54 protein-coding genes (2 of these 54 cut by a window edge) are annotated in these 57,671 nt (G+C 50.0%); 28 read left to right on the top strand and 26 right to left on the bottom strand.

All coding sequences use genetic code 11. The features are described from left to right. Positions 1-694, bottom strand: the 5' portion of a protein-coding gene (locus MN202_RS08400) for a helix-turn-helix transcriptional regulator (RefSeq protein WP_335735653.1). 116 nt of this gene lie to the left of the window's left edge; only the first 694 of its 810 coding nucleotides appear in the window; its start codon is at positions 692-694; its stop codon lies beyond the left edge, outside the window. Between the two features lie 153 nt (positions 695-847). On the opposite strand from MN202_RS08400, the gene MN202_RS08395 reads away from it, so the two are divergent. Both MN202_RS08395 and MN202_RS08390 read left to right on the top strand, forming a co-directional pair. Next, complete coding sequence (locus MN202_RS08395; protein ID WP_335735652.1) at positions 848-2,086, top strand: hypothetical protein; 1,239 nt, start codon at positions 848-850, stop codon at positions 2,084-2,086. 455 nt (positions 2,087-2,541) lie between these two features. Beyond that, positions 2,542-3,048 carry a cytochrome b/b6 domain-containing protein gene (locus tag MN202_RS08390; RefSeq protein ID WP_335735651.1) on the top strand — a complete coding sequence of 169 codons (507 nt, stop codon included), beginning with the start codon at positions 2,542-2,544 and terminating at the stop codon, positions 3,046-3,048. 214 nt (positions 3,049-3,262) lie between these two features. Here MN202_RS08390 and MN202_RS08385 read toward each other — a convergent pair whose 3' ends face one another. Next, the gene (locus MN202_RS08385) at positions 3,263-3,871 is read right to left on the bottom strand and encodes a M23 family metallopeptidase (protein ID WP_335735650.1); all 609 of its coding nucleotides are present in this window, start codon (positions 3,869-3,871) and stop codon (positions 3,263-3,265) included. A 168-nt stretch (positions 3,872-4,039) separates the two neighbouring features. Beyond that, on the bottom strand, positions 4,040-5,548 hold the full coding sequence (locus MN202_RS08380; protein ID WP_335735649.1) for a serine hydrolase domain-containing protein: 1,509 nt from the start codon (positions 5,546-5,548) through the stop codon (positions 4,040-4,042). Positions 5,549-5,705: 157 nt separating this feature from the next. Between MN202_RS08380 and MN202_RS08375 the strand changes: the two genes are divergently transcribed. Next, entirely contained in the window at positions 5,706-7,766 is a 2,061-nt protein-coding gene (locus MN202_RS08375) for a winged helix-turn-helix domain-containing protein (protein WP_335735648.1), read from the top strand. A gap of 35 nt (positions 7,767-7,801) precedes the next feature. Here MN202_RS08375 and MN202_RS08370 read toward each other — a convergent pair whose 3' ends face one another. The 8 genes from MN202_RS08370 to MN202_RS08335 form a co-directional block, all read right to left on the bottom strand. Beyond that, complete coding sequence (locus MN202_RS08370; protein WP_335735647.1) at positions 7,802-8,536, bottom strand: CPBP family intramembrane glutamic endopeptidase; 735 nt, start codon at positions 8,534-8,536, stop codon at positions 7,802-7,804. Between the two features lie 253 nt (positions 8,537-8,789). Next, positions 8,790-10,016: a sensor histidine kinase gene (locus MN202_RS08365; protein ID WP_335735646.1), complete on the bottom strand. Its 1,227-nt coding sequence runs from the start codon at positions 10,014-10,016 to the stop codon at positions 8,790-8,792. Between the two features lie 3 nt (positions 10,017-10,019). Then, positions 10,020-10,724 (bottom strand): response regulator transcription factor, encoded by a 705-nt coding sequence (locus tag MN202_RS08360; RefSeq protein WP_335735645.1) that lies wholly within the window; start codon positions 10,722-10,724, stop codon positions 10,020-10,022. A 44-nt stretch (positions 10,725-10,768) separates the two neighbouring features. After that, positions 10,769-13,153, bottom strand: coding sequence for a TonB-dependent receptor (locus tag MN202_RS08355; RefSeq protein ID WP_335735644.1), 2,385 nt, complete (start codon positions 13,151-13,153; stop codon positions 10,769-10,771). Positions 13,154-13,355: 202 nt separating this feature from the next. Continuing rightward, complete coding sequence (locus MN202_RS08350) at positions 13,356-15,383, bottom strand: tetratricopeptide repeat-containing sensor histidine kinase (RefSeq protein ID WP_335735643.1); 2,028 nt, start codon at positions 15,381-15,383, stop codon at positions 13,356-13,358. Between the two features lie 63 nt (positions 15,384-15,446). Next, a complete protein-coding gene (locus tag MN202_RS08345) occupies positions 15,447-16,154 on the bottom strand; it encodes an SDR family NAD(P)-dependent oxidoreductase (RefSeq protein ID WP_335735642.1) in 708 nt (235 codons plus the stop codon). A 65-nt stretch (positions 16,155-16,219) separates the two neighbouring features. After that, entirely contained in the window at positions 16,220-16,693 is a 474-nt protein-coding gene (locus tag MN202_RS08340) for a hypothetical protein (RefSeq protein WP_335735641.1), read from the bottom strand. Beyond that, the gene (locus tag MN202_RS08335) at positions 16,677-17,828 is read right to left on the bottom strand and encodes a PepSY-associated TM helix domain-containing protein (RefSeq protein ID WP_335735640.1); all 1,152 of its coding nucleotides are present in this window, start codon (positions 17,826-17,828) and stop codon (positions 16,677-16,679) included. The genes MN202_RS08340 and MN202_RS08335 overlap by 17 nt, the downstream gene beginning before the upstream one ends. A 335-nt stretch (positions 17,829-18,163) precedes the next feature. On the opposite strand from MN202_RS08335, the gene MN202_RS08330 reads away from it, so the two are divergent. The 3 genes from MN202_RS08330 (at position 18,164) to MN202_RS08320 (ending at position 20,205) form a co-directional block, all read left to right on the top strand. Further along, positions 18,164-19,168, top strand: a complete 1,005-nt coding sequence (locus tag MN202_RS08330) for a DNA/RNA non-specific endonuclease (RefSeq protein WP_335735639.1) — start codon at positions 18,164-18,166, stop codon at positions 19,166-19,168. Between the two features lie 2 nt (positions 19,169-19,170). Then, complete coding sequence (locus tag MN202_RS08325; protein WP_335735638.1) at positions 19,171-19,569, top strand: hypothetical protein; 399 nt, start codon at positions 19,171-19,173, stop codon at positions 19,567-19,569. 441 nt (positions 19,570-20,010) lie between these two features. Next, positions 20,011-20,205: a hypothetical protein gene (locus MN202_RS08320; protein ID WP_335735637.1), complete on the top strand. Its 195-nt coding sequence runs from the start codon at positions 20,011-20,013 to the stop codon at positions 20,203-20,205. Positions 20,206-20,262: 57 nt separating this feature from the next. Here the strand turns inward: MN202_RS08320 and MN202_RS08315 are convergent, their stop codons facing one another. Then, positions 20,263-22,383 (bottom strand): TonB-dependent siderophore receptor, encoded by a 2,121-nt coding sequence (locus MN202_RS08315; protein WP_335735636.1) that lies wholly within the window; start codon positions 22,381-22,383, stop codon positions 20,263-20,265. Positions 22,384-22,725: 342 nt separating this feature from the next. On the opposite strand from MN202_RS08315, the gene MN202_RS08310 reads away from it, so the two are divergent. After that, a complete protein-coding gene (locus tag MN202_RS08310; protein ID WP_335735635.1) occupies positions 22,726-24,057 on the top strand; it encodes a CsgG/HfaB family protein in 1,332 nt (443 codons plus the stop codon). Between the two features lie 165 nt (positions 24,058-24,222). Continuing rightward, positions 24,223-26,238 carry a tetratricopeptide repeat protein gene (locus MN202_RS08305; RefSeq protein WP_335735634.1) on the top strand — a complete coding sequence of 672 codons (2,016 nt, stop codon included), beginning with the start codon at positions 24,223-24,225 and terminating at the stop codon, positions 26,236-26,238. 8 nt (positions 26,239-26,246) lie between these two features. On the opposite strand, the gene MN202_RS08300 is transcribed toward MN202_RS08305, so the two are convergent. Continuing rightward, positions 26,247-27,554 carry a short-chain fatty acid transporter gene (locus MN202_RS08300; protein WP_335735633.1) on the bottom strand — a complete coding sequence of 436 codons (1,308 nt, stop codon included), beginning with the start codon at positions 27,552-27,554 and terminating at the stop codon, positions 26,247-26,249. A 39-nt stretch (positions 27,555-27,593) separates the two neighbouring features. On the opposite strand from MN202_RS08300, the gene MN202_RS08295 reads away from it, so the two are divergent. The 3 genes from MN202_RS08295 (at position 27,594) to MN202_RS08285 (ending at position 30,628) form a co-directional block, all read left to right on the top strand. Continuing rightward, positions 27,594-28,397 carry a kinase gene (locus MN202_RS08295; protein WP_335735632.1) on the top strand — a complete coding sequence of 268 codons (804 nt, stop codon included), beginning with the start codon at positions 27,594-27,596 and terminating at the stop codon, positions 28,395-28,397. Between the two features lie 96 nt (positions 28,398-28,493). Then, complete coding sequence (locus MN202_RS08290; RefSeq protein ID WP_335735631.1) at positions 28,494-29,456, top strand: glycoside hydrolase family 16 protein; 963 nt, start codon at positions 28,494-28,496, stop codon at positions 29,454-29,456. 68 nt (positions 29,457-29,524) lie between these two features. Beyond that, the gene (locus MN202_RS08285) at positions 29,525-30,628 is read left to right on the top strand and encodes an SLC13 family permease (RefSeq protein ID WP_335735630.1); all 1,104 of its coding nucleotides are present in this window, start codon (positions 29,525-29,527) and stop codon (positions 30,626-30,628) included. Here MN202_RS08285 and MN202_RS08280 read toward each other — a convergent pair. Genes MN202_RS08280 through MN202_RS08265 form a run of 4 tightly spaced genes read right to left on the bottom strand, consistent with a single transcriptional unit; the run spans position 30,623 to position 36,139 of the window. Continuing rightward, a complete protein-coding gene (locus tag MN202_RS08280) occupies positions 30,623-31,720 on the bottom strand; it encodes an MBL fold metallo-hydrolase (protein WP_335735629.1) in 1,098 nt (365 codons plus the stop codon). The genes MN202_RS08285 and MN202_RS08280 overlap by 6 nt on opposite strands. Before the next feature lie 31 nt (positions 31,721-31,751). After that, the gene (locus MN202_RS08275; protein ID WP_335735628.1) at positions 31,752-34,184 is read right to left on the bottom strand and encodes an ABC transporter permease; all 2,433 of its coding nucleotides are present in this window, start codon (positions 34,182-34,184) and stop codon (positions 31,752-31,754) included. Then, entirely contained in the window at positions 34,177-34,878 is a 702-nt protein-coding gene (locus MN202_RS08270; protein WP_335735627.1) for an ABC transporter ATP-binding protein, read from the bottom strand. Before MN202_RS08270 ends, MN202_RS08275 begins: the two co-directional genes overlap by 8 nt. 10 nt (positions 34,879-34,888) lie before the next feature. Then, positions 34,889-36,139, bottom strand: a complete 1,251-nt coding sequence (locus MN202_RS08265; protein ID WP_335735626.1) for an efflux RND transporter periplasmic adaptor subunit — start codon at positions 36,137-36,139, stop codon at positions 34,889-34,891. 242 nt (positions 36,140-36,381) lie between these two features. Between MN202_RS08265 and MN202_RS08260 the strand changes: the two genes are divergently transcribed. Beyond that, positions 36,382-37,740, top strand: coding sequence for a sigma-54-dependent transcriptional regulator (locus MN202_RS08260; protein WP_335735625.1), 1,359 nt, complete (start codon positions 36,382-36,384; stop codon positions 37,738-37,740). Then, positions 37,730-39,049: a sensor histidine kinase gene (locus MN202_RS08255; protein ID WP_335735624.1), complete on the top strand. Its 1,320-nt coding sequence runs from the start codon at positions 37,730-37,732 to the stop codon at positions 39,047-39,049. Before MN202_RS08260 ends, MN202_RS08255 begins: the two co-directional genes overlap by 11 nt. Before the next feature lie 10 nt (positions 39,050-39,059). Here the strand turns inward: MN202_RS08255 and MN202_RS08250 are convergent, their stop codons facing one another. Continuing rightward, positions 39,060-40,925 (bottom strand): coiled-coil domain-containing protein, encoded by a 1,866-nt coding sequence (locus MN202_RS08250; RefSeq protein WP_335735623.1) that lies wholly within the window; start codon positions 40,923-40,925, stop codon positions 39,060-39,062. Positions 40,926-41,199: 274 nt separating this feature from the next. On the opposite strand from MN202_RS08250, the gene MN202_RS08245 reads away from it, so the two are divergent. From MN202_RS08245 to MN202_RS08235, 3 genes are all read left to right on the top strand, one after another. After that, positions 41,200-41,958 (top strand): peptidylprolyl isomerase, encoded by a 759-nt coding sequence (locus MN202_RS08245; protein ID WP_335735622.1) that lies wholly within the window; start codon positions 41,200-41,202, stop codon positions 41,956-41,958. A gap of 171 nt (positions 41,959-42,129) precedes the next feature. Further along, a complete protein-coding gene (locus tag MN202_RS08240) occupies positions 42,130-42,828 on the top strand; it encodes a nucleotide-binding protein (RefSeq protein WP_335735621.1) in 699 nt (232 codons plus the stop codon). Further along, positions 42,785-43,123, top strand: a complete 339-nt coding sequence (locus tag MN202_RS08235) for a replication protein RepA (protein WP_335735620.1) — start codon at positions 42,785-42,787, stop codon at positions 43,121-43,123. The genes MN202_RS08240 and MN202_RS08235 overlap by 44 nt, the downstream gene beginning before the upstream one ends. Positions 43,124-43,129: 6 nt before the next feature. Here MN202_RS08235 and MN202_RS08230 read toward each other — a convergent pair whose 3' ends face one another. Together MN202_RS08230 and MN202_RS08225 are read right to left on the bottom strand one after the other, a co-directional pair. After that, the gene (locus tag MN202_RS08230; protein WP_335735619.1) at positions 43,130-43,552 is read right to left on the bottom strand and encodes a DUF3010 family protein; all 423 of its coding nucleotides are present in this window, start codon (positions 43,550-43,552) and stop codon (positions 43,130-43,132) included. A 14-nt stretch (positions 43,553-43,566) separates the two neighbouring features. Continuing rightward, entirely contained in the window at positions 43,567-43,929 is a 363-nt protein-coding gene (locus MN202_RS08225; protein ID WP_335735618.1) for a hypothetical protein, read from the bottom strand. Positions 43,930-44,190: 261 nt separating this feature from the next. On the opposite strand from MN202_RS08225, the gene ccoG reads away from it, so the two are divergent. Genes ccoG through MN202_RS08210 form a run of 3 tightly spaced genes read left to right on the top strand, consistent with a single transcriptional unit; the run spans position 44,191 to position 47,306 of the window. Beyond that, entirely contained in the window at positions 44,191-45,618 is a 1,428-nt protein-coding gene (gene ccoG, locus MN202_RS08220) for a cytochrome c oxidase accessory protein CcoG (protein WP_335735617.1), read from the top strand. Positions 45,619-45,620: 2 nt separating this feature from the next. Further along, a complete protein-coding gene (locus MN202_RS08215) occupies positions 45,621-46,616 on the top strand; it encodes a serine/threonine protein kinase (RefSeq protein ID WP_335735616.1) in 996 nt (331 codons plus the stop codon). Between the two features lie 48 nt (positions 46,617-46,664). After that, complete coding sequence (locus MN202_RS08210; RefSeq protein WP_335735615.1) at positions 46,665-47,306, top strand: thiol:disulfide interchange protein DsbA/DsbL; 642 nt, start codon at positions 46,665-46,667, stop codon at positions 47,304-47,306. A gap of 46 nt (positions 47,307-47,352) precedes the next feature. Here the strand turns inward: MN202_RS08210 and MN202_RS08205 are convergent, their stop codons facing one another. Next, entirely contained in the window at positions 47,353-48,216 is an 864-nt protein-coding gene (locus MN202_RS08205; protein WP_335735614.1) for a DUF817 domain-containing protein, read from the bottom strand. Positions 48,217-48,330: 114 nt separating this feature from the next. On the opposite strand from MN202_RS08205, the gene MN202_RS08200 reads away from it, so the two are divergent. Beyond that, positions 48,331-48,870, top strand: a complete 540-nt coding sequence (locus MN202_RS08200) for a DUF6942 family protein (protein ID WP_335735613.1) — start codon at positions 48,331-48,333, stop codon at positions 48,868-48,870. Beyond that, on the top strand, positions 48,863-49,333 hold the full coding sequence (locus MN202_RS08195; RefSeq protein WP_335735612.1) for a hypothetical protein: 471 nt from the start codon (positions 48,863-48,865) through the stop codon (positions 49,331-49,333). The genes MN202_RS08200 and MN202_RS08195 overlap by 8 nt, the downstream gene beginning before the upstream one ends. Here the strand turns inward: MN202_RS08195 and MN202_RS08190 are convergent. Further along, on the bottom strand, positions 49,330-49,713 hold the full coding sequence (locus tag MN202_RS08190) for a DUF4920 domain-containing protein (protein ID WP_335735611.1): 384 nt from the start codon (positions 49,711-49,713) through the stop codon (positions 49,330-49,332). The two genes, MN202_RS08195 and MN202_RS08190, sit on opposite strands and share 4 nt — an antisense overlap. 260 nt (positions 49,714-49,973) lie before the next feature. Between MN202_RS08190 and MN202_RS08185 the strand changes: the two genes are divergently transcribed. The 3 genes from MN202_RS08185 (at position 49,974) to MN202_RS08175 (ending at position 52,046) form a co-directional block, all read left to right on the top strand. Further along, a complete protein-coding gene (locus MN202_RS08185; protein ID WP_335735610.1) occupies positions 49,974-50,801 on the top strand; it encodes a putative porin in 828 nt (275 codons plus the stop codon). Between the two features lie 130 nt (positions 50,802-50,931). After that, the gene (locus tag MN202_RS08180; RefSeq protein WP_335735609.1) at positions 50,932-51,303 is read left to right on the top strand and encodes an MbcA/ParS/Xre antitoxin family protein; all 372 of its coding nucleotides are present in this window, start codon (positions 50,932-50,934) and stop codon (positions 51,301-51,303) included. Further along, positions 51,300-52,046 (top strand): RES family NAD+ phosphorylase, encoded by a 747-nt coding sequence (locus MN202_RS08175; protein ID WP_335735608.1) that lies wholly within the window; start codon positions 51,300-51,302, stop codon positions 52,044-52,046. Before MN202_RS08180 ends, MN202_RS08175 begins: the two co-directional genes overlap by 4 nt. Positions 52,047-52,059: 13 nt before the next feature. Here MN202_RS08175 and MN202_RS08170 read toward each other — a convergent pair whose 3' ends face one another. Further along, positions 52,060-52,338, bottom strand: a complete 279-nt coding sequence (locus tag MN202_RS08170; protein ID WP_335735607.1) for a hypothetical protein — start codon at positions 52,336-52,338, stop codon at positions 52,060-52,062. Between the two features lie 15 nt (positions 52,339-52,353). Here MN202_RS08170 and MN202_RS08165 point away from each other — a divergent pair, with 15 nt between their 5' ends. From MN202_RS08165 to MN202_RS08150, 4 genes are all read left to right on the top strand, one after another. Further along, positions 52,354-52,581: a helix-turn-helix domain-containing protein gene (locus tag MN202_RS08165; protein WP_335735606.1), complete on the top strand. Its 228-nt coding sequence runs from the start codon at positions 52,354-52,356 to the stop codon at positions 52,579-52,581. After that, positions 52,578-54,548: a DUF2075 domain-containing protein gene (locus MN202_RS08160; protein ID WP_335735605.1), complete on the top strand. Its 1,971-nt coding sequence runs from the start codon at positions 52,578-52,580 to the stop codon at positions 54,546-54,548. Before MN202_RS08165 ends, MN202_RS08160 begins: the two co-directional genes overlap by 4 nt. A gap of 227 nt (positions 54,549-54,775) precedes the next feature. Next, on the top strand, positions 54,776-56,104 hold the full coding sequence (locus MN202_RS08155; RefSeq protein WP_335735604.1) for an ATP-binding protein: 1,329 nt from the start codon (positions 54,776-54,778) through the stop codon (positions 56,102-56,104). Between the two features lie 14 nt (positions 56,105-56,118). Continuing rightward, a complete protein-coding gene (locus tag MN202_RS08150; RefSeq protein ID WP_335735603.1) occupies positions 56,119-56,580 on the top strand; it encodes a methyltransferase family protein in 462 nt (153 codons plus the stop codon). Here the strand turns inward: MN202_RS08150 and MN202_RS08145 are convergent. From MN202_RS08145 to uvrA, 3 genes are all read right to left on the bottom strand, one after another. Beyond that, positions 56,577-56,948: a helix-turn-helix domain-containing protein gene (locus MN202_RS08145; protein ID WP_335735662.1), complete on the bottom strand. Its 372-nt coding sequence runs from the start codon at positions 56,946-56,948 to the stop codon at positions 56,577-56,579. The genes MN202_RS08150 and MN202_RS08145 overlap by 4 nt on opposite strands. 17 nt (positions 56,949-56,965) lie before the next feature. Further along, a complete protein-coding gene (locus tag MN202_RS08140) occupies positions 56,966-57,268 on the bottom strand; it encodes a type II toxin-antitoxin system HigB family toxin (protein ID WP_335735602.1) in 303 nt (100 codons plus the stop codon). Between the two features lie 68 nt (positions 57,269-57,336). After that, positions 57,337-57,671, bottom strand: partial view of an excinuclease ABC subunit UvrA gene (uvrA, locus tag MN202_RS08135; RefSeq protein WP_335735601.1) — the final stretch only. 2,488 nt of this gene lie beyond the right edge of the window; 335 of the gene's 2,823 nt are visible here — the last part of the coding sequence; its start codon lies beyond the right edge, outside the window; the stop codon is at positions 57,337-57,339.

The raw sequence follows: 57,671 nt of genomic DNA, 5'->3' as shown, positions 1-57,671 counted from the left end.
AGCCACGCTCAATTAAAACTTTCGCTTTTTGTAGTCGCTTTAGTGTGACGTATCGGTAAGGAGTTGTGCCATAAAGGGATCTGAAATCTCGAGTTACTTGCCACTTACTGTATTCTGAGATAGTGGCTAGTTGATCCAAAGTGATATCGATTGGCATACTGGAACCGATAGCTATAACATCGTCAATGTATTCGCGCACTCTTTTTAATGCATGATAGTTTGCTGAAGTATGCGTAATACATTTTGACGTAGCCTGTTGTAAACAGATGGCAAAAGCAAAAGTAAGGTCCTGCTGCTCCAGTATTTCCAGCGGATGATCGAATTCAGATAACAGTCTTTTGGCTATTTGGATAAACTCGGGTTGCCTAGTTACGCCACCTTCCAAAAACGGGAGGCTGGCACCTTGCAATACATTTTGAACATCAACAGGGTTGATGGTTATTGCCCTATAAGCAAAGGGAGCATCAGTTCCGGCCTGGCCATCGTGGGTTTCATCAGGATGTAATATTACGACCTCACCAGGAAGGGAGTGGCGTAACTCACCAAGATAATTAAAGCTTTGCACGCCATGTGTTGTAATTGCTAATGTGTAATTGTCATGACTATGTGGCGCATAAGCAAACCCGCTAAAACAAGCTTCAATTCGTTCCGTCTCGCCCGCAGCTCTTTTTATCCAACTTTGGCTTTTACCCATTCTAGCGGTACTCCTGAATAGAACTATTACGTGCCATGACAAAGCTTGTTGGGACTTTCATGTCACTTTCTGCATTTAATCGCAATATCGTTCAATAACCTGAAAGCGGTGCGCGTTACTATAGCCCATAACATTTACTAGGGGCTAAATATCTTGACTACACATTTCATAGGTTTTGCTAAATTAATCGCAATAGTCACTGTTACAGGGTTATTAGCAAGTTGCATGGGTAAAGGAATAATAAACTTGCAAAGTGGCAACGCGGACGCAACTCAAACATGGCTGAACGGTGAAGACAGTTTTGCGGTGCCTTTTGTTTGGCATGACGGACACATCATTATCGAAGTAGCTGTTAACGATGCTAGTTCATTACGATTTGCTTTTGATTCCGCAGCAGCTGCAACCGTACTTTTTGACACCTCCCGAACCAAAGCTGTGGCGTTAGATGTGGAGAGGCCGCTTAATCTTCAGGGGCGGCAGGTAAACGTGGTAAACAATGGCGTTATCCGGGTAGGTGACTTAGAACTATCAAAATTAACTTTTATTCATGTTCCTATCGACCAAAACCCCTTGTTTAGTGACTATGACACAGCGTATTTTGATGGTGCGATTGGTTACGACTTACTTAATCACTTTAACATCACAATACTTTTTGCCGAGCGGTCAGTGATATTCTCAAAAAAGGGCAAGGAAGATAAGTTTAGCAATGATAAATGGGTTAAGTTGCCACTGAGTATAAGTGGTCGAATACCCTATGTTGATGCCACAATAAAAAATATAGATGGGGTTGAAACAAAGTATGCCTTCGTAGTTGACACAGGTGCACCTGACTTTGTTTATCTAAATGAACAACTCGCTACAGACTTTACATTTCCAGCTGAAAGTTTTGAAACACAAACCCAAAACTTTGACGGCAAGCATATATATAAAACCAGTCGTATTAACTTTTTTGGCCTTGCTAATGAGAAGTTTCAAGCTGTGGCGGCGCATGATTTACCACATTTTAAAGATGCGGTTGGGGTTGGCTTGATAGGTAGTGGATTACTTCGCAAATTTGACGTGCATTTCAATTACCAGGAAAGCTATATAGGATTTGCAAAAAATAAGCTTTATAGCAATAACACTGATATTGACCGCAGCGGCCTAGTTTTAGAGCCGCATAGGTTGGGGGGGATAGTTGAGCAGGTTGCGGAAAATTCTTATGCCGTAGAGTTGGGGATAACCGCAACAACGATAGTGAAAAAAATTAACGGTGTAGAACTTACCGAAGGTAACTTTGATGAATTGCGCGGGTTACTGAGTAGTGAAGCACCATATGTAAACGTTTGCTGGCAAGCGAGCGGCACAACAAAATGTGCAGATTTTAAGCTGAAAGACCGCATATCTTTTTGAGAGGCTTCAGTTTGTATTTTACTGAAGGAATTGCTTAACCCTAGTTATTCGCTCAAACCCGCTGTTCAGCAACAACGTACAGCGTGGTCTCCACGGTACTGCCTAAGCTGCGCTGCGGCAGCCCGTTAGTAATGCGTTCTGCTAATGCCTAAAAGCGGACTTTAATATCAGCACAGTGATATGTCCGCTTTTGGCACTGAGCAGTCATAACCCATGTCAGGCAGCAAAGAGCGAATAGTGAATAGCGAAACGTCGCAATATGCGGTCAGTACCTATTATTGACCGACTACCCTATCCGGCATCACGTTGTCGACGTCCGACATTTTCGTTATAAGAACTTATTCACTTTACAATGTGTTTACTTGCTAACTAAACGCATTTAGCATGCCAGTGTTAAAACGGAGTTTCCACGACACTTATCGTAAAGTTAACATTCGTACTCAGTTGGAATAATAATGAAATCTAAGTCGTATATTGTGGATAGAGCGCTTCATTGGATATCAGCTTTATTGTTGCTTTTTATGCTGCTGAATTTATCGTCGCAGCTCCATAATGTGGACTGGGATATCAAAGGGCAGCTTGAACACAGGCAGGACGCTGTTGAACTTCATGCTGTTTTAGGCATTATTCTGCTGATTTTCACGATTGCGCGTCTCATTTTCCCCTACCTTACCAAAACCAAGATTGAGCGCGTCAATCCTACATCCAAAAAACACTCCATTTTTATCAAAGTGACTCACGTTAGCCTTTATGCATGCATTTTTCTTTTGGCCGCGACGGGATTAATCCTAATTAATAATTATCAAATACCCCTTACCGTTTTAGGGATTGAGCTACCACCAGACAAAGACGCTTTTTATCAAGTTTTTCCGAAAATTCATGACATCCACATGTTTCTCAAACAGTTAATTTGGTGGCTGATAGCTATTCATTTCTTTGGCATTATGTATGCCAAAAGATGAAACTATCATTCCCACTTCGTGTTAAATCACGCTAGTTTAGATTAGCTCCGGTCAATGCGTGTTTTTGGCACTGATCAGTCATAAACGATATCTTGCGGCAAAGAGCAAACTAATAAATGAGGCAGACAAAAATCAAAACTCTGAAAAACTTGAGGTTTAATTATGAACTGCCCCATAACCCGGAATATGGCCATTTATATCTGGATACAACAATCTACAGCGCTTTGTATGTAACACCTGCCTTTAAACCACAGCTGTGGCTGGCGGTATTTTTAAAACTAACAGGTAAAGTTTGTCCGCAGGGCTGCTTATTGTAGTGTGGTGGCAGGTTTGGGCCACAGCTTTGCACATCAAAATGTAAATGATGGCTAAGCGTTTGCCCGGTATCGCCACTAATAGCGATGATGTCACCGGCTTGTACCTTGTCGCCTTCGCTGACCAATACGCCATTGTGGGTCAGGTGAAAGTACCTAGCTACAGTGCCGTCACTATGGCGGATAAATACATAGTTTTCCTGCAGATCCTGGCCATTGCCATCGTGAAATTCTTCCCGTACGGCGACCACTTCACCCGCTCTTGCCGCCACTATTTTTGTGCCTATAGGCATATCAAAGTCAACGGCATAAAGACCAACGCCGTTATTCGAAGCGCGATAATGCCCGGTAGACACGACAACGTTAAACGCCTGGCCCACTTCATAAGGTAATAGGTAGGGCGAACTTTGCTGATCCGGGTAAACACTGCAATCTACCTCAGGTTGGGCATAAATGATGGCTGAAATCAGCAATAGCGCTGTAGTTATTATTGCGGCAACGAGTTTCATGACACTTCTCCATAGTAAAAAACGGATTAGTCGTCAGACAACGCCTAAAGGTTTGAACCCGAACATAAATAAACGCCTGAAGCGGCAAATTGTTATCGCGGTTTTAAGTTCTGCCTGACATTAAAGGCATGCAATCGGCAGTGGACTTACACTGCCGATAAACTCAGCTTAGTGTTTTTTGCTTGCCGTTTGCTGGTACAAATTAATACTTGGCTGGCCTGCCGCTAAGCTAAAGTGCACTTCAACACCGGTATCTTCATGCACATAGCTGTGCTGATTTAATTCGCTATTGTCGCCCTGCACGGCGGTTAACGGATAAAGATCGCCATTGGGGAATGCCACCGCGATACCGTCGGCTTCAGCCACTGCAATAATCTCTGCCTGCCAACCGGCGGCAAACGGGTATTCGCCCAACAACAGCGCTTGTTCTTGCAGATTAACCTTACGCTTAGTAAAAGATTTGCCCTTAAAATCAGGCCAGTTATACACAAAAGACGCGGCCCTTAGCATTTCAAACCCGACACTGTAGCCGGCATCGGAGTTGGTCATAAACACGGCGCCATCTCCGGTTTCCGGGTACATCAGCATAAAGCAGCGGTAGCCCAGGGTGCCGCCACCGTGCTTAAACAGCCATTGCTTACCCTCACCGGCCACGATAAAGGTCATGGCCGGTTGGCCACCAAACTCGTCTGACAGATCTTGCTCCGGCATAACTGGCGTCAGCATTTCCCGCGCCGCGGCTTGTGATAACAGCGTGCTATTGCCCTGATAGGCGTTAGTGGTTTCGATGGCAAACCTGGCTAAATCTGTAGCGGTAGACCACAAGCCCGCTGCTGCTTGCTCAGAATGCAGCCGCCATCCGCCATTAATCACCTTGCCCGAAGCTTCGTGGCCTAACGCGACCTGCACCCCTTGCTGTTGCGGGTAATCCAGTGCAAAGCTGCTATTTTTCATACCCAGTGGTGATAACAGCCAGCTGGCCATCAGCTGTTCAAATGGCTGCTTAAAAGTGTCCGTTAAGGCTATTTCAGCCAGGGTATAGCCTGCACCGGAATAGTTAACCTGACTGCCGGGCGTAGTTTCCACACTGGCGGCTTTATTGTTAGCAGGCGCCAAGCCGTTAAACGATTGCAGATCTGAGGGTATGGCGGCGCCCTTTTCATAGCCCATATAACCACCGCCTGTTAAACCTGAGCTGTGATCGAGCAGATTTTTAAAGCTCACCACGGCTTCCGGTGTTTGTTTGCCTTTGGCAAGGGTGAGCGAGGTTAAATAACTGGCAATACTGGCATTGATATCCAGCCGGCCCTGCTGTTGCATTCTCATCACCGCAAAGGCCGTAACCGGTTTGGCAATAGAGGCTGCCTGAAATACCGTATTAACCGTTACAGCCTGGTCTGACGCGGCGGCGACAGTGCCGTACCCCTGTGCCCAGGACAAAGCGCCGTTGTGAATAAGCGCAAAACTGATGCCCGGCACTTTATGGTAAGCAAGCCGCTCATTTACGCCAAAGGTATTAACCGGCTGGGCACCAAATTGCACCGGGCCACGTAAGTTTTGTTCCACTGCCGCTTGCAGTGCCGCCACGTTGTTTTGCTGTGTTGCCGCTGTCGCATTACCGGAGTGGGCATAAAAGTTGGCACCAAGCGCCCACATAACTAACAGATATTGCTGCATATTTCCCTCTATGGTGGTGTGTAGTTTTAACCACAGCAATAATGGCGATTGGCCCGAAAGCAGGCATGATTTCGCGATGACTTTTTATGACCTTTAATGACCTGACGCGGTGAGTATGCTAATTTCCGCCCTTCAGCGGCCCAATAAAGGATAAACAATGCGTTGGCAGATCGAAGGCTTTGTATTTTGTGATCAGCAGCAGTCGTTAACGCATCAGGGTAAGACGCAGCAACTGGAACCGATCCTGGTGGCGTTACTGGCTTACTTTTGTCAGCAGCCGGATAAGATTATCAGCCGGGACGAACTGATAACGGCCGTTTGGCTTGGCCGCACCGTTACCGATAGCGCGGTAAACAGAGCCATTACCAAATTGCGCCGCTGCTTTGCAGATGACGCCAAAACGCCCCGGTTTATCGCTACCTTTCCAAAAAAAGGCTACAAGTTTATTGCGCAGGCCCAGCCGCTAACGCCGCCAGCAGAGGCTTTGCCAGCGGGCAGTAGCGTTCAGTCAGCCTTTAACACCCGACGCCAGATCAGCACAGCCCGGTTTCTTTATATCGCTGCTGCTGTCATCGCTGTGGCTATTGGCTTGCTGTGGCAACAGGGCCGCGACACTACCGCTTCAGTGTTTACTGCGGCAAAACCCCTTACCCGCTCTGCCGGGCAAGAATGGCAACCCCAGCTGTCACCCGATCAGCAATACCTGATGTATACCGCAGTTAGTGCCAATAATATGCAGCTGTTTATCAAACAGTTATCTGATGGCCATGCCATAGAAGTGATGCCACAAGCAGAGGCCGCGGCCTGGGTTGGCCCCGCCAGCTGGAGCCCGGCCGGCGACAAAATTGTCTATCTGCAGGCGACAAAAGATTACTGCCGCTATTACCTGCAAGCTTTTGACGCTATGACGCTGGGCGAGCCGCAGCTAATTCACAATTGCCCGGCCGGTAGTTTCGGCAAAATCGCCTTCACCCATAGCGATAATCTATTGGTTTATAGCGAACGCGCTGCTGCCAATGCGCCTTACGAGCTATTTGAATTTGAGCTGGCAAGCGGCAAAAAACGTAAACTTAACCAACCACCGTTGGTCCTGGCAGGTAATGTGTCGTTTGATCTACATCCAAGGCAAAATAAACTGCTGGTGTCCTCGGTAGACGAGCAAATGTGGGAGCGTTTTTATAGCCTCGATCTGGCGACAGACGCCTTAGCGCTGCTGTTTAAATTGGATAGTTATATTTGCTGTGGCATTTGGGACCATAGCGGAACACGCGTAGTACTGATGGGCGAACACCCGGCAGTACAACTTATTAGTTACGACCTGCAAGGCAAAGACCGCCAGGTTATTTATGCCGGCTCACAACAATTGCATGAACCGGAACGGCACCCGAATGGCCGCGATTATATCTTTGCAGCCGGTAGCAGTAATCTTGATGTGCATTTTTACCGTTTTAACTCACAGAATAAGCAGCCTATTGTTAATACGTCAGTTGATGACCGGCTGGCAGTTGTCAGCCCGGGGCAGGATAAAGTGGCCTACATCGGGCTGGCAACAGGTACGGAAGAAATCTGGCTGGCAGATAGCGATGGTAAAAATCAGCGCCGGTTGAGCCAGTTTAGTGATCAGCGGCATTTTCTTGATTTAACCTGGTCGCCGGATGGCAAACTGCTGGCCGCGCTGACGCTAAATGAAATTCACTTGTTTGATATCAGCACTAACGTCAACCGTGTGCTGCGCCTACCGCAAACCGAGATCCGCGCCATTTCTTTTCAGGATCGGCAAACGCTGTTTTACAGCGTAAAACAAGACGGCAACTGGCGGGTTAAACAGTACAATCTTGCAACCGACGAAGTCTCTGCTACAAACAGTAAATGGCAGTTTGTCCGCTTCGCGGCCGACGATAGCAATACCTTATGGCTAGACCAGCAAAACAACCTCTACAGCGGGGCAGCCGCCAAGCCGGCAGAACTGGCTTTGCCCGACAACCATAGTGTCATGGCAGGCCGCCAGTTTAATTTACGCAAATTTGGCGCCAGCTGGTACTGGCAACACTGGGACAACGACCAGTATCAGCTGTATCGCATCACGGCCGAACAGCGCCAGCCAGAGAGGCTGCTAGGCTCCGACAGCCCGCATTTTGCGCTGTCGGCAAACGGGATTTATTACCATGTCGCCGAGCGGCGCAATACCGATATCTGGCAAACGCTGGCGCCGGAATAATTGCACTTTTTCCTGCTTTAACAAAGCTCGTTTCACTAAGGCACAAACACCAAACTGGCATTTATCAAAAAATGTATGAGAATTAAAATTTCCAGCCGTTTGAATCGAAGCAGAATAAAGCAGGCGCCAAAAACCAGACTAAAAATCAGATAGTTAAGAGTCAGACCGATAGAGCGGAGTCCGCCGTGAATAAATACAAACGAAACGGCTATGACTGGCAATATAAACCAGGGATTGCGTATACACCGCTGCAATCTTGTTAATGCAAAGCCTCTGAATATTACTTCTTCGGTAACAGCCGCCGTGAAGGCAAGGACAATAATAGCTGCTAAGCGCTCTAAAGTACTGATTGGGCCAACGAATCCCGCCTGAGATCGGCTGGGAAGCTCACCCTGATAATATATATGAGGGACGATGAATGCAGACAACACTAGTATCACAATCAGCGTGATGAAAAATAATTTATATCTGGCAAACCAGGACCAATCAACACCTACTGAGTGCCAGCTTTCATGGTTTTTTACTAACGCATACCAAACAAACAAAAATGGCATCCAATGGTAAAAAAGGTTAGAGGCAATAAAATACCACCAGCCAACTCTCTCGTCCCGACTATATAATGATGACGTCCATTCGCTGGGCAGCATTGGCAAAAACAATGAACTAAAAAAATCGTTACTATACAAAACAGGATAGGCTACCAAACCTATTAGTAACGCAATAATCGTATACTTATCCAGGCTAACTTTGGCTTGCTGTTCCAAAATCATTCAATACATCCTTCATCTATCAGTAAAACATATTAAAAAAATTATGGAACAATGAGACGCTAACCCGTTCGCTCCATGCTTTGACAGCAGTTATCTTACCCATCACCTCAATTAGCTATAGTGCCAGAAGTCACTTTCTTCGCAGGAAAAAGGGCGCAAACAAATAAAGCTAAGCAGGGTTAAGCCAACATATTGCAAATGGTTTGCAGAGGCGTGACGGTTATTAGCTTTGCCGCTTATTTGGTTGCCTGCCTCACCACGACAGGCGGGCGATGACGTGTTGTTGATCGGCTTGCAAGGCAAAGGCCCAGCCGTTGCGCTCACACAGGCGTTGCACTATGCCAAGCCCTAAACCATAGCCATGGGCTGCGCCGTCGCTGGCCGGCTGCGGCGCAGCGGGCGCTGGGCTTAGCTGATTGCTGACTAGCAGTTCGCGCTCGGCAATGCGGATGGTGATGGGCCCCTGACCGGTGAGGGTATGCTCGAAGGCATTGCGTACCAGATTATTTACCGCTATGGCAAAGGCCTGCGGATGGCCGCTGACAGCGGGGTTGGCATGCTGGTCGATGTCGACGGTAACCGACTTGCGGCTTAGCAGGTGGCGCTGCAGTTCTATGGCGTTTGTCACCAGCGGCATGACGTAAAACTGCTCGTTATACAAGCCGTCGTCGGTTTCGCGGGCCAGACATAAGAACATTTCGATGGTGGTCTTCATCTCCAGCGTGGCGCGGCGTGCCCGATCCAGCGCCTTAGCATCACTGGCAGACAGCTGGCTTTGCTCCAGCAGTTCCAGCGCGCCGGTAATCACGGTGATGGGTGTGCGCAGCTCATGGCTGGCAGAACTGGTAAAATCGCGCTCTCTGGCGACAAAGGCGCTGATGCGCTGCAGCGTCTTTTCAATGGTGCCGGCCAGTACCCCAACCTCGTCATCACCAAAGCGGTTTGAGCCGATGCGTTTATAGTCATCAATAGACAGCTGCTCTACATCGATGTCGGCCACGGCGTTGGCCAGCTGCACTACAGGGGCGACGGCCCGGCGCATCACCAGCACGCCAAGACCAAAACCCAGTACACCCAGGGTGCCGACCACGGCGCTGATCACCAGCAGCAACCACCAGTCTTCCGACGAGGCGGCCTCTATACCGGATACGTCAAACACCACAAAGGCCGGTTGTTGGGTGTCTGTTTTGATTACCGCCACATGCAGCTCTTGCGCTTCAAACTCGTAAATGCCCACAGCGGGGTTGGTCTGTGCCCAGGCCTGCAGCGCTGCCGGCAGGCTGGCAGCAGTATCGTAACCGCGCAGGTTCGCCGGCATCACAGGATAGCTTTGCGCAGCAACTTGCAACTGTTGTATCAGCACCCGATCTTCACTTAGCCGCACCGCAGCCAAAAAGGCGAAGCCCCAGACAATGCTAAGCAGTGCCACGCAGATGGCAAAGGCAATGGCAACACGGGTACGTAAACTATGGCGGTACATGTTTTACTCTGCATCCTCTGCAAGGCGATAACCAATGCGATGCACGGTATGAATAAGCGGGCAGGCAAAGGGCCGGTCGATGGCCTGGCGCAGCTTATACATATGCGAGCGCAGTGCGTCACCGTCGGGGCGCTCGTCTGCCCATAATAAGGTTTCCAGCTCATCGCGCATCACCACAGCTGGCGCCTGTTCCATCAGGCGCTGCAGCAGTTTCAGGCTGGCCGGATTAACCTCAAGCCGTTGGCCACCGCGGTGTACCTGCAGCGTCGACTTGTTCAGCGTCAAATCGGCCACCGTGAGCAGGTTGTCGGTTTTACCGTGGCTACGCTTGTACAGCGCCTGCAGCCGCGCATGCAGTTCCTGCAGCGCGAATGGCTTAACCAGATAGTCATCAGCGCCGGCAGCAAAGCCTTTTAGTTTATCGTCCAGCGTATCGCGCGCCGTCAGCATCAGCACCGGGGTTTCCAGTTTGGCCTCGGTGCGCAGCTTGTGGCAGAAACTCAGGCCGTCCATACCCGGTAACATCAGGTCCAGCATTATTACGTCGAACGGCTGCGTTAACGCCAGGTACATAGCGCTGATACCGTCATAGGCGAAATCCATCACATAGCTATGTTTTTCCAGATAGCCGGCAATGTTATCGCAGATGTCGCGGTTGTCTTCGACAACCAGCAACCTGACCGGCACGACCTCAAGCGCCTGTACCATAGTGACTCCTCTTAGCGGGCTTTTCAGGCCACTTACTGCGTGCCTTACCAGGCATAATCAAAGCGCAGACCAATTAACGGCTCGGCTTCGCTGCTATCCTGCACCTGCACACCGCGGCGGTAATCAAACTCGGTTTCGTCACTGGCCGATGCTGCCGTAACATTGATCACATCCAAAAAGGCAGTGACATCAATAGGGCCAAAGGCGCGGCGGTAGTCAACCCGCATGTTTAACAAACCCGAACCATCTTTGCGGCCAACATTACGCTCAGTAATTTCTTTTGAGTAGCGTAGCATTTGCCCCGGCCCCAGCACGTCGGTATGAATAACAAAGTTATCATCAGGCGCTCCGGAAAGGTATTTATACCGGGCGGCAACTTTCCAGCGATCGTTGATTTCCCAGGTCAGGCCCAGGGTGGCGACATGTTTGCGGTTAAATTCCGCGGCGACATCGCCACGGCCGTCCTGGCGGTCAATAACGGCATCGTTGTAAGAATAGGTCGCGCTGGCGTACAGGCCCTGAAAAATCGTACCGTTGATAACGATATCGACACCATAAGAGCGGCCATCACCGATATTAGCAAAGGTGCCGCTGGCGCGGTCAAGGTCGACCACCAGATCGTCCAGCCGTTGATAATAGGCCTCGGTTAACAGCGACCAGTTGCTGCTGGGGAAATATTTAAAGCCGATACTGCTATGGGTGGTTTTTTCCATCTTAAGCCTGTTCGAGGCATTGGCGGCAAGCTCTAAATAGCGTGGCGACTGATGATACAGGCCGGCGCTGGCAAAATAGCGGATTTTACCCCCAGGCTGCCAGTTCACACTAAAGCGCGGCGCAATAACGCCTTCAACGGCAAAGCCATCACGTTCAAAGCGTAAGCCGGTGCCAAAATCCCAGTCCCCCTGCTGAAACACCTGCTCCACGTAACCGGCATAACTGGTTTCTTTTTGCTTTAACGCCGAGTTGATGCTGTCGGGCGTAAGCACAATATAACGCTGCTGTGGATCGGGCCTGAAATCATCGCTGTCGTACACAAAACGGAACCAGTCACCGTCTAACACCGTGCTGTAGTCCAGCTCTATTTGCGTTAGCCGCACACCGGCACTAAACAGGCCCCACTGATTCACTGTCTCATAATCGCTGCGCCAGCCCAGCTCGGTTTCTGCTTCCGCTATGGTGATAATGTTTTCCCGCACCGGGAAATCAGACGCTGGCGAGCCTTCAGGTACCTGATCAGGAAAGGCTTCGCCTTCTGAGCTTATTTTGTCGCTTTTGCGGTAGTACAGCTTATTGGTCAGCACCGCTGTATCACCGATTAACGAGCGTAACGTCATACCGTACAGATCACTGTCCTGCTCAAAGTCCAGCAGTGCCGCATCTTCAAAGTTGGGCGAGGCAAACACATGGGTAACGTCGCGGATATAATCCTCATGCGTATCGACCAGCAGAATTTCCACACTGTGCTGCTGGTTTAGCGGGATCACCGATTTTACAATGACATCCCTCAACACCGGGTCGCCAATGTCCAGCTCTTCAATGGTTTCAAACAGGGCGCCAAAGTCCAGCCGGCGGGCTGATACCAGCATAGTGGCGTCATCCGTAATACCGGCCGGGCCATCGTAACCCACTTCATAACCGGCCAGATCCAGCCGCAAACTGGCCGACGGGCTGGGGTTGCCATCGGCAACGTCTAATTTGAGCAGCGATGCCGCCCGGCCGCCATAGGCCGCGCCCCAGCCACCGGGCGAAAATTCTGCAGCGCTTATCACATTCGGCGCAAAAATCGAGAAGCGGCCACCGCCGCCGACGTCTTCTTCTTCGCCCAGGCTGGCATCAAAGTGCACTGCTTTATCAAACGGCAAGCCATCGACAAATATCAGGTTATCTCGTGGGCCACGGCCGCGCACACTAAAGCTGGCAAATTCACTGGCCGAGGCCAGGCCGGGCAAGCCGTCCAGTGACAGCAGCGGATCGGCGCCACCGCCGACGGCACTGCGCAGCGCTTCGCGGTCCAGATAAGTGCTGGAACCCGCGGCAAAGGTGGCCGCTTGCTGCGCCCGGACTTCTACCACCTCTATCGCCTGCGGTTTTAGCTCGAATGCCAGCCTGATGTTTTTGCGCGTGACCACCCGTACGCTTGGCTCAAATACTGACGTAAAGCCGCTTTTGTTAAGGCTTACCGAGTACAGCCCGGGGTCAAGCTGCTCTGCTACTATACGGCCCTGAGCGTCGCTGCTGAAGCTTTGCGTGGCTGAGGTTTCGCGCTCAGTCAGCGTGATTTGTACCTCTGACAGTGGCCGGTCTGTGTTTTGATCTTTCACAATAATGGTCAGCGCACCGGGTGCTTCGGCTGCCTGACTGAGCGCTGGCCAGCCACATAGCAACGCCGACAGCGCCAGCCACGCCAGTTGTGTTAAATAGCGGCTCATAGTGCTTTTCCTCCAACACTTAACCACGGTACCTGTCTTAATAGCCTGTTCATCTGCATTCCTCCAACCATCCGCTGTATTTTTTGATAAAACAGCCCAAGGTTAGCAAAGCTATTGTGACTAAAATGTCGCCAGGAAGTGGACGTGGCGTCAGCGGATAAATGTAGCCACTGTTGTTACACGATGAGGGATAAATTTACCGTTAATTGATACTGCCACTGTCAGCCTGGCGAATATGCTGCGGCAGGAATAACACAAAAGTGCAGCCTGCCGCGTCTTGCGGCTGCCACTGCACAGAGCCGTGCAACTTTTGCATGATATTAAACACCATATTTAGCCCCAGACCTAAATGGCCCTGGCCGAGCCGGGTGCTGAACATTGGGTCAAAGATACGTTTGGCGACATCCTCGCTGATTCCTTTACCATTGTCGCTGAATAACAGCCTTACTCCTGTCGTTTGCGCTACGATATGGACACTGACCCGCGCCGAGCCGGCAGGCATATCGCCATGCAGCAAAGCATTTTCTAACAGCGCCGACAGTACCTGATTGATTAAAGACGGATAACTTAGCAACGCGTAATGGTCGCCGGAAATCTCCAGCTGTACCGGATTATCCGGTTGCAGCCCCAGCAACAACACTGGCAACTGTTGTTGTAGCAGAGTTTTAATATCAAACTGTTGCGGCTGGCTCTCCTGTGTCTGAGCAACAATTTGCTTGTAACGATCCACCAGTGATGCAGCTTTATTGATATTATTTTGTGCCAGCTGCAATAACTGCTGATCCTGCTGTAAACCGGCGCTAAGCTCTTTGGCAGACAGGCTTTTGTTGTCCAGTTTTGCCTGCAAATTACCCTGCAGCTCTAAGCTGGACGATATCGCTGTAAGACAATTACCCAGCGGAGTATTTAACTGGTGCGCCATACCCACCACCAAACTGCTGAGTGAGGCCTGTTTTTCTGCCTCTACCAACTGAGTTTGCGTTTGTTTTAACGTAGCTAAATTGGCCGCTAACAAGTGGTTTTTTCGCCTTAGTATCCAGCTAAACCACAATATCAGCAGAATAATAATCAGCGCTGCCGCACTGCCTCCCCACAGTTGCTGCTGCAAAGATTTATTTTTAACTTGTTGAATAATATGCTGTTGCTGCAAAGCCGAGATTTCTTTATTGCGTAACAACAAGCCCAGTTCAGTGCTGTTTTGTGCCACGGTTATGGCAAAGCGTTGCTCGGTCAGTTGCGCATAGGCCGCCAGACTGCTGCGCCAGGCCTCAGATACTTTGCTGTATTGGCCGGTGTTCTCAAACAGATTAGCCTGCAATTGCCAGCTTTGCTGCAAAGCATCAAACTGACGTAACTCATCTGCCAACGGTATCAGCTTATCCAGTTGCACTTGTGCATCCGACCACTGCTGCAATGCGAGTTGCGCTTCAACTAACAATAAGCCGGGTTCGAGTAAATCCAGCCGGTTACGGTCCTGGCGCAGTAATAAACTCTGGCGGGCATAATCGGCACACTGTAGCCAATTGGCGGTGGCTCTGGCGACTTTGGCCAAACCGAGAAAAGAGAACGACAGCTCATGCGTTAAATTGTGCTGCTGTCTTAGCGCAAGTGCGCGCTGATGTAACTCGTTTGCCAAACTGATATTGCCTTGTTTTAACGTTAACTCCGCCTGATTATTCAGCGCTACCGCCTGCACTGAGACATTATCGGTTTCGACACCAAACTGATAAAAGCGCTCTAAATAATGCCGGGCTTCATCGTACTGGCTTAGTTCTGTCAGGATTAAAGCAATATTGTTTTCTGTCTGGCGGGCATACAACGGGTTGCTAAGAAAGCTGGCTTTCTCTACTGCCTGGGCATAATGTTGCAGCGCCTGCTCGTAGAGGCCAAAGTCAGCAAAAATTCCGGCCAGAATATTGTGATAACTGTACAAAATGGACTGATCAGCCGACTCTTCGCTAAGTAATTTGCATTGTTGCAGCGTAACTAGAGCTGCCTGGGTTTGATTAGTACGATGCTGATAGATAGCTTTGCTGTACAGCAAGCGGATTTGTTGCTCTAACGTCAGCTGATAACGATGTTGCTGCAACACCGCATCTATTTTTTCGATGCCGGCAATATAGCTTTGATTGCTGACTGAGAAAATATCATTTCTTAGCCGGCCAAACTCATCTTCCGGCATAGCCGAAACACTTGCGCTGAAAAATAGCAGCAACAACAGAAGCACCATGGCTCTATGCCCGGGGAATAACACTAATAAGTTGAAGTATAGTGCTTGCTCAGTTGTTAACAACTACCAAGGCAATACATTGCCATCCCAGTTAAGTAAGTTGCCACTTTGCGCCGCTGTTAGCCTATCAGCCACGCTGGCTAAGCGTTTGGCGGTAGCGTCGGGGCTTTGTAGTTGCCCCACCGGCAGGTTCTGCTGGAAGGGGGCTGATAACTCCGTATCCGTCGTGCCGGGGTGAATGCTGACAATAGCCGCTGTTTTATTTAGCCGGCCCACTTCAATGCTAAGGTTTTTAATCAGCATATTCAGCGCGGCCTTGCTAATACGGTAACTGTACCAGCCACCTAAGGCGTTATCGCCGATACTGCCAACTTTGGCACTGAGCGCCAGCAGCTTTACTTGTGGTTGTTTGCATAAATAACCAAACAGCAACTTAAGGTACATTGCTGGTACCTGCACATTGCTGGCAAAGCGCGCGGCCAGAATATCGCTATCGAGCTGGCGGATGGTTTTTTCCGGCATGCCGCTAGCGTCATGCAACACGCCGTTGCAGATAAAAATAGTATCGGGCTGTTGCGTTAATGCCTTAGCGATAATATCAGCACTGGCAGTCTCAGCGGCTAAATTATCCTGCAGCCAGTTTATCTTTGGGTGCTGTGGCGCTGGTTGGCGGCTGATTACAGATACCCTTGCGCCGCTGGCAGCATAATACTGCGCCAGCGCCAGGCCGATACCACTGCCACCGCCTATGATTAATACCGCGTTACTCATGCCTGCTCCGCCAGAACTGAAGTTGCTCAGCAGATACGGTAGCTGGTAATAGGCAGATCAGATGCTCAAGGCTGGGCCAGCAGCTCAGCGGGCAAAGGCCAACTGGTGGTCAGGGTTTCCCCCTGCCAGGTTTGCAGCGTTAACCAGACTTTATCACCGGCACTCAGTGTTTTTGGCGCTATGGCATGCACATGCTGGCCGTGGCGGCTGCCGTGCAGTATACCTTCTTCACCCTGTTGCAGCTGCGCCAGCGGCAACGCCTGCGGGCCGATATTTAAATAGCCCTGCCGGATAGCGGCAATATCACCTTTACTGAAGGTCAGCATAAAGTCTTTTACGTACTCGTCGTGGTGGGCATAGGGCGGCTCTAAATTCAGCGGCATAGACGCTATTTCAAAGTCACCAATTTGCTGTGCCGGCCACATTGGCGGAAATACCGGTGTCAGTGACTGATACAAAAACCAGAACGGCAGCACCAGCACCAGGCCACTGAGTTTATATTTGTGCCGCTGCCAAAAGCTGTTACTGCGCGCCATCATGAACCTCCTGCAATGCTTCGCTGCGACGGCTTTCACGTGCGGCCTTTACCGTGCGACTGCCCCAAATCATAAAACCGGTAATCGACATGCCGGATAAAATCAGCCCAAACAAAAACCAGATCGCCTTGGTCCAGATGCCGCCCAGGGTACCGTAGTGCAGCGGATCGGCAATATGCATTACCGTTTGTAGTGCCGTCATCGACTGTGGTGATTTTTCATGCGCTATGTCGCCAGACCAGGGGTTAATGCTTAAATTGTACGAGTACTGATCATAAAAGATATGGTCTCCGCCGCCCATCAGGCTGTACATACCGCGGTTGTGCTCGGGCAGCATTAAATAGCTGGGCTGAAAATCCGGGAAGCGCTGCTTAGCAATTTGCATTGCATCGGCAAAGCTGACCGGTGGCTGGGTTTGCGTGGCCGGCAGCTGCTCAGCGGCTACCAGCGGCGCATGCGGTTCTATGTCGATATCGGCGTGCCACATTACCGCCTGCACCAGATACCACAAGCCGGTGGCACTCATCAGCATTAAAAACCAGATTGACCAGACACCGGCTAAACGGTGCAGATCAGTCAGTACGGTTTTTTTGCCCTGATTAAAGCGGATTTTCGGCTGGGTAAAACTACGCCAGAAGTTTTTATAAATCACCAAACCGGTAACTAAAGCGCCCAGCATCACCAGCGCCATCGCCGATACCAGGTAATACCCCACACTGTAACTGCCAGGCCAGGGGAACAGTAGCCAGCCATGCAGGCTACGCATAAAGCCGATAAAGGTAATACCCTGATTAATCTGCTGAATTTCACCGGTGTATTGGTTGACATAGGCAATGGCAAACGGCTTGTCGTGATCGGTAAAAATAACAGCGTTAACCAGATAAGGCTCAAACACCATCACAGTGCCGACATCGGCGGTGGGATAAGCCTGCTCAACCGCCGCCACCAGTTCGGCCACCGGTTTAGCCGGTAAATTATTAGGGTTAGTCGCGCGCGAAGCCGGGTTAGTCAGCCAGGTCAGCTCATGGCTGAATACGGCAATAGTACCGGTAATGCAAACAAAGCAAAAAATCAGCCAGATAGGCAGCGAAAACCAGCCATGTAACTGAAACCAAAAACGATTACTGAGCTTTGCCATAGGGTACTGCCTGTGCTGCAACATTCTGGGGACATATATTAATGTTAATAGGAATACTTATCAACCACAGTTGTAAATGCGAGTAATTATCACTATTGTGCAGTGCTTTTTGGCCATAACAGGAACGGAGTTACATGAAGTACTCTATGCTTGCCACCGCTTTAAAGTCGAACGGACTATTAAGCTGAGCTTAAAAAACTAGGTAACACCCCATGTATTAACCAAACAATGCTACACCGTACCAGACAAGTAAGTTGACATTTATTTCACAACAACAGAGAATCAACCTCTAAATTCACATTAAATTATCATGATTTATTTGAACAAGGTGCAGGATGCATAACCAGCAATATGATGGCGTAGTTCTGGAAGATAAATGGGGAAAAACTTATCTGTGCAGCAAATGCCTGTTTGCTTACGCAGAATTAGGTGATAATCACATCTGGGATGTAAAAGACGCCATTTATGGCAGCTACTTTCTGCACGATTTAGAACCTCACTGGAACCTGCGCAACATTTGGCTTGATATGTACCGTTATGCCCGGCCATGGGAATTTGACCTGTCCATCTATTCTGATTTCCAGCTGCGCGATATGTTGATACAGATGTTTGCTAACCAGGAACTATGGGTATGGCAACTCACCGATGGTTGGGGCAAACCACCAGAAGGTAATAGCATAGGCGAAGGTGGCTTAGCACCAGCAGCCAGCAATGCAGCCCCTCCGCCAACAAGCAAAAAAGCGCTTAAACCCGGTGGCGGTGTTACAACCGCAGATAGCGGCAGCGCCACAACAGCAGCGCATAGTAATACCGATACGCCAGCGAATACCGCTGCTGCAACGCAAAGCGTAACCGAGCGTTTTGGCGATAATGAAGCCGTGTGGGTAATAGATGAGCAAGGCCGACCGGTATCCGTTACAGCGACGTTGAGCAGCAGTTACAGCGAAGCCCGTACGTCACAGGAAAAACAGCATCAACGCACTGTAGGTGGCGATGCCCGTTTAAGCTCTGACGATGGTGGCCACATTATCGGCCACCGTTTTATGAGCGATCAGGGGTTAAAAAACCTGTTCCCGCAAGATGCCAATTTAAACCGCGGCGCCTATAAGTCGATGGAGAATGAGTGGGAAGACTGGACTAAAGAGGGATACGAAGTAAAACTTGGCGTGCGTTTAGACCCACCAGGTTCAGATAGGCCGGACAATATTTACACAAAATATCGAGTTTATGATCCCGTTAGCGGGGATATGGTATTTGAACGAGAGCATGAGTTTAATAATCAGCATGGTGAAGCATTCGAGCGTGTTTCACGAAAAGATATGAAAAATTTTAGGAGTTAAATGTGAATATTGATGCCAAGTATATCAACTCAATTGGTATGATTCTGACCGGCTGCGATAGTATTTTGGAACACCCTGACTGGAGTTCATTCGCGGTTGTCTTTGATATCAATGAAGGTCATATGGCAAGCTCCGGATTTATATATGTCAACGATAAAATTATTCCAGCGTCGGCAAGTTTTGCAAACTTGGGCGACAAAAAAGCTTTAAGCAACAAAATTCGTGAGTTTCAACAAGCCGTATTCGAAGCCTGTGGCCATAAGTTTGTGCAGCTGCTAATTCAAATGAATTCTGCCGGTAAAATTCATATCGACTTCGAGTTTGATAACCCCAAACGCTGGAATATGGGCCCGGCTAACTACCGCGCTATGCGCGAGCAACTGCGCCCAGCCTTTGATTGATAATACCTGCCTTAATGAAACATCTTAGCCCCGGTGCGGCCAAAGCCGCACTTAAACGGTGACATCAGCAGGGTAAAAACCTGCTGTTGCTGATTAAACTACAACACCGCCAATCTGGTTTTGGCCTGTAAATCCTCGGTTACCGCTGCAACAAGTGGTATCGGCTGAGTAACCGGCAGTACACCAGCCGGCAAGCCGCATTAGCGGCTTATGGTAATTTACTGGACTCATTGAGCGCCACCAAAAGGTAATGGTTTAGGCGATGGCGGCTTAGCACCAGAAACTGGCAGCCCGTAAAGCCCTGTATGCCAAACATGGCATTGAAGTGGGCCCTTATAAATAACTGCAGCAAATTTCCAAAGACGGTTATCAGCGCGAGCACTTTATTCCGCATAGCTGTTTTATGCTGCGCTCGGTGGCAAAAGCGAAAAGCGCAGTAAGGTGCCTATCGGTAGCCGTTACGGCGATTATAACGAAGGCGATGCGATGGTCGGTTATAACTTTGGTGATTACAGCCTGAGCCTGCAGGCTCAGAATATCACTGATGAAACCGTGATTACTTCCTGCCTAGCCCGCGGTGATTGCTTCTACGGCCAGCGCCGCGCCATTAGCGCCAACCTGAGATATAACTTCTAACCGCGACACAGACAAAAATGGCCGCAAACGCGGCCATTTTTATCAGCAATGTTCTGCTTAAAACGACCAGGTAGCGCCTAAACTAAAGTTACGCGGTGCGCCGTAGTTATATTGCTGGGTTAAACCGTTGTAATAGGTTTCGTCAAACAGGTTGTGTACATTCAGCTGCACAGACAGTTGAGTGTTAATGTCATAACGTGCCATCAGATTAGCCAGTACAAAGCTGTCTTGTTTAAACTGGTAGGTTTGCGGGCTTAACAACAGCGGTATCACATCACTGTATGACTCGCTCTCCCAGCTTAAGCCGCCACCAAGCGTCAGACCGGCCAGCGCATCAGAAAACGCATAGGTAGAAAACAGATTCAGCTTTTTACGCGGGTGATTAGCATTAATATCGACGCCGTTACGGTCTTGTGCTGTAAATTGCGCATAGCCAGCGCTGAGGTTCCAGTTGTCGTTAACGCGGCCAATCAGTTCCAGCTCAAAGCCTTTGCTTTCGGAGCCGCGGGCAGCAAAAGACGGGAAAAAGTTGTTCGCCGGATCATTATAGCCAGCATCAGCCTGCGCCAGATTGTCCTGCTCGATGCGAAACACCGCTACAGCCGTTTGTACGGCGCCATCAAGAAAGCTGCTTTTTACGCCGATTTCCTGGTTGCTACCAACAATGGCATCGAGGAAGTTGCCATTGCGATCATAAGCATTTTGCGGGGTAAAAATTTCAGTATGGCTGGCATACAGCATATGGTTAGCGGCCACCTGATAAGTTAAGCCGATATAGGGTACAAACTTGTCATCACCAAAGTCCAGCGCCGCGCCATAGTTTAAACCAGACCGCTGCCATTCGGTATAGCGGCCACCGGCGATCAGTTTAACTTGCTCAGTGATGGCAAACCGGCTGGCAGCGTAGACACCTTTTTGCTCAGTATCCAGATCGACCGCCTGCTCTGGATTAGGGTGCCAGGCTGGCTCAGGCAGGCTGCCATCCCATTGATAAAAGTTACCGGTAGAAGGCCATGCCATCGAGGCATAAGTTTGCACTTCTGATTGCTGGCGGCTTTGCAAGGCGCCAACAACAAATTCATGCTCGCGTCCCAGCAGGCTATAACTGCCCTGCAGCTGAATATCGACACTGGTTTGTTTGCTAAACCCTTCGCTGTTATACGGCCAGGCAACTAAGCCCTCCCCGCTGTCTTTACTGGCCGCGCCGTAGATATACAGCAAACGGGTGTCGGCAGTATTTTTATTGTGGTTCAGGTTAACTTTCAGCTGCCAGCCGTTATTAAACTGCTGTGTAAGACTGGCGAAGTGGTTTTTCGCTGTCGAGTCCCAACGCGTCCAATGGGCAGCGGTGGTGGTGCTGATATCCCAGTTGGTTGGCGTATCGTCATTAAACAGCGGTGGCAAAGCGCCCCAGGTTGAGGCGGTAGGGTTATTGTCCTGATAGCTGCTACCCAGGCTTAATGTCATGCCATCACTTAGATCGGCATCCAGCACGCCGTACAATACGGTTTTGTCTTCCTCTGCCAGATCGCGAAAGCTATCACTGAGCTCTTTTTTCGCCACTATGCGGGCACGCACATTGCCATCGGCGCTGAGCGGTGTGGTGACATCAGTAGTAACAAAGCGTTTATTCCAGCTACCGATACCGCCGTTAATACTGCCGCTAAGTTCACGGGCATTAGCATGCTTACGTACCAGGTTAATTGACGCAGAAGGCTCACCGACGCCGGTTAATAAGCCGGTAGCACCACGCACCACTTCAATGCGCTCATAAATGGCGACATCGGTAATGGTTTCGCCGGAATCCCCGGCCAGGCTCCAGGCCATTGGCACGCCGTCGAGCTGAAATTTATCAATATCAAAGCCGCGGGCGCTAAAAGTATTACGCGTGCTGTCAAAGGCTTTAGATGTCAGGCCCGGCGTTTGTGTAACCGCATCAGCAATAGAGCTGATGTCTAAATCTTTAATGCGCTGGGCAGTCATGACACTGACTGATTGCGGTGTTTCCAGTAGCGTTAAACCCAGGCCGGTGGCGGTGTCGATGGTTTCATTTACCGTGTACTGGCCGCGTACGGTAATGGTTTCTACTGCTTGTTCATCTTGCTTTGCTACATCGGCCAGCGCAGCAGCGGGTAAGCATGCCAGTTGCACGGCCAGCGCCAGTTTTAGTTTTTTCATCGAATACTGCATAACCACCTCCAAAAAGTTTCAATGATCATATCGTAATGAAAACACTTATCAATAGCATTGCTTTTATTTGCGACAGATTGCCACTGCTTTTGGTTGAGCACGGCCATGCCAACCTCTGGCAATAGCGCTGAACTGTAGCGGGTTTCCCAGTTAGCTTCAGTTAGCTCTGTTTAACGTAAAGCTGCATCAGTTAACGCTGCGTTGCGCTGTTGCGCTACTTGCGCTTTGCCATACTGCTAAGCACTGTTAATAGTGTTGCAACTGGTGCTGCTTTAGTGGTTGTCGGTAACAGTGCTGCAACAGGGAGCCATTTAAGCGGAGATCAGAAACATGAGCCAAAACAGCCACAGTAATAAACAACCGGGCAATCAGCTAAAACAATGTTGTGTGGCAGTCAGCGCCCTGCTGTTGACTGCCTGTATTTCTACCAGCCCGCAAATGGGCAATTCTAAGGGTAATGTAGTCAGTGGTGGTGCCGGCGGTGCAAACGCGGCCGGCGCTAACTCCGCACTGGAAAGTTGCGATGCAGCACTGGGCACCTTATCGGTATTTGAAGATACCAGCTTACCCTGGTGGCAGGAATATCGAGGGCGCTATCCTACATTGGGCAGCACCTTGCCGGTGATCCGTTTAATGATCCAGCAATCGAACTGCTTTGTCGTGGTTGAACGCGGCAAGGCAATGAATGCGATGAACCGCGAGCGGGAGCTGATGCAATCCGGCCAGTTGCGCCAACAAAGTAATATTGGTGGTGGCCAGATGGTTGCCGCCGATTACACCTTAAGCCCGGAAATCCAGTTCGCCGCCAAAGGCACTCAGGGCGCTAAAGCGTTGGGCGGGGCTTTTCTCGGCTCTTTAGGCGCTTTAGTTGGCGGTGGTGTCAGTAAAAACGAAGCGGCCACCACCTTGCTGCTGGTAGATAACCGCTCCGGCGTGCAGGTATCGGCTGCGGTAGGCAATGCCGGCAATTATGATTTTAATATTCTTGGCGGTATGTTTGGCGGCGGCATGGCCGGCGGTGCCAGCGGTTTTAGCAACACACCTGAGGGTAAAGTGATTACCGCGGCTTTTGCGGATTCGTACAATCAAATGGTGAAGGCGCTGCGTAATTATAAAGCACAGCGGGTAGACGGTGGCTTAGGCAAAGGGGGCAAGCTAACGGTTGGCGGTGCAGAAGATGCGACTCCCCAGGCGACCACTAATTACACTGTTACTGCAGCACCACAGCCGGTCAGGCCGGTAGTGGTTACCCAAAGCCAGACCAGGGTTACAGTATCAGAGCAGGATGACTACAATTTCAGAGTCAATAAATATGACGAAAGGGCATTGGAGAAATACTACGACCACCTGAAAAATGCTGCCAGCTGGATGTCCGGCTTAGCCACTGCCGCCACGCTGGATGATAAAACCCGGACCAGCGTTGTGATGGCAATGAATATGTTTAGTGGTCAGTTAGAATCACACCGCATAGAGCTGGAGTCCTGGCCGATGCCCGCCAAGCAAAAAGCCTGGGCCACGCTGGGCAAACGTATCGAGCAACACAATTCGTTATTTGAGCGCCACCGTCAGGCAGCATTAAAAAATACCGACTTAGGTAGTGATCTCACCTCGATGCTCAGCACCATTCAGTTGGTTACCAAAGCCAGTTTACTCGGCGAATAACCGCCGCAGTTAACATTAAACACCAGGTTGGCTTGGCTAACCTGGTGTTTTGTCACACGCCAATAAATTTTTTTGAACAAATCCCCATTATTACGTTACTCTGCTAACCTGATTGTCTCTCGTTGTATGCATAGACAGCTTTCCGTCTCTCAAGAGGATTTGTTGATGGAACCGGTCGCAGACAAAAACAATGGTCATGCTAAACGTGCGCGCGGCGTGCAGGCATCACCGGCCAAATTACGGGCGGCGCAACTGGCAGCCGGGATAAAATCGCAGGCTGAACTGGCTAAGCGCATCCAACAGCTCGAAGGTCTGGACAAAGCGCCCCGCTCTTTGGTTAACCGGGTTTTTAGCGGCGAACAGGTCGATTTACTCAGCCTGGAACGTGTCGCCAGGGCGCTGAACACTCAGGCCTGGACGTTGTATTTAAGTTCTGACGATCAACCTGCCGATAACCTCAGCACGGCGCAAACAACCGCATCCGCCGCTGCTAAAGCTAAACTGGCACCCTGGCTGTATGCAGCCGCTATGTTAATGCTGCTGTTACTGGTTGGCCACTACTGGCCAGCAGCTGAAGAAGCCATGCCGCAGCTGAGTGCCAAACCGGCAGCACTGCAATTAGAGCGCAAAGTGATCACTGTACTGCCGCTGCAGGGAGAACACAGTCAGCTGCTGACACCTTTGCTGGAGCAGGCTTTAGCCAGCTACAGCAGCAGCCTGCCCGGCAGCGCCGGCCGTTTTGCCAGTGCCAATCCATTGCAATTGCTGGCCGACAAACAAGCCGACATAGTGTTTACCGGTGAAAGCCGCCAATTTGGCCGCCATTTAGCACTACGATTATTTGTTTATCAGCGCGACGGCATGCAGCAAATTTGGGCCGGCACTGTTGCAGTGTCGTCATCTGAAGCACTATTACTGAGTTACTTCTCTGATACTATTGCCCAGGCCAGACAAAATTTAGCCGCTATCGCCAATCCGGATTGGGATCTGGTGCTGCGTTACACCGACAGTCTGAACTATTTTGAGCTTGACCGTACTGAACAAAATTTGCTACGTCTGAGCAATGAGTTATCGGCCATAGTGCGGCTGGATGCCAGCTACACCGATGCACATGCCGCCCTGTGTTCGACGCTGATACAACAAAGTATTCTTAACGGTAGTCCCGATACTCTGCAAGAAGCCCAACTGGCCTGTGACCAGGCGGCCGCGCTAAATCCTGATGCGATAAGTGTATTGCAGGCCAAGGCCAATCTGGCACGTAAGCAGGGTGACACCGCACAGGCAGAGCAGTTGCTACAGCACATTTTAAGCCGCGACAGTGACAACGTAACCGCTAAGTTTGTGCTGGCCGAAGTGCTGCTGCAGCAATACCGCAAAACCGGCGACAGCAGCCATATCGGCCAGGCTGTTAGCTTACTGAACCAGGCTGCCGCTACCGAGCCGAAAAACTGGAAGTTGCCCTACACGCTGGGCCGGGCCTATTATTTTAGCGGCGATGTGGATAACGCTATTTTCTGGTCTGGCCGGGCGGCTGAATTACGGCCGGAGTTTCAAACCTACAATAATCTTGGCACCCTGCAATTTTGCAAAGGCGATCTGGCCGCCGCCAAACAGCACTATTTAGCCGCGCTCAGCTATCAGCCAGAGCATGAAATCGTACAAGCCAATATTGCTACCGTGCATTATTACCTGGAAGAATATCAGCAAGCGATAGCCATCTTTGAGCAGCGTTTGCAGGCTCTGCAGCAACAAGGCTCGGACCAGCAGTACAATATCTGGATGAACCTGGCTAATGCTTATCGCCATGCCGGTGCTGTAAATGAAGCCATAGCGGCTTATCAAAAGTCGCTGCAGTTTATCGAGCATGCCATTGCCAAAGGTGAAGCCAACCTGCTGCAACGGGCGATACGGGTAGCCATTTACCTGGATTTGGCGCTATTACAACCCGGGCTGGTTTCCGCGCAACTGCAGTCATCGCTGCGTGAAGAAGCCCTGGCGCTGGATGCCGCCGCTGAACCGGCCTCTTTACATATGATGGCGCTGATCTGGATGTACCTGGGCGATATGGACAAAGCCGGCCAACTGAAGCAACGCCTCGCCGGTAATTGCCCGGGGTTTGTCGCCTCACCGGATTTTGCACCGCTCAATGCTTACCTGAGTAACGCAGCAGCGGCACAGTAATGCTGTTGTCAGGCAAAACTCAGTACCAGGCTAATAATGATGCCGGTAACGATAAGCTGCAGCAGACAAAAGCCCATAATATCTTTTGCTTTTAACCCGGCAATGGCCAGTACCGGCAAGGCCCAGAATGGCTGAATTAAGTTAGTCCAGGCATCGCCCCAGGCTACCGCCATAGCAACTCGGCTAACATCAGCGCCCAGCTGCAGCGCCGCAGGTAGCATTACCGGCGCCTGCACGGCCCACTGGCCGCCACCGGACGGCACAAAGATATTGACAATGCCGGCACTGATAAAACTCCAGAATGCCAGGGTTTCTGCCGTGGCAAAGCTGACAAACCACTGTGACATACTTTGCGCTAAACCGGATTGCAGCATAATCGCCATTATGCCGGCGTAAAACGGAAACTGGATAACTATACCAGCGCCGCCTTTAATCGCCTGCTGCAAACTGTGCAACAACCGGCTTGGCGTGCCATGCAGTACTATAGCGATGAACAAAAACAGAAAGTTGACGATATTTAGATTAAGGCCACCGCCTTTAACAAAATACTGCACCAGATAAGCCAGGCCAGCGAAGCCAACCAGCAAACCTAACACCAGACTGTTTTCCAGTTTATCGGCCGGCCGATCGCTCGGGTTGCTAATATAGGCGTTATCGCGCAGTTTGGCCGGATCAATACACACACTGTCTTCTGCTTTGGGTAACATCAGGTAATTAACCAGCGGCACGGCAATAAACAAAGCCGCGACCAACAGCAGGTTAAAGCCGGCAAAAATGGTGTCGCTGGTAGGAATGACGCCAATCTGGCCGGCACTGAAATGGTTGGCGGTGGCGATAGTCAGCGGTATTGAACCCGCCAGGCCACCATGCCAGACAATAAAACCGGAATAAGCGCTGGCAACCAGCAAGCGGTAATCCACTTTTACTCTTTTCGCCAGCGCTTTAGCAAACAGGGCGCCAACCACCAGACCAAAGCCCCAGTTCAGCCAGCTGGCAGCAAGTGACACCAGCGTGACCAGCACTATGGCCTGGCCAGCACTACCGGCCAGTTTCGCCAGCCTGTCGAGCATGCCTTTTACCAGCGGGGTGTTGGCCAGCATAAAGCCGGTAATCAGTACCAGCAGCATTTGCATGGAAAAGCTCAGCAGCCCCCAAAAACCATCGCCCCAATACTGCAATACCTGCAAAGCGCTTTGCTGCTGCCATAGCACAGCCGCAGCCGAGACCAGCAGGCTTAGCAACAACACAAAAATATAAGGATCGGGCAGATAGCGTTCTACCAGTTTAACTAAGGGTTTAGCAGCAGCGTTTAGCATAGTAAACTCGTTGTTATGTTAGTTATCCGTGGATGTAGCATGGCTGATTTTCGCAGCAGCACACAATACCAAAACACCATAACGCAGTTAGTTAACACACTGCAATCCGGGCTTAACTTACCGGCAGTGATTGGTATTAGTGGTGCGCAGGGCAGCGGTAAAAGCACCCTGGCCGCAGAATTGGTTGCTCAGCTGCAAGGCCAGGGCATCGCCGCTGCGGCGGTATCGCTGGATGACTATTACCTGGATAAAGCGCAGCGCCAGCAGCTGGCACAGACTATTCATCCGTTGCTGGCGCAACGTGGTGTACCGGGCAGCCATGATATAACTCTGGCTATTGCGCAGGCCAAAGGGCTGCTGGCAGGCGAACCGGTGGCCTTGCCGCAGTTTGATAAAGCGCTGGATCAGCCGTTAGCTTCTTTAGCGGCGCAACGGCTGGATATATTAATTGTCGAAGGCTGGTGTCTGGGCCTGGCACCACAAACGGCGGCCGAGCTGGCAACGCCGGTTAATCTGCTGGAAGCACGTGAAGACAGCCAAGGCAATTGGCGCCATTACGTTAACAGCCAATTGGCCGGGCTCTATGCTGAATATTGGCAATTACTTAAACCGCTTGTCTGGTTGCAAGCACCGGATTGGCATTGCGTCTGCCGCTGGCGGGCGAAACAAGAACAACAGCTATGGCAAAACCGCGGTGCAGGCATGACAGAGGCTGAACTGGCCCGTTTTATGTTGCCGTTTCAGCGTTTGACACTGGCCAGCTGGCAACAGCTGCCACAGCACGCCGATATTATTATTTCACTGGATCAGCAACATAACCCCGCTCACTTTAGTATCAAATAACATAGCTTTACCAAGGTTTCGGTAACAAATTAGCAATTGACAGCGTTGTCATTTAACCGTTAGGCTGTTTTTTAAACAATCAAAACGGGGAAAACCATGCGCTACTCATCTATCGCTTTACTGCTGTTATTAACAGGTTGTGATCAGGCTCAGCAAGCAACGTCATCCGAGCCGACTAAAGCTAAACCAACGCAGGCTGTTGCTGTTGAAGCCTTTATGTTCGACGACTTTGACTATGCTAACCCAGACGCCTTATTTGCCAACGGCTGGACCGCCCGCACTGAAACCGGCCACCCTGGCATAGCTGGTGCCGCCTGGTCAGCCGACGGCATTAGCACCCACCAAGCACCAGACGGCGCCCAATTCGGTATTGCCCGTATGAGTTCCATCACCGATGGCACCGGCGAAGGCACCCGCCATACGCAAATTTGCCATGCGCGTAAATACCTGTATGGCACTTATGCGGCGCGGGTATTTTTCCGTAACGAGCCAAGCTATGGCCCGGATGGTGATGAAGTGATCCAGACCTTTTACGCCATTAGCCCGCTGGCAGCACCGCTGGATCCGGATTACAGCGAAGTAGATTTTGAATATCTGCCCAACGGCGGTTGGGGCGAAGGCAGTGACAACGCCATGTGGACCACCACCTGGGAAACCTTTCAGTTAAAACCCTGGACCAAGGTTAACGAATACAGCCGGGTGCCGGGTGATTATGCCGGCTGGCATACGCTGGTGATGAACGTAACGGCTGATGCCGTACGCTACTATGTCGATGGCAACTTAGTTGGCGATCACAGTGCGGCTGTAGCACCGGAAGTGCCAATGTCGATGAATTTTAACCTGTGGTTTATGCCCAAAGGCGCTGATGGCTCGGTCGGCCCGATTGACTCGCCAGAGTCCAGACAGTACCAGCAGGATATTGACTGGGTGCTGCATGTTGAAGATAAGTTGCTTAACACTACAGAAGTTGAAGCCAAAGTAGCTGCCCTGCGTGCCGGCGGACAACGCGCCGTCGATCAGGTTGCCGACAAAGGCGTAGCAGCTTATTGCGGTTTATAACGCGGCCAGACTTGACGTTTTTTGCCGGCAAGTTAGAGTGCATCCATCGCGTTTTCAGATGAATCACTATGCCGGCCTTCCGTTTAGTAATGTCCCGCGTTAGCGAAGACTATCTGTTACTAACATTGTTATTGTTGTTGCCACTGTTGTTGTGGCTGCAACCGACAAGCCCGGCTAACCTGGCTGCACTGGTAGACTGGCATACAGTAACAGCGCTGGCAGGTTTAATGCTGCTTAGCCGGGCATTGGAAGATAGCGGTTATCTGGCCCGTTTTGCCGCCCGGGTGTTGCCACGTTGTCATTCTGAGCGCCTGTTAGCGCTGCTGATGTTGCTGTTTGCGGCGCTGCTGTCTGCCATCGTTACCAATGATGTCGCCTTGTTTATTCTGCTGCCCATCACGCTAAGCATTGGCCGTTTAACCGGTTTGCCGGTGGGGCGGTTGATTATTTTTCTGGCGTTGGCGGTCAATGCCGGCTCGGCTTTAACCCCTATTGGCAACCCGCAAAATTTGCTGCTGTGGCAAGCTTCCGGCTACAGTTTTTGGCAGTTTACGCTGATGATGGCGCCGCTTTCGCTAAGTTTACTGTTGCTGATTTTGCTATTAAGTAGCCTGGCTTTTGGCTGCAACAAACTTAATATCGTGGTGCCGCACAATAACAGCGCCGACAACAAGCGTTTATTTGCCTGGTCGCTGGCCGGTTACCCGCTGTTTATTCTGGCGATGGAATACCAGCTGGCGCCTTATGCGGCGCTGGCCATACTGCTGGCATATACGGTATGCAAACGCACTGTAGTCAGTGGTATTGACTGGCTATTACTGCTGGTGTTTATGCTGATGTTTATAGACCTTGGCCTGCTGGCGCAACTGCCATTGTTACAGCAATCGGCAGCGCAGTTAATCACACTGCCAGATGGCAGCTATCTGGGCTCTGCCATCCTGTCGCAGCTAATGTCGAATGTACCGGCAGCGATTTTCCTGCAGCATTTTACTACCGACTGGCGCGCCCTAAGCTGGGGCGTCAGTGTCGGTGGCTTCGGCCTGGCCATTGGCTCACTGGCCAATTTAATTGCACTCAGGCTCAGCAAGCAACCCGGTCTGTGGCGCGAGTTTCATCTTTGGTCGCTGCCGGTGTTTGCACTCAGCTTAGTATTAGGCTGGTTATTGCTATAAGCTAACACTATCACCTTCATTTAAAATCAGCAGCGGCACCGTACTTTGCAGTTGCTGCTGCATATGCAACAACCGCAGCAGAGGTGAGTGCGAGCTGATATCACCCATTTGCCAGCTGGCATTACCATATCCCCACGGGATCATCACTTTGCAGCCCAACTCTGCTGCTGCAACTAACGCATCTTCCGGTGTGGTATGCACATAGCGATACCCGTCGCCGTTTTCCTCATGATGATAAGAAGCTATAGGCAGCAGACAGATATCAATTTCGCCATAGCGCTGCTTAATATCGCTGAAATGCGCGGAATAGCCGGTATCACCGGCGAAAAATAGCGTCTTGCCAGAATGTTCCAACAACCAGCCACCCCACAGAGCACGGTTATCATCATTGAATAACTTGCGGCTGTTAAAATGGTGAGCCGGCATTAAATGAATATTCAGCCCGCCCTGTTGGCTATGGCTGTACCAGGCTTGTTCAATAATGTTATAGCCGCCTCTTGGCATGTAATCGGCCATGCCCATTGGCAGATAGTAGGTAGCCTTGTTACCAATTTGCGCAATACTGGCATGGCTGAAATGATCATAATGCAGGTGCGAATACAGCACGGCATCAATATTGGCTAATTGTTGCGCAGTCAGTTTAGGCATGTAAGGCCGCTTGATAATGCCAGCAAAGTGCTGCGCCCAGCTTACCGGCCAGTCAAACTGGCCGAACACCGGATCAAACAGCAATTGCTGGCCATCCGGTGTCTGTACTAAAAAACTGGCGTGGCCCAGCCACTGCAGGCTGTATCCGGTTTTCAGCTCCGGTGCCCGCTGCACGCCAGTGTATTGGCAATCCTGGCCCGGGGTCTTACATGACACAGCGGGGTGCGCCGGATAGCAGTCAGCAGCACAGGTTACCGGGTAGGTGGGGTAACCTTTTGCCGGACGGTACAGGTTGCGGTATCGTCCCTTATATTCACCCTCGCCGATCTGCTCTATAACGGCATTGCTAGCAATGTGTTGTTGCACCCTGTTGGGGGCACTACAGGCGCTGAGTAGCAGCGCACTGCCAAGCAGCACGCCTGTCGAAACCATACTTAGTTTCACTAACAATCCTTTATTTATCATTGTGATTTCACTATTGCTGTCTTAATACCATAGCTGGCTTACGACCGGCAACCTGCCAGGCCAGGGCAGCAACGGTACACCAGCAAATAGCAAAGGTAACAGCGGCCGCCAATAGATACCACAGCGGGCTTTGGCTGACGCGCACGCTAAACTCAGTCAGCCAGCTATCTAGTGCCCAAAAGGTGACCGGGATCGCCAGCACAGCGCTGATGGCCATTAGCCGTAAATATTCACTGGCCAGTAAATTTACCAGACTAAACCGCCCGGCGCCCAGCACCTTACGCATGGCCACTTCGCGTGAGCGCTGCTCGGCACTGAACGCTGCCAGACCAAATAAACCAACGCAGGTTAAGGCAATCGCCAGGCCTGCAAAAATACCGATTACTTTGCCCTGGCGCTGCTGGTTATGGTACATGGCATTGTAGTCATCATTTAACCAACTTAATTGCAAATCCTGCCGCTGCAGCCGCTCGCTTAATAGCTGTTGCACTGCAGTGCGGGCGGCAACTGCGTGCTGTGGCTGCATGCTGAGCAGAATATTGCTGTAAGTCATCGGTGAGCGGCCACAGATCATAATTAACGGTTGTTGTTGTTTTAACGCTGAACCCACCTGAATATCGGCCACCACACCGACAACCTGCATCCGTAGCACCGGGTTATCGCCCGGCAACAACCATTGCTGGCCAATAGCGTCCTGCAACTGGCTGTAACCGGCTTGGCGCGCCAATGATTCAGTAATAATTACCGCAGCAGTAGCAGAATCGCCGTGCGTTTGATACCAGTCAGTTTGGTAGGTTGCGCTAAAATCTCGCCCGGCCAGCAGCGTCAGACCAGCGGCTTCGGCGATATTAAAGCCGGCACCCAGCTGGGAAACCGGCGGCAGTGCGGTATCTTCTGTCTGGCCCGGTAGCTGAACCTCCATCGCCTGCGAAATAGTATCGGTCAGCTGCATATCCATAATTGTTACAGCCTCTACCCCTTCCAACGCCTGCAGGCTTTGCAACAGGTTTTGATTGCCGGCCCAAAACAGCTGTTTGTTATCAATACCATTCACCATCAAGCGGGCATCGCGCTGGTAACCGGTAGGCTGGCTTTGCAGCAGCTGCAATTGTTGCTGCAGCACCACACTAGCCACGAGCAAACCAATGGTAATGGCGCCCTGCAATACCAGCAGGCCTTTACGCAACCATATCGCCGTGTTGCCGCGCTGAAAATCTCCGCTCAGCACTTTTTTCGTGTCAAAGGCCGAGATAAACACCGCCGGATACACACCAGCCAGCAGACCGACACTAACAACACTGCAAAGTAAAATCAGACCAAAGCTACCGGCGTAATCCAGGCTAAGCGGGCGGTTTACCAGCAAATTAAACTGTGGTAGCAGCCACTCTACCGCTACCGCAGCCAGTAAACCGGCACAGCAGGCAATGAGTAACGATTCCAGCATAAACTGCACAAACAACTGGCCACGGCTGGCACCCAGCGCCTTGCGCACACCCACTTCTTTAGCGCGCATAGCGGCGCGGGCGGTACTCATATTAATAAAGTTAATCGCCGCAATTACCAGCAGCAACACCGCCAGTAATAAGCAGATATTTACCGTTGTGGCCGAGCCATTTACTTTAAATTCATAGGCTAATGCCGAGTGCAGATGAATATCTGTCAGGGCGCGCATTTCCAGTGTGCTCATGTGCTGACCGTTGTACGCCTGTTGATTAAGCTGTTCTGTTAGCCGGTGCAACAGTGCAACTTTATCAACGTCCGCCGGCAAACTGATATAGCTATAGACGTTATTGCTTGCCAGCCCAGCAGCGGCCACCCGCTCACTTATACGGCGCAAAGAGCCGGCCTGAAAATGGCTTTGCTCAGGTAAGCGATATACTGCGCCTACCGTATAGCGCTGCTCGCCCAGTTGTAATTGCTGGCCTAAAATACTCAGCTTGCCGAATAACCGCAGCGCTTCATGCTCAGATAGCGCGATCTGGTTCGGTTGTGCCAGACTGGCGGCCAAATCACCTTGCAGCACATCAATATGAAAGAAGTCTGTGATATTGGCATCCACTGCTTGTGGCCATTCCAATGTCAGTTGCTGGCTGGAATCGGCCAGACGCACCGCTGGCGCACCGATGTTAATCCGTGTCACGTCAATACGCGGGTCATAGTCTTTCAGTAGCGTCGCCATTGCTGGGCTGGAGATCGGAAAACGCTGGTTTAAAGGCAGAAAAAATTGCTCTAGCCGGTAGGTATTGCCAGCATTCGGGTGCATCTTGTCAAAGCCCAGCTCATAGCTGACATAGAGCAAAATCAGTAGCGCTGACGCTAAGCCAACGGTTAAACCGAGCAAATTCAGCGCTAAATGGGTTTTATGCCTAAGCACAGCGCGTACGCCGGTAGTAAGGTAATTACCTAACATGGCTATTGAGTTAACCGCGGGTGAGTTAAGCATATTTCGCCTCCTGCCTGGCTTCCATGGCCCGCTCGGTAATAATCTGGCCGTCCAGCATCCGTACGATACGGCTGGCATAGCGTGATTCATGCTCAGAGTGGGTAACCATTACGACTGTGGTGCCGTCGCGGTTAAGCTGGCGCAGCATCTGCATCACTTCTTCGCTGTTTTTTGAGTCCAGGTTACCGGTGGGTTCGTCGGCTAAAATCAGTGCCGGGTTAATGACTAAGGCGCGTGCTACTGCCACCCGTTGCTGCTGACCACCGGATAGTTGCAGCGGTAAATGATCGGCACGATGGTCTATCTGCATCCGTTGTAATATCGCCTCTACCCGCTGTTTACGCTCGCCGGCAGCGACACCCTGATACTGCAGCGGCAGCTCTACATTCTGAAATACCGTTAGCTCATCAATCAGGTTAAAGCTTTGAAACACAAAGCCGAGTTTGGTTTTTCTAAGCTGCGCCAGCTGTTTTTCGCTGTAACGGGCAATATCGGTACCTTCGAACAGGTAAGCGCCGGCGCTGGGGCTGTCCAGCATGCCTAGAATGCTCAGCAGGGTAGATTTACCGCAGCCTGAAGGGCCCATAATGGCAACAAAGTCGCCTTGTTCAATGTGTAAATCAATCTGGTTCAGCGCTGTGGTTTCAAGCTCGGCGGTGCGAAACACCCGGTTCAATTGTTGTAACTGGATCATCTTGCTGTCCTTATTGTTGTAACTGAATAGTATCGGCTTGGGCGAAATCGCGATAGCCGGAAATAATTACCTGGTCACCGGCGTTCAGGCCGCTGACAATTTCAATTTGATTGGCGCTTTGTTTACCCAACGTCACTGCCTGTTTGCGCGCCGTGGCGCTGCTGCTGTCCAGTACATACACATACTGGCCAGCGCTGTCGGCTAAATAGGCGCCGCGCGGCAGTACCAGCGCACTGCGCTGCTGCGCTTCCAGTTGCAGAGTTAAATTGACTGACTGGCCACGGGTAACGTTGTGCCCGCCCGGCAGGCTAAACTCGAGTTGAAACTGGTTATTCACCACCCGGCTGTCAACGCGGCTTAGCGTTAATGGCAGCTGTTGCTGGTTAAGACTGGCCACCGCCTGCATACCAACGGCTACCCGGCTTAAGTAAAATTCATCGACACTGGCCACCAGTTTGTATTGGCCGGGGATATCAATCTGGCCCATGCGGCTGCCCGGCGCGCGCGACTCACCGGCTTCAACATTAAACTCGCTCAGGTAACCGCTAACCGGCGCTTTGACCAGCAGGTTTTGCACATTCAACCTTGCAAATTCGAGGTTTTTTGTCAGCATTGCCACGCTGTCGCTGAGCTGGCTCAGCTGTTGCTGGCGAATGGCTTCTTCCTGCTGCTGCTGTTGTTTAGTCAGCACCAATCGTTGTTGCTGATAGCTTAAATCCTGCTGCAGATTCAGCAGGTGCTCTTTGGCCAGCACGCCGGTTTTTACCAGCGGCTCACTTTGCGCCAGGTTACGGCTTAAGGTGGTTATCTGGTGTTCAATATCCAGCACGTCTCGCTTCAGGTTTAAGCGGTTGGTTTCAATGGTCATTTGCGTATTGCGCAGAAAATTCATCTGCTCGGTGACCTGAGCTTCGCGGCTGATTAAGTCCAGCTGCAGCGCCGTGTTACTCAGCTTTACCAGCGGTTGGCCCTGCTCGACAAACTGGCCCTGTTCGGCCAGCTTTTCTTCAACGCGGCCACCTTCAATCACATCCAGAAACACCGTTTGCTGCGGCAATACATTGGCACGCAGCGCTATGCTTTCCTGCAGACTTTGCTGCTCAACTAACGCGGTACTGACCGAACTTAGTGGCAACTGCACTGACATTTGCGCACTGGCCTGCCAGTTGCTGCCTAACCAGACCGGGCCAGCCACTAAAGCCGCCATCACTGCAGGTTTAACCAGGCGTTGCTGTAAAGGCCGGCTTATTTTTTTATCCATCGGTAGACTTCCCCAAATAGCACTGCATCTTGCTGTTGTTAACGCAAGTGGCATGCCAAACACTAAACACTTACATTTCACCAGCTTAGCTATAAAGCTAATAACCGGCGTGTCCGCTGGTGATACAGCTGCTGTCCATTAATGGACAGCTTGATACCGCCTTAACTTATTGGATTTAAAAGCTTGTTGCGCACAGAAAACCTTTTAGGTAGGGTGCTGGGATAAACCGCAAGGATGAATTAATGAAACAGCCATATAGTGTGCTGGTGCTGGATGATAACGCCGATATTCTCACCGCCAGCCGCATTTTTCTAAAGCAGCATTTTGCCACTGTGATTACGCTGGCCGAGCCGGCGCAGCTACTGAGCACCCTTAACAGCCAGCCATTTGATCTGCTGTTACTGGATATGAACTTTAGCCGCGATACGCAAAGCGGCGAGGAAGGCCTGTTTTATTTAAAGCAAGCGCTGCAGGCGCAGCCCACCCTGAAAGTGGTGATGATGACTGCCTACGCCGCCCTGCCGCTGGCGGTAAGAGCCATGCAATTGGGCGCTGCTAACTTTATTGCCAAGCCCTGGCAGAACGAGCAGCTGCTACAAAGCTTAACCCAGGCACTGCAGCACACTGCCAAGCAGAGTCAACCGCGACAGCAGCCTGAGCACAGCGCCATTACCGACATTCCGCTGCTGGGTAACAGTCCGGCCATGCAGCAGGTACTGCGTACCGTGGAAAAAGTCGCCCAAACTGATGCAAATGTGTTATTGCTCGGCGAAAGTGGCACCGGTAAAGCGTTGGTGGCACAGGCCATTCACCAGGCATCAAAGCGCGCCGCTAAGGCTTTTGTTAGCGTCGATATGGGCAGTTTAAATGCCAGCCTGCTGGAAAGTGAGTTGTTTGGTCATAAAAAAGGCGCCTTTACCGATGCCAAAACCGATTATACCGGCCGTTTTGTCCAGGCTGAAGGCGGTAGCCTGTTTCTGGATGAGCTGGCTAATTTAGCCCTGCCGCAACAAGCGAAATTATTAACTGCGCTGCAAAACCGTACTGTGGTACCGCTGGGGTCCGGCCAACCGGTCGCGGTGGATATCCGCTTAATTTGCGCCACTAACGACAATCTATACCAGGCGGTTGCGCAAGGCAGCTTCCGCCAGGATTTGCTGTACCGCATTAATACGGTAGAAATAGTGCTACCGCCGCTGCGTGAGCGTAGCGAGGATATTCCGTTGTTGCTGAACTGGTATCTGCAGCATTACTGCCGCAAGTATCAACGGGCGGCCTTACAGATCAGCAGCAGCGATCAGCGTTACCTGCAACACTATAACTGGCCGGGTAATGTGCGCCAATTGGCACATTCAGTAGAGCGCGCAGTGGTATTGGCAGAAGGCAATACGCTGGATTTCAGCCAGTTACCTGCAGCAGCAGCCGCTACAGCTACGGTAACCGAGCCAACCACCGGCAACGATTTTTTGCTGGAATTTGTTGAGGAACAAACCATTCGGCAGGCGCTGCAGTATTATCAGGGCAATGTCAGTCAGGCGGCTAAAGCGCTGGGCTTAACCCGCGGCGCCCTGTACCGGCGGTTAGAAAAATATGGCCTTTAAACTGCGTTTCGCCTTATTGCTAAGCAGTTTTTCTGTGCTACTGATGCTGACTTACCGACAATGGCTGGCCGGGCCGTCAGCGTTGGCAGTAACACTTACACTCTGTGCACTGCTGTTGGCCGGCTTAATCTGGCAGCACAGCAAGATGCAACAACGCCAGGCCGCACTGGTGCTAAAAGCACTGGCTAATCAGGACACCTCGCTAACACTGCGTAACCAGCCCGAGCTGCAACACTTGCTGGTACAGGTGCAACAGCAGCTTTGCAGCAGCCGTCAGCAGGCAGAAGCGCGGGCGCAATATCTGCAAACCCTGCTGAGCCAACTGGATATTGCCGTGCTGGAGTTTGCTGACAATGGCTGTTTGCTGCAGGCCAACCCGGCGGCGCAGCGCTTATTGTCAACCACTCAGTATCAGCAGTTGCAACAGGGCCGGTTTGACGAAGGTAATTTGCCGCTGTTGGCCGCTATACTGGGGCAGACCAGCACCCACTATCAAGGGCAGTTGCAATGGCCGCAACCCGGCTACAACGACCGGTTAGCACTAAGTATTGTCTGCACCCGGATCCAGGGCCAGTTGCGTAAACTGGTGACATTACAGAGTATTAATCAGGCGTTATTGCAACAGGAAGTGCAGGCCTATCAGCAGCTAACCCGGGTACTGACGCATGAAATTGCCAATTCGGTTACGCCGATGGCGTCTCTGGCGCAAAGTTGCCAGCAGATCCTGCCGCCAGCCGGCACCGTGCTAAGCCCGGATGACCACGCCGATTTAACCGAAGCGCTGGCGACAATAAACCGCCGGGGCCAGCATCTGGCCGATTTTATCCTGTCATTTAAGCAACTAAGCCAGCCGGTACAAGCACAGCTACAACATACCGATATTGTCCCGATTATTAATAATTGTCTGGCGTTAATGCGGCCGGCCATCAGCCAACAGGGCGCTCAGTTAACAACCCGGTTACCAGACACAGTGATGTTATGGCTGGATAACGCGCTAATGGAGCAGGTACTGATTAATCTGCTGCAAAATGCGCTGGATGCGATGCAGCATAGCGCGCAAAAACACCTCGCGCTGACATTGCAACCTAACGTTCAGCAACAATGGCAGCTTGATATTATTGATAGCGGGCCGGGCATCAGGCCGGAAGTGGTACAGCAGATCTTTATTCCGTTTTTTACCACTAAACAACACGGGTCAGGTATCGGTTTAAGCTTGTCGCGGGCGTTGTTACAGGTGCAGGATGCACAACTTGAATACGTGCCGGGTGAAGCACCCGGCAGTTGTTTCCGTATCCGCTTTGCGCAGTAACGTTTGTGGCTTACAGGGCGTCTGAGGCCCGGTTACTGCCCAGCTTTTTCTCTAATTTTTCGATCTTTTCCTGCGCCTGTTCACGGTAACGTGTCAGGCGTTCAATAGTGGAGGCGGCGTTGTCTTTTACAAAGCTAACTTGCTGCTCAAGCTGAGATTTTTGCTTTTTAAGCTTGTCCTGCTCCAGTTGCATATCTGCCACCTGATCACGTTGCTGTTGCAGCTCTTCGCGTAGCTGGCGGATAATTTCACGCTGTTCGCTCTGGTGATTAGCCGTAATAGCAGCCTGTTCTTTCAACATAGCGTTGTTTGCACGCAACTGATCCAGGCTGGCCTGGATATCCTGCGATTCATCAATCTCATCACTTTGTGCTTTTTGCATGGCATCAAGTTGTTCTTGCGCCTTAACCGCACTGTCACGCTGTACATCGGCGTCACGTTTGCTGTGATCGAGTTCTTTATTAACTTCGCTAAGTTGCTTTGTCAGCTGATCCAGCTCTTTTTCCAGCCGCGCTATGCTCTCTGCGGCCACTTTGGCCTGAGCTTCATATTCTGCCGCCAAAGCACTGTCCAGCTCTGCCGTTACCACGTTGCTTTCCGCTGCCGCCGGTGCGGCTTGCTTTGCCGTCTCAAGTGACTTCAGGGCATCATCACGCTCACTGATCAGCTGTTCGATTTTTTGCTGCGAGCTGGTCAGCTCGGTTTGGGCTTTATTCAGCTCGGTTTGCAGCGCTGCCAGTTCAGCAGAGTTATCAGCATTTTGCCCTTCGGTAGCAACCGATTCACCCTTACTGTTTTTTAATTGTTCTAGTTGAGCCTGCAGGCGTTTGTTAAGTGCCACAGCCTGAGTTTCGGTTTTAGTGGCTTGCTGCAGTTTGCTTTCAAACTCGTCCAGCATGGCCTGTAATTCGGTTACATCATGCTCACGGGTTTGTAGTTCGTCCAGTGTCTTTTTACTATCCTGACGGGCTTTATCCAGCTCTGCTTTAACCTTGGCTTCAGCGTCTTGCAATTGCTTTAGCTGTTGTTCCAGTTTTGCCGCAGCATCGGCTTTGCTTTGTAGTGGTTCCAGTTGCTGCTCGGTAGCCGCAAGTTCTGCCTGCAGTTGTTGCAGACGCTGCTGGTTTTGTTGTTGCTCGCCCTGCAGTTGTTGCTCCAGCTCTTCCTGCGCCTGCTGAGCCGCGATCAGCTTTAACTGCAGCTGTTCTGTCTCGGCTTTAGCCTGTTGCGCTTGCTGCTGCGCTTCTTCGGCTTGTTTGCTAAGTTGCTGCAGTTGGTTTTCTAATTGCTTCAGGCTGGTTTTGCTGTCATTCAGCTCCTGATCGGCTAACGCCAGTTCAGAACGCAATTGCTCCAACTCAGTGCTGGCTTTTTCCAGCTCAGCGCTGGTTTTTTGCAGCTGATCTGCCTGATAGTGATTTTGGCTTACCGCTTCATCGCGCTCATCAGTCAGGCTGGCAAATTTTTCTGACTGAGTGGCCAGTTGCTGTTGTTGTTGTTGCAAGCTGGTTTCCAGCTCGGCTTTGCGTTGCTCCAGCTGGCCAATTTGCTGCTGCAATTCACGGTTATGCTCCGCTGCCAGTACTTCTGCCTGCATAGCCTGCTGCAACTGCTGATTTAATTGATCGGTCAGTTTTTTAGAGTGCGCTTCCGCTTCCCGTTGAAAAGCGGCTACAAATTCGCTGCTGAACATACCCTTTTCTGCCTCCGGTGTCACCGGAGCGTGGTTGGCCTGTTCATTACGCCATTTCTGGTAATGAACAACTAAGCTGGCCTGGGCACCGGGCACTTTTGAAATTAAATAATCTAGCGAAACAGGTTTGCCGGTCTTATGCAATTCATCACAGATCTTCTTAACTTCACTATATTGCGTCATCGTTCATTTTTCCAACAGGCGGGGTGAAAGTACAACAAATACGGGTTGAAACCAAAACCGATATTCTAAAAGATTTTTCGCTAAAGCCAAATTTTAATTACATTTTTTTTTCATGCGATGGTTAAGTCTGTAAGACAAAACGGCTTTTAAGCTACTCCGGTTACATGAACATCAGCTTAACATTTGCCTATAAGCGTAATTAATTGTTATGCCGCTGGCTTTCAACCGGCTGGCTCTATTATGCTGCTGCGCATTAAACAGGAGAACCGACAACATGACCGGAAAATTAGTTAATACATTGCTGGCGACATTCGCCTTAGGCTACACCAGTCTGGCGCAAGCCACCATAGTAGAAGTAACAACTAATCTGGGTAAGTTTGAAATAAACTTATATGACCAAAGCACCCCGGTCACAGTGCAGAATTTTCTTAGCTACGTAAATAGCGGCAAGTATGACGGAACGGTAATGCATCGCTCTGAGCCTGGTTTTGTTATCCAGGGTGGCGGCTTTGTATTTGATCAGGCGTTACCGTTAAAGGCAGTTGCAACCAATGCTCCGATACTGAATGAGCCTAAATGGTCTAACGTGCGCGGCACCGTTGCCATGGCTAAACTGGGTGGCAATCCTAACAGTGCAACCAATCAATGGTTTATCAACCTGAGTAACAATGCCAGCAATCTGGATTTCCAAAACAGTGGCTTTACCGTTTTTGGCCAGATCAGCAGCAGCGACATGTCAGTGGCAGACGCCATTGCCGCCTTGCCGCGTTTCTCTTTTAATGGCCTGACTAATTTACCGCTGCGTAATTACAGCAACAGTGACCGGGATGATAACAAACCTTTAGTAGCCGACAACCTGGTTACAATTGAGTCTATTGTGGTCGTTGATGCCAGGCCAAATACCGTGGCCGGCCTGACACAGACCCCCACCACTAACACCGGTGCGGCAGGCGGCAGCGATAGCAGTGGCGGCAGCGGCGGCTGGTTATGGTTACTGCCACTGAGCGTCTTGCTATTGCGCCGGCGCAAATAACAGTCAATCTAGTTAGTAAAAACGGAGCATCAGGCTCCGTTTTTGTTTATTCGCCCCGCCAACCACAACAAAATACACGCTGGTTTTCGCTGTTTTAATATTGTTGTCTACACTTAATGCTAAGGCTGAAGCTGTTACAGTAATAGCGGCCGGTGAGATGAGGGTACCGCAATGATTTTGTTAGTGGGTGGAGAAAAAGGCGGCAGCGGCAAAAGCTGCCTGGCACAAAATATAGCTGTGTATTTTTCACGCGAGAAAAACGCCAATGTGATGTTGGTTGATTGTGATCCGCAACGCACCTCATCCGACTGGGTACAGGAGCGCCATATGGATCCGGCCCTGCCCTGGATCAACTGTGTGCAAATGTACGGTAAAATCCGCTATGAGCTTAAAAGCCTGGAAATGCATTACGACGTGGTTATCGTAGATTGCGGCGGTCAGGACAGCGTGGCCCTGCGCTCGGCCATGGTGGTCGCCAGCCATGTGTTATTTCCGCTGCGGCCAAAGCGGCGCGATTTAAAAACACTGGAACATCTGGAAGATTTAGTCAGTGCCTGCAATGTGGTTAACCCGGACATGATCGTTGGCTGTGTGATTACCCAATGCCCGTCACTACCTAATCAGGCTAACCGTATTCTGGATGCCAAGGACGTATGCAAATCCTTTAATATCCGGGTACTGGACGCCATTACCTACAATCGTAACACCTACGATGACAGCGAAGAGAAAGGCCTGTCGGTAATGGATGTCGAGCCAGACGGCAAAGCGGCGCAGGAAATACGTGATATAGTCACTGAATTAATGGCAATGAAGGCGATACAAGAAGATGGCGCTGATCGATCTGAAGAAAAAGTCGCAGCCAGCCGCTAACAGCGGTATTAGTGCTGACGACTTTATTGATGACGCAAATGACTATGCGATGGGTATGCCGCGTATAGTGCGCTTGCGTCAGCAATTGCCTGAAGAAGACGACACAACGCGCCTGCCGATGCGTCATGCCACTTTTACGCTGAGCCAGGAAGCTATCGAGGCCTTGAACGAACTTAGCCAGCTTACCGGCGAAGCCAAGTCGAAACTCATTCGCAAACTTATTTTACAAGCCAGCCGGACCAGCACTGTTAATGTCAACTTAACTGGCGACAAAGCAACTAAACAGGACGAATAAGCCAGCTTATTTCAGTAAGCTGGCGTAGGCGGCGGTAAATGCAGTTTCCTGAAATACCTTTAAACCTGTGTCTTTAAAATCTATCGGCAGCGGCGCACGTTTAAGCTTTTCTTTAATTGCGGTGGCCGATATCACAGTACACTGGCAGCCAGCAATCAGCTGTAAGGCCGCTTCAATTTTAAAGCCGACGGCACCACCGGCAAACTTACCTTTTTGTGGTCGCTCTTTAATGACTAACTGCGAAACTTTGTAATCTTCAATAAACTTGGCAAAGGTAAACTGAAAATGGCGCATTTGCTCCTGATCCTGATCTTTGGTCAGTGCAAAGCGATTTTGCCGGCAGTCGGGTAACTCAAACAAACCGTCTTTTAATACCATCAGACAGATAATTGCTTCGCTGCCTTTTATTTCTATTCCACAGGTGCGCATTGGCCATTCCTCGGTCAGGGGCGTGTCAGGTTGTCGTAATTTTGTTCAATCACTTCACAGCTTTGCCGCAACGGCTCGCCAAACAAAATCGGATTAAAATCGTTGTTAATACAGTAGCTGCGGCGAAATTTCTGCAGGCTGTCTAAACTGGCAGCATGCTTTTGCAGATACTGTTGCTGGCTATCACCCCATTGCTCTGCCAACTGTAACAGTTGCTTGCGTGTTTTGCGCAGCGCAGCCTCCTGGTTGTCACCGGCAATGGCCACTTTATCAACTATTAAATCGTACACTTTATCGCGATAAGGCTTAATACTTTCGTGATCCGAGAAGGTCAGCACCAAAAGCACTATCACTACTAACCAGAAAAACTTCTTCATTGCTGGTAACTCCGCTAATGCAATGGCGCTATTGTAACGGATTCCGGCGCAATCTGCATCGCAGTCGTTTTTAAGCCAAAAATGTCACCATTGTTTACACCACTTAAGCAAAATCCGTTAACTTAGTTGACAATACACGCAGAAAAACTGTGGAAAACGGCTTTATTCGGCCAGGCACAGATATTGCTTTGTCACAGGTCAAATAAATCTGCCTGCCAACTGTTATACTTGGCGGCATCGTCAGCAGTAACGGGACAAGCCGTGGACCAGCAAAATAAAATAGATATTAAGAATATACCGGTACATGTTGAAGTACATCAGCCGAAATCCAGCCAAGGTGGCAGTTATGCCCCCCGTGACCGTATTTATGTCCGGGCGGTAAAAGGCCTGCATCAGGCGATCCGGCGCTACATGGGTTTTGTCTTTATGGCGCTGTTTATGTTGCTGCCCTGGCTGCAATACAACGGCCATCAAGCCATATTGCTGGATATTACCGAGCAAAAGTTCAATATTTTTGCCCTGACCTTATGGCCGCAGGATTTTACCATACTGGCGTGGATCTTTATTATTGCTGCCTATGCGTTGTTTTTTATCACCGCCTTTTATGGCCGGGTATGGTGTGGCTATTTATGTCCGCAATCGGTCTGGACCTTTATTTTTATCTGGTTTGAAGAAAAAATTCAGGGCACGCGCAATCAACGGATGAAACTGGACGCTGACGCCTGGTCGGCGGGCAAATTTGCTAAGAAAGCCGCCACACATTTATGCTGGGTGGCGTTTTCACTATTAACATCATTGATTTTTGTTGGTTATTTCACCCCGGTTGGGCCGCTGTTTGCCGAATTCTTTACGCTGCAGGCAAGCTTTTGGGCGGTAGTATCGGTGTTGTTTTTTACCCTCTGTACCTATGGCAATGCCGGTTGGATGCGCGAAATTATGTGTACCCACATCTGCCCTTATGCCCGTTTTCAGTCAGCGATGTTTGATAAAGACACCTTTACGGTAACTTATGATGAAAAGCGCGGTGAAAACCGTGGCCCACGCAGCCGTAAAGACAAAGACTATAAAGACAAAGGCCTGGGCGATTGCATCGATTGCAACCTGTGCGTACAGGTTTGTCCAACCGGCATCGATATTCGTAACGGCTTGCAATACGAATGTATTAACTGTGGTGCCTGTATTGACGCCTGCGACGATACCATGACAAAAATGGGCTACCCAACCGGCCTTATCAGCTACACCACCGAGCACAGCTTAAATGGCAAGCCCACCAAAGTATTGCGGCCCAAGTTGCTGGGCTATCTGCTGGTATTGATAACAGTATGCGCGGCCTTTGCCTGGACGCTGTATAGCCGGGTACCCTTTGAAATGAATATTATCCGCGATCGCGGCGCCTTGTTCCGCATTAGCAATGACGGCCTGATTGAGAACACCTATACCCTGAGCATTTCAAACAAATCTCAGTACAGCGTTAGTTATCGGCTGACAGTCAATGCCGATATCGCCTTAAACTGGATAGGGCCACAGCAAGTCACCTTAGAGGGTGGCGAAACCCGTAGTGTACCGATCAGTCTGGTAATGGAGCCTGATGCCACAACAGCAAAAGCCCTGAGCATCCACTTCAGTGTCAGCCAGGCAGACCAGCAGCAGGAATTGTTGCAGGACAGCACATTTTTTACCGGGAATTAAGCATGGCTAACTTCGATTTTAGTGGCCTGCAGCCCGACACCATCGTAGATGCACTCAGTCAGCTTGGCCTGGATGTAAGCTCTGGCCTGCTGGCACTAAACAGTTACGAGAACCGCGTATATCAGTTTAGTGCTTATAGTGCTAATGCCGTACGGCCGGCAAAGTTTGTGGTGAAATTTTACCGGCCACAGCGCTGGACCACAGCGCAATTACAGGAAGAACACGACTTTGCCTTTGAACTGGCCGCCGCCGAGATACCGGTGGTGGCGCCACTGCAGTTTAGCGGCCAGTCGGTACTGCAGCATCAGGATTACCAGTTTGCGCTGTTTCCCAGCCGTGGCGGCCGTACCCTGGAAATTGACAATGACGACCAGTTAGCCATGTTAGGCCGCTTTCTTGGCCGCATGCACCAGGTTGGCGGCAGCAAGGCCTTTACCCACCGGCCGGCTTTCAGTATCGACAGCCATTTAACGCAAAGTCGCGATGTGCTGGCGAAACTAACACTGATCCCGGACTATATGCACACAGCATTTTTCACCGTGCTCGATCAGGTCATTGCGCTGGCCAGCGCACAATACCAACCCTCACGGCTTATCCGTTTACACGGTGATTGCCACGCCGGTAATTTGTTTTATGCCGGCGAAGCACCGTTTTTTGTAGATCTGGACGACTGCCGTATGGGGCCGGCAATACAAGACTTATGGATGATGTTATCCGGCGATCGTTTTGAGCAACGCGACACCCTGCAGCTAATGCTGGATGAATACGAGCAATACTGCGACTTTGACCCGGCAGAGCTGAAACTAATCGAACCGCTGCGCGCTATGCGGATGATCCATTATATGGCCTGGTTGGCACGACGCTGGAAGGATGGTACTTTTGTGCTGAACTTTCCGTGGTTTGCCACAGACAAATACTGGGAGCAGCAGTGCCTGGCGTTAAAAGAACAGCTGCTGGCATTGCAAGAAGCACCATTGTCTCTGGTGCCTGATTACTGAGAATTTGTTAAGCTATGACCAACAAGTCTAACTAAGGACATTTAAAAAATGAAAACGTTGTTATCTGCGGCTGTACTGGCACTTTTATTACCCCTGGCAGCCTGTGCTGAAGCAAAATTTGAGCAGGGTAAGCACTACGAGATCATTGCTGAAACCACCAGCGCCAAGCCGGAAGTTAAAGAGTATTTTTCATTTTATTGTGGCGGCTGTAATGCGTTTGAGCCTATCGCTCAGAGCGTAGCGAAAAAACTGCCCGATGATGTTGAGTTTAAAAAAGTGCACGTCGACTTTATCCGTGCAGCGGCACCGGAAATTCAAAACGCTTTAGCCCGCGCTTATCTGGTAGCTAAAAATCTGGGTAAAGGTGATCAGGTAGCCAGCGCTATTTTTAACCAGATCCACCGCGCCCGCGCACCATTCAGTAACGAAAACGATATTCGTAATCTGGTATTAATTCACGATATTGACGGTGAAACCTACGATAAAGCGATGAAGAGCTTTTCAGTTCGTGGTGCCGCCAGCCAGATGAAAAAAGAGCAGGATGAATTATCAGAGCGCCGCGTCCTGACCGGCGTACCTATGCTGATAGTTAACGGTAAGTACCGTATTATCAACGAAGCACTGGACCGGCGTAATATGGAAACCGAGCTGCAGCAGCTAATCAGCTACTTGCTGGAAAAAGATGCATAACGCAGTTACTGCGAACAAGGCTACCCCCGGGTAGCCTTTTTTATGCTTAACGCGGTACATCAATCCGCTGTTTTACGTACTTTAACTGCGCCACTATGGTAAAAGTCATAATCACCAGCAGTGACCAGGAACTCCACTTACCCAGGTGCACTGCCGACCAGGCACCAAGCTGGTTTGGATAACTCCATAACCCCATAAAGGTGCTGATATTTTCTGCCAGCCAGATAAAAAAGCCTACCAGCACAAAACCCAGTAACAGCGGCATGCTGCGCTCACGGTCCAGCGGCGTAAAGTACACCGCAGTGCGTGCATACAGCCCCAGTGTTGCCGCAGCGATATACCAGCGGTAATCGCCAATATAGTGGTGAGTAAAAAAGTTAGCGTAAATCAGCAGCGCCACCAACACCGCCATCCAGTAAGGCGGATGATGCACAACCCGCTGCTGCATTAAGCGCCAGCTCTGAATAATATAGCTGCCCACTGCCGCATACATAAAACCGGCAAACAGCGGCACGCCAAATATTTTACTATAGGCAAAATCGGGGTAACTCCAGGATTGAATGGCACCTGAGGTTTTAAACACTTCCAGCGCAAAACCGACCAGATGGAACAGACAAATGGCCTTTAGCTCATCGACGGTTTCCAGTTTACTCCACACCATCCAGACCTGGATTAGCAGCGCCAGGATCAGCAGCGCATCATAACGCGGCAGACCAATAATGCCGCTGCGAGGCACCAGCAATACAGCTGCAAAAAACAGAGCGACAAATAAGCAGGCGCGGGCCTGCTTCAGACCAAAAAACCAGAATTCCCAGCAAAAACGGCGAAAGCCAGCGACATTCTCTGGCGGCGTAACCTGCATTAGCCAATTATCCAGCCGGTTTATTGTAGTAACAGTAACAGAAGACATAAGCTTTCCCTAGCAAAGTGACAAGCAAAATTACCCTGCAATACCATACAGAGCAACCGCTTATGCTAAAGTAACCAGCTGAATTAACGCTGAGCAAATCAGGATTAGCCTACCGTGATAGCCCCTACGCCCAACCGTATCGGTTTTGGTGACGCCGGCGCACAGTTTAATGTGTATATAGCAAACAGACCGCCGATGACAGAATATGCCAGCCTGCAGACAGTGCAGCCATTAGATGGCGGCGAAATACAGGCGATAAATCAGGCTTGTGGCAACGGTTGGCGTAAAGTGTTTAATGTATATGCCAAGTTACTGTTTGCACTGGATAAAACACAATTCGGTTTTTCACAACAGGCCACCAGCTGGCAGCAGTATCGTGACACACTATTACTCCAGGCTAAAAGTCAGACCGCTTTATTGTTCAGCAGCCCTGAGCTGAATACAGCGCTTGGTACCGTACATATTATTACCGGCCGCACTTATGCCAAAACCCTGCTGGATGCCGGCTTGCCAGCCCGGTTTATCTGGCTGAACCATGAATTTGCTGTCGATAAATACAACCGGCTGTTAGTCTGTCCTTACTTTGACTACCGCCAACTTAATAACGAAAAGCTGGTTTTTCTGGCGCGGATGATCAAGGCCTTAGATGAATAATGCTCACTTAGTCACTCAGCTACAGCAGCTTTGTTCGCTGTTGCAACCTTTTCAATTTGGCGTTGGCGGCAGCTGCCTGCTCTGGCATCTGGGATTAGACACTCAGCCCAATGATATCGATGTGGTCTGCACCGAAGCCGATTTTGCCGCGATCTGTACAGTGCTTGCATCCGGTTTCCAACGCCAGCCAATCACTGAACACCCGCAATATGTCTCGGCACATTTTGCCCGTTTCAGCCGGGCAGACTGGCCGGATATCGAGCTAATGGCCGGTATCGCGGTAAAACAGCATGACAGGCTAATTCACTGGTCATTTACGCCACTGCATTGTCATTGGCAAAAAAAGGTTTGCTGGATGCCGCCGGCAGACTGGCTGCAATTGTATCAGTTATTTGATCGGCCGCAGCGGGTGGCTCAGCTGCGGCGTTATCTGGTACAGTTGCGCTTAAGCAGTTCAGATTAATCGGCTATTTCTACTGCGGTTGGGTACAGCTGATAGGCATCAGGCTCATCTTCACCCTGTGGCCATAATCGCACAGTGCCGGTAGCGTAAGCTGTTTTGCCTTTGGCACTGAGCGGAAACACCATATCACCATCACGCACTTTAATCCGGAACGGCCCGGCAGCACTTTCTGCAGTGAACTTCATCCAGCAGCCCTGCTTGCTGCACACTGAGTCGACAGTGCCGCTAATGGTAACCACTTTATCCAGATAACGTTGCGGTTCTGTTAACAGTTGCTCAACTGGAAGTATGCTGGCTTTATCCACGCCGGCACCGAAAAGTGTGGCTGCCTGGACACTACAGATGATGCCGGTCAACACCAGTACTAAAAATGCTTTCATTGAGTTTTCTCCCTTTGATGTTAGGGCTTATTTTTGGCGCAATTACCACCGAAGGCAAGACAAAGTTAACCCGCCCTGCTGCATTTCAGTGCATGCAGGCTACGTTTTTCCTTGCTGGCTTGCAGCGACTAATTTTCTAACTTAGGCCAAAAAGTAAACACATAAACCATTTAATGTGAATTAAGTGAACTTTTAATTTACATTCAATTTCGTCGTCTGTAGTATGCGCGCCGCTATTACCAACTTAGGGATCTGAAACAATGACGTTAAAATATGTATTACCCGCTATCGCACTGGCGGCCTCACCATTAGTATCTTCTGAAGAATATCAGATATTTACAGATTTGAGGTTAACTCATGAGCGCTTTGATTATCTGGACCTGCAAGACGATATCCTGCTAAACCGCACATTTGTTGGCAATAGCTGGCAATTAAACGGCACCTATTTTATCGACAAAAAAGTGACGTTAGGCCCGTTAGATCAATTTGAATACATTAACAAAGTAACCAACATCTCGGCATCTTATAACCGGGTAATTGACAACAATGCCTGGAGTATTGGCGGCGAATATTTCGCTGAAAACGGCCTGGTCGTATCAGCCAGCCACGGCCGCTTTAGCGGTGACTATATAAACCAGTTGGGTTTGGGCTATCTGGTTTCTAATAATGTTATCGTGCGCGCTGAAGCTTTTAAAACCGAAGGCAGCAGCACCGATTACCGCTTTTCTGCCAGCTACAACCACCAGCTGCAGGGTAACGACTATGTTGGTTTTACTGCTTACACTGATGACGAATTCGATTACTTCGGTATCAGCAGCAAATATTTCGCCAGTTTAGGTGAAGCGCGCTTTATCGCCGCTGGCATTACCATCGAAGACAATGATGGCAGCATAGACTGGGCCGCAGCAGCCGATTACTATTTCAGCAAAATGACCTCAGTCGGCCTGTCTTACACTAAAGCAGACAACTACAGTCTGAACGCCAAGCACTTCTTCACGCCAAACTGGGCAGTAGAAGCCAGCTTTGCCAGCAACACAGGCGATTCAGCGCTTAAGACATACAGATTAGGTGTTATCGGTCAGTTCTAAGTTTCTCTGGTAGCTACACTAGCGCTTCGGGGCAACAATTGTTGCCCCTTTTTTATTGTCTGCCCGCCCCCATTTGTCGCCTTTGCACTTTTGAGCTATTATTTGTGCATTAATGACTCTGGAGGGTAATATGAGTGCATTACTACAACCCGTAAGCAGCGCCGACTTGGTATTGGCGAAGGCGGTACTAAACGCTGCCGACCAACTGGGGCTAAAACAGGCCGAACTGGCGGCAGTGTTAGGTGTGCACCGCACCGCAATAAGCCGGCTAAAACAAAAGCTGTCATTAGACCCAAGCTCAAAACAAGGCGAGCTGGCCTTGCTACTTATTCGTATCGCCCGCGCCCTGTATGCGTTAACCGGCGGCGATAGCAGCTGGACACAACATTTTATGCACACGCAGAACCAGCTAAGTGGCGGCGTACCGGCGCAACAGGTGCAAAGTGTGCATGGTTTAATGCAGGTACTGCATGTGGTTGATGCGATGCGGGGCAAGCAGTGATCTGGCAAGCCTGCAATGGCAAGCAGCAGCTAACCTCAATAAGTGGTACCTTGTTTCGTCTGGTAGAAAGTCAGGAGCAAGCCGCAACGCTGAGTCTGGTCGACACGCTGCAAGAGCAAGCACTATTAGAGCAATTATTAGAGCAAACCAAACCACCTGTCTCTCCGGTAGCTGAAGGCTTACATTACTTACTAAAAACGCCGTTTCGTTATCCACCGTTAAAATGGGGTTCGCGCTTTGGCAGTGTGTATGAACCGGGCATTTTCTACGCCGGCGGCTCAGTCGCGGTAACCCTGGCTGAGTCCGCTTACTACAGATTACTGTTTTGGCAGTCAATGCCCGCCCCGCCACCTAAGCCAATACTGCGCACGGCCCATACCTTGTTTAGCGTGCACTACCAAACAGAGCGCGGCATTGCGCTGCACCAGCCACCTTTTAGCCAGCATCAGGCATTACTCACCAGTAAAACCGACTATCAACATACCCAGCTGCTGGGCAGCGCTATGCGCAGCGCCGGCGTTGATGCTTTTGAATATCAATCAGCCCGTGCTACAAGCAGCGAGCTTTGCATCGGTTTATTTAACCCAAAAGCTTTTGCCTCAAACCAACCCGATCAAAGCAGCCAATGGCTGTGCGAGCTAAGTGCACAGCAGGTAGCATTTAAACAACACGGCGAAACCCAGCTGCATAGCTTTAGCGCAGAGCAGTTTTGGCTAGAGGGTAAATTGCCGCTGCCGGCGTGATTTAACTAATTCCCTAGGTGCCCAAGAGAATATCTTTCAACGATGTTAAGTCGTATTTCTTAGCGTATTCACTAACCGCATCGTCAAGCGACAAATCGCCAAACCGTGCAAGCCACTCATTGTCGGTATATCCAGTATCGTCAAAATTAATACAGTAAGTCTGCTCTAGTTTCTGGTTAAGTAGTTCGAAATACTCATTATTTGGTTCATCGAAATTCATAATTAACGCCAATTGTGACTTATAGTCCGTAGCATTATAAGTCACATCACCTGACGATGTTAGTTCTTCCATATTATGGATCAATTCATGCGTCAGGATGCACAGCAACTGTTTGGTTTACGGGTTAAGCAGCTTAGGCTTTCGAAAGACATTAGTCAGGAAGAGCTTGGAGCTTTATCAAACCTAGATCGTACCTATATCAGCGGTATTGAGCGCGGTAAGCGTAATGTAAGTCTGAAAAATATACTGCAAATAGCATCAGCTCTAGGTGTGCCAGCGTTAGAACTGTTTAATATCCCGGAGTTTAAAGGATGAGCCGGGCATACTACGCTGCACCTATCAAAAATTTTCTTGCTACCGAAGAAAGCAAAATTATTGGTCAGTTAACAAGATCGCATGGTCAGGATTTGATGCATACCCAAACGATTGCTTGGGAATATCAAATACGTTATTTGCAGCAAGAACTAGGTAAGGCCGAAAACCAAGGTTGGATCTTCTTTGAGTTTATGATCCCAAGAATGGGCCGCCGGGCTGATGTAGTAATGATTGTCTCGGGCATTATTTTTGTCCTTGAATTCAAGGTAGGCGCATCCGTTTACACTTATGCCGACCGTGCTCAAACTGCTGGCTACGCACTCGATCTAAAACACTTTCATTCTGGAAGCCACGATAAGTATATCGTACCCGTATTGATTAGCACTGAAGCCAATGAACCAGAATTAGCAGTAGAGTTTAATGATGAAGATGTATCAAATGTAATTTGCACATCAGGTGATGGTCTTTTCAGAAAAATTCGGCAAGTCTTAGATAAGAAGCCCTCACAAGACTTTGACATACACGGTTGGTCTATATCCTCATATAAGCCTACTCCGACAATAGTTGAAGCAGCACAGGCGCTTTATGCCAAACATAGCGTAATCGATATTACACGCACTGAAGCTGGCGGCGAAAACATAGCAGTAACTAGTTCGCGATTATTTGAGATTATCCACGGCGCTCGAGTTAATAAGCGAAAAGTCATATGTTTCGTCACCGGCGTACCTGGTGCAGGTAAAACTTTGGTTGGTCTCAATATAGCTAATCAGCACGCAAATCCAGACGATGACGAATACTCAGTATTTTTAAGTGGCAATGGCCCTCTTGTCACTGTTTTGCAAGAAGCGCTAGCACGAGATCTCTATGCAAATGAAAGAGCCCGTGGTCGTAGAGAATTATCAAAACAAGACGCGCGTCGAAAAGTAGAAAGTTTTATTCAAAATATTCATCGTTTTCGTGATGAATCTCTAAAAGATAAATCGAAGCCGCCAGAGCATGTTGCGATATTTGATGAAGCACAACGGGCTTGGAATATAGAGCAAACCGCCAAGTTTATGCGAAATAAACGCGGCATTTCTGATTTTGCTATGTCTGAGCCTGAGTTTTTGATTTCAGTGATGGATCGGCACGAAGATTGGGCCGTAATTATTGCGTTAGTCGGCGGCGGTCAAGAAATAAACGTTGGTGAGGCTGGTATTGGTGGCTGGTTCAACGCGATTCAACACACTTTTAAGCATTGGCAAGTGTACTGTTCACCAAACTTGCTAACAGGTGAGTATATTAGAAATGGTATTGATGCCAACAGCATAAAAGATTTTGAGCAAGAGCCAAGTTTGCACCTTTCAACTTCTATGCGTTCCTTTCGTGCTGAGAAATTATCGTCTTTTGTTCACCATTTGATAGATGGAAACGCTTCTGCAGCAGCAGATACCTTTAAACTTATTGCGCCGTATTTTCCTATTGTAATAACCCACGACATTACAAAAGCTAAAGCTTGGATTAAACAAAAGACCACGGCAAATCGACGCTGTGGAGTGTTAGCATCTTCCAACGCTATTCGACTGAAGGCAGAAGGGATTTTCGTAAAGAACACCGTAGAGCCAGAACATTGGTTTCTTGCTGAAGGTAATGATATTAGGTCGAGTAGTTTTCTTGAAGATGCGGCAACAGAGTTCGATGTTCAAGGATTAGAACTCGATTGGACACTTGTGGCTTGGGATGCGGATTTGCGTTTCATAGATGGAAAATTCCAGCATTGGCAGTTTAAAGGTTCAAACTGGCAAGCTCGAAGGCAACTAGAGAACCGAAGATATCTAGAAAATGCCTACAGAGTTTTGCTGACTCGCGCTCGAGAGGGCATGATTATTTTCATACCAAAAGGTAATGTCGCGGATGAAACTAGAAACCCAGAGTTTTATGATGGCACTTTTCAATTTTTACTGAGTTGTGGATTACGAGAGCTATAGCTCTATTGAGCTCGGAAAGCGAACTTGAAAATAATGCACCAGCTTTGCTGAGCTGCCGGTAGCTTGATCTTAAACACTATTTTTCTAGCCATCTCAAAGCCATCACACTTTTATGCGCATAAAAATGTAATATTCCACACTTTTACGCGCATAAATGTGTTGGTAAGTTTGTTTTAAGGCGCAGAAAAGTGTAATGTTAGTGCAAATTAACGGCATTTAGGGGTGCTATGGAACGCGATTTATTAACAGCTTTACTGCGCTGGAAGGCGAAACCTGAGCGCAAGCCCCTGCTGATTGACGGTGCCCGGCAAACCGGCAAAACCTACTTGCTGCAGCAGTTGTTTGGCCGCCAGTTTGCAAAGGTGCTGCGGATTGATTTTCTGGAGTCGCCGCAAATGCAGGATGCCTTTGCCGGTTCGTTAAGCCCCGCTGATGTGCTGGGTAATATCGAGCTGTTAACCGGGCAGCCGTTTAATATGGCAACTGACCTGCTGATCCTCGATGAAATAGGCGAATGCCCGCGGGCGGTAACCGCATTAAAGTACTTTGCCGAGCAAACCCCACAGGCGTTTATCGCCGCCAGTGGCTCTAACATCGGCTTACTGAATACCTTTCCGGTCGGCAAGGTTGAGCAATACAACTTAAGGCCGTTAACCTTTCGCGAATTCTTACTGGCCTCAGGCGAAGCTATGCTGTTAAAAGCTTATGATGCCGGGCAAAACTCGGCTGCTGCCCACACTAAGCTGTTTGATAAGTTGACAGATTATTACTTTACCGGCGGCATGCCGGAGGCCGTTCGCCTGTGGTTCAAGCTGGCAGAGCAAAGCCTGCTGGAGCGAGTAAAGGCGGTGTCTCAAGTGCATGCTGACTTGCTGGCCGGATATGTACGGGATTTTGGTAAGTACTCCGGCAAGGTAGATGCTGCTTTAATTGAAGCGGTGTTTACTGCAGTGCCGGCACAGCTTGCTGCGGTAATGGACGAGTCGGTTAAGCGCTTTAAATTAAAACATGTCTATGAGCGTAAATCACGCTATCAGGAGCTGGAAGGCGGCATTATCTGGCTGGAAAAGTGCCGGCTGATTTTAAAAAACTACCCTGTCGAGGGCACACCACGCAGCCCGCTGGCGGCTTACAAAAAAGATAATATGGTTAAGCTGTTTTTGTTTGATGTAGGCCTGCTCAACCATATGCTGGGTGTCAGCTATCTGGAGATTAAACAGCAAAATTATGACTACAAAGGCTATATTGCCGAAAATTTTGTCCAGCAGGAATTGGCTGCTCTGGGCGTTGACCCCAGCTTTTCCTGGAGCGATGCCCGGGCTGAAATCGAGTTTATTCTCTCTGATAGTACCGGCAATGTCATACCGTTGGAAGTAAAAAGCGGTAAACGTACCAAAGCCAGGTCGTTGCAGTCTTATATTGAAAAATGCAACCCAATTAAAACCATTAAACTAACTGGTACTCAGGGCTCGTCACCGCTGGAACAGCAACATTTGATGTATCCGCTGTACTACACTGCGCACGCTGTGAGTCAAAACCTGCAGACATTAGTTTAAAACAGGAAGAATTGATGCAAGCATTAGAACTTAAAATCCCCCCTGTGGTGTTAGTAGCGTTATTTGCTTTGGCGATGTGGGTAGTGACGCCGTGGCTACCCGCTTTAGCGCTGCCGGTTGGTTGGCGGCTGATATTGGCAGGTGTTTTTGCTGCTGCCGGCGCTGCCATTGCGCTGGCCGGTGTGTTGGCATTTCGCCGGGCGAATACTACGGTAGACCCGCGGGTGCCAGAGCAAAGCTCCAGCCTGGTTGTTCGCGGCATTTACCGTTATAGCCGCAACCCTATGTATGTTGGCTTTTTATTGTTGTTAATGGCCTGGGCGTTTTACTTAACCAGCGTGGCAGCTTTGGCATTACTGCCGCTGTTTGTGTGGTATATGAATAAGTTTCAGATAGTGCCGGAAGAGCGGCATTTATTGCAGAAATTCGGTAATGAGTATCAGGCTTACTGCAAAAGCGTGCGACGCTGGCTTTAATTTGACTGGTTTACCGGCGGTTTAATTAGCGACTCTGCCGGTATGCCCAAGCCCTGGTGTAGCCGCCAGATCATTTTCAGGGTTAATGAACGTTTGTAATTCAGGATCTCATAAACGCGGTTACTTTTGCCGATCATCGGCTCAAGATCTTTTACTGTTAAGCCTTTGCGTTCCATTTCAAACTTAATTGCCTCAACCGGATCGGGTAAATCCATCGGGAAATGCTTTGCTTCATAGGCTTCGATCAGCGTAACCATCACGTCCAGCTTTTCACCTTCTGCCGTGTCTGGCTGCGCCAGCATCAGTTGCTCAACCACTTGCAGTGCCGCACGGTAGTCGGCTTCGTTTTTGATAGGTTTAATATCCATCATTGCTACTCCGGCGGTTAAATGGTTTGCACATCAATTTCGTCATATTGACTATGAGTGCCGACAAATCGCACATAAACGACTTTGTAGGCATAGTTTATCCACACGACCAGCCGGTACTTATTTCCGGCTATGTTGAATACTACTCTGCCATCTTTGAGAATACTGGCATGCCTGAAATCCTGTTTTACATCTGCAGGCGACTGCCAGTTTGCACTTAACACGTATCGATGCCAGGCAAGAATAGGTTCTTTTGCATCATTGTATTCCGGGCTATCTTGCCAGAATGCTTTTAACGTAGAGAGCGCAATGATTCTCATAGCGCAATCATAGTCCCATTTTGGGACTTTTGCAATGATGTATCTTTAGCTGTCACTATGATTGCACCTTAGCCGAGCAGTGGCTTTAGATAATGCCCGGTGTAGGACTTTTCACAGGCGGCGACCTGCTCTGGTGTACCGGCGATCAGGATTTCACCACCGCCACTGCCGCCTTCCGGGCCTAAGTCGATGATCCAGTCGGCAGTTTTTATCACATCCAGGTTATGCTCGATTACGACGATACTGTTGCCGTGGTCACGCAGGCGGTGCAGTACATTCAGCAGTTGCTGAATATCGTAAAAGTGCAGGCCGGTCGTGGGTTCGTCCAGTATGTACAGCGTTTTACCGGTGTCGCGTTTGCTTAGCTCACGCGCCAGTTTTACCCGTTGCGCTTCACCGCCGG

Origin of the sequence: Rheinheimera muenzenbergensis (assembly GCF_036984005.1) — a bacterium.
Classification (GTDB): Bacteria; Pseudomonadota; Gammaproteobacteria; order Enterobacterales; family Alteromonadaceae; genus Alishewanella; species Alishewanella muenzenbergensis.
Note: the sequence above shows the minus strand (reverse complement) of the source record. Positions and strands in the feature narration are given on the sequence as shown.

Coding starts and splice junctions, on each gene's coding strand:
- MN202_RS08285 (WP_335735630.1), top strand. CDS start 29,525: ATGCCGGCCTTCCGTTTAGTAATGTCCCGCGTTAGCGAAGACTATCTG.
- MN202_RS08355 (WP_335735644.1), bottom strand. CDS start 13,153: ATGAGCCGCTATTTAACACAACTGGCGTGGCTGGCGCTGTCGGCGTTG.
- MN202_RS08260 (WP_335735625.1), top strand. CDS start 36,382: ATGAAACAGCCATATAGTGTGCTGGTGCTGGATGATAACGCCGATATT.
- MN202_RS08140 (WP_335735602.1), bottom strand. CDS start 57,268: ATGAGAATCATTGCGCTCTCTACGTTAAAAGCATTCTGGCAAGATAGC.
- MN202_RS08210 (WP_335735615.1), top strand. CDS start 46,665: ATGAAAACGTTGTTATCTGCGGCTGTACTGGCACTTTTATTACCCCTG.
- MN202_RS08340 (WP_335735641.1), bottom strand. CDS start 16,693: ATGATGGCGCGCAGTAACAGCTTTTGGCAGCGGCACAAATATAAACTC.
- MN202_RS08245 (WP_335735622.1), top strand. CDS start 41,200: ATGACCGGAAAATTAGTTAATACATTGCTGGCGACATTCGCCTTAGGC.
- MN202_RS08250 (WP_335735623.1), bottom strand. CDS start 40,925: ATGACGCAATATAGTGAAGTTAAGAAGATCTGTGATGAATTGCATAAG.
- MN202_RS08270 (WP_335735627.1), bottom strand. CDS start 34,878: ATGATCCAGTTACAACAATTGAACCGGGTGTTTCGCACCGCCGAGCTT.
- MN202_RS08165 (WP_335735606.1), top strand. CDS start 52,354: ATGCGTCAGGATGCACAGCAACTGTTTGGTTTACGGGTTAAGCAGCTT.
- MN202_RS08230 (WP_335735619.1), bottom strand. CDS start 43,552: ATGCGCACCTGTGGAATAGAAATAAAAGGCAGCGAAGCAATTATCTGT.
- MN202_RS08225 (WP_335735618.1), bottom strand. CDS start 43,929: ATGAAGAAGTTTTTCTGGTTAGTAGTGATAGTGCTTTTGGTGCTGACC.
- MN202_RS08215 (WP_335735616.1), top strand. CDS start 45,621: ATGGCTAACTTCGATTTTAGTGGCCTGCAGCCCGACACCATCGTAGAT.
- MN202_RS08170 (WP_335735607.1), bottom strand. CDS start 52,338: ATGGAAGAACTAACATCGTCAGGTGATGTGACTTATAATGCTACGGAC.
- MN202_RS08360 (WP_335735645.1), bottom strand. CDS start 10,724: ATGGTACAGGCGCTTGAGGTCGTGCCGGTCAGGTTGCTGGTTGTCGAA.
- MN202_RS08185 (WP_335735610.1), top strand. CDS start 49,974: ATGACGTTAAAATATGTATTACCCGCTATCGCACTGGCGGCCTCACCA.
- MN202_RS08370 (WP_335735647.1), bottom strand. CDS start 8,536: ATGATTTTGGAACAGCAAGCCAAAGTTAGCCTGGATAAGTATACGATT.
- MN202_RS08150 (WP_335735603.1), top strand. CDS start 56,119: ATGCAAGCATTAGAACTTAAAATCCCCCCTGTGGTGTTAGTAGCGTTA.
- MN202_RS08345 (WP_335735642.1), bottom strand. CDS start 16,154: ATGAGTAACGCGGTATTAATCATAGGCGGTGGCAGTGGTATCGGCCTG.
- MN202_RS08300 (WP_335735633.1), bottom strand. CDS start 27,554: ATGCTAAACGCTGCTGCTAAACCCTTAGTTAAACTGGTAGAACGCTAT.
- MN202_RS08180 (WP_335735609.1), top strand. CDS start 50,932: ATGAGTGCATTACTACAACCCGTAAGCAGCGCCGACTTGGTATTGGCG.
- MN202_RS08290 (WP_335735631.1), top strand. CDS start 28,494: ATGCGCTACTCATCTATCGCTTTACTGCTGTTATTAACAGGTTGTGAT.
- MN202_RS08295 (WP_335735632.1), top strand. CDS start 27,594: ATGGCTGATTTTCGCAGCAGCACACAATACCAAAACACCATAACGCAG.
- MN202_RS08240 (WP_335735621.1), top strand. CDS start 42,130: ATGATTTTGTTAGTGGGTGGAGAAAAAGGCGGCAGCGGCAAAAGCTGC.
- MN202_RS08335 (WP_335735640.1), bottom strand. CDS start 17,828: ATGGCAAAGCTCAGTAATCGTTTTTGGTTTCAGTTACATGGCTGGTTT.
- MN202_RS08315 (WP_335735636.1), bottom strand. CDS start 22,383: ATGAAAAAACTAAAACTGGCGCTGGCCGTGCAACTGGCATGCTTACCC.
- MN202_RS08275 (WP_335735628.1), bottom strand. CDS start 34,184: ATGCTTAACTCACCCGCGGTTAACTCAATAGCCATGTTAGGTAATTAC.
- MN202_RS08160 (WP_335735605.1), top strand. CDS start 52,578: ATGAGCCGGGCATACTACGCTGCACCTATCAAAAATTTTCTTGCTACC.
- MN202_RS08385 (WP_335735650.1), bottom strand. CDS start 3,871: ATGAAACTCGTTGCCGCAATAATAACTACAGCGCTATTGCTGATTTCA.
- MN202_RS08380 (WP_335735649.1), bottom strand. CDS start 5,548: ATGCAGCAATATCTGTTAGTTATGTGGGCGCTTGGTGCCAACTTTTAT.
- MN202_RS08255 (WP_335735624.1), top strand. CDS start 37,730: ATGGCCTTTAAACTGCGTTTCGCCTTATTGCTAAGCAGTTTTTCTGTG.
- MN202_RS08390 (WP_335735651.1), top strand. CDS start 2,542: ATGAAATCTAAGTCGTATATTGTGGATAGAGCGCTTCATTGGATATCA.
- MN202_RS08235 (WP_335735620.1), top strand. CDS start 42,785: ATGGCGCTGATCGATCTGAAGAAAAAGTCGCAGCCAGCCGCTAACAGC.
- MN202_RS08310 (WP_335735635.1), top strand. CDS start 22,726: ATGAGCCAAAACAGCCACAGTAATAAACAACCGGGCAATCAGCTAAAA.
- MN202_RS08145 (WP_335735662.1), bottom strand. CDS start 56,948: ATGGATATTAAACCTATCAAAAACGAAGCCGACTACCGTGCGGCACTG.
- MN202_RS08205 (WP_335735614.1), bottom strand. CDS start 48,216: ATGTCTTCTGTTACTGTTACTACAATAAACCGGCTGGATAATTGGCTA.
- MN202_RS08365 (WP_335735646.1), bottom strand. CDS start 10,016: ATGTACCGCCATAGTTTACGTACCCGTGTTGCCATTGCCTTTGCCATC.
- MN202_RS08155 (WP_335735604.1), top strand. CDS start 54,776: ATGGAACGCGATTTATTAACAGCTTTACTGCGCTGGAAGGCGAAACCT.
- MN202_RS08195 (WP_335735612.1), top strand. CDS start 48,863: ATGAATAATGCTCACTTAGTCACTCAGCTACAGCAGCTTTGTTCGCTG.
- MN202_RS08350 (WP_335735643.1), bottom strand. CDS start 15,383: ATGGTGCTTCTGTTGTTGCTGCTATTTTTCAGCGCAAGTGTTTCGGCT.
- MN202_RS08190 (WP_335735611.1), bottom strand. CDS start 49,713: ATGAAAGCATTTTTAGTACTGGTGTTGACCGGCATCATCTGTAGTGTC.
- MN202_RS08330 (WP_335735639.1), top strand. CDS start 18,164: ATGCATAACCAGCAATATGATGGCGTAGTTCTGGAAGATAAATGGGGA.
- MN202_RS08375 (WP_335735648.1), top strand. CDS start 5,706: ATGCGTTGGCAGATCGAAGGCTTTGTATTTTGTGATCAGCAGCAGTCG.
- MN202_RS08305 (WP_335735634.1), top strand. CDS start 24,223: ATGGAACCGGTCGCAGACAAAAACAATGGTCATGCTAAACGTGCGCGC.
- MN202_RS08265 (WP_335735626.1), bottom strand. CDS start 36,139: ATGGATAAAAAAATAAGCCGGCCTTTACAGCAACGCCTGGTTAAACCT.